Annotated in this window: 52 protein-coding genes and 1 pseudogene (1 of these 53 only partly in view); 23 read left to right on the top strand and 30 right to left on the bottom strand. The window is 73.8% G+C overall.

From position 1 onward, the window contains the following. Positions 1 to 102: 102 nt before the first annotated feature. Positions 103 to 750 carry an NADPH-dependent F420 reductase gene (locus tag ABTZ54_RS16170; RefSeq protein WP_351663055.1) on the bottom strand — a complete coding sequence of 216 codons (648 nt, stop codon included), beginning with the start codon at positions 748 to 750 and terminating at the stop codon, positions 103 to 105. Between the two features lie 158 nt (positions 751 to 908). Between ABTZ54_RS16170 and ABTZ54_RS16175 the strand changes: the two genes are divergently transcribed. Further along, on the top strand, positions 909 to 1,487 hold the full coding sequence (locus ABTZ54_RS16175) for a DUF6197 family protein (RefSeq protein WP_351663058.1): 579 nt from the start codon (positions 909 to 911) through the stop codon (positions 1,485 to 1,487). An 11-nt stretch (positions 1,488 to 1,498) separates the two neighbouring features. Here the strand turns inward: ABTZ54_RS16175 and ABTZ54_RS16180 are convergent, their stop codons facing one another. Further along, positions 1,499 to 2,812 (bottom strand): serine hydrolase domain-containing protein, encoded by a 1,314-nt coding sequence (locus tag ABTZ54_RS16180; protein ID WP_351663061.1) that lies wholly within the window; start codon positions 2,810 to 2,812, stop codon positions 1,499 to 1,501. 205 nt (positions 2,813 to 3,017) lie between these two features. Here ABTZ54_RS16180 and ABTZ54_RS16185 point away from each other — a divergent pair, with 205 nt between their 5' ends. Then, positions 3,018 to 4,295, top strand: a complete 1,278-nt coding sequence (locus tag ABTZ54_RS16185; RefSeq protein WP_351663695.1) for a phosphoribosyltransferase family protein — start codon at positions 3,018 to 3,020, stop codon at positions 4,293 to 4,295. A 16-nt stretch (positions 4,296 to 4,311) separates the two neighbouring features. On the opposite strand, the gene ABTZ54_RS16190 is transcribed toward ABTZ54_RS16185, so the two are convergent. After that, positions 4,312 to 4,896: a TetR/AcrR family transcriptional regulator gene (locus ABTZ54_RS16190; protein ID WP_351663064.1), complete on the bottom strand. Its 585-nt coding sequence runs from the start codon at positions 4,894 to 4,896 to the stop codon at positions 4,312 to 4,314. 72 nt (positions 4,897 to 4,968) lie between these two features. After that, complete coding sequence (locus tag ABTZ54_RS16195) at positions 4,969 to 5,673, bottom strand: TioE family transcriptional regulator (RefSeq protein WP_351663067.1); 705 nt, start codon at positions 5,671 to 5,673, stop codon at positions 4,969 to 4,971. A 99-nt stretch (positions 5,674 to 5,772) separates the two neighbouring features. Here ABTZ54_RS16195 and ABTZ54_RS16200 point away from each other — a divergent pair, with 99 nt between their 5' ends. Both ABTZ54_RS16200 and ABTZ54_RS16205 read left to right on the top strand, forming a co-directional pair. Beyond that, complete coding sequence (locus ABTZ54_RS16200) at positions 5,773 to 6,939, top strand: erythromycin esterase family protein (RefSeq protein WP_351663069.1); 1,167 nt, start codon at positions 5,773 to 5,775, stop codon at positions 6,937 to 6,939. Positions 6,940 to 7,251: 312 nt separating this feature from the next. After that, positions 7,252 to 9,561, top strand: coding sequence for a glycosyl hydrolase family 18 protein (locus ABTZ54_RS16205; protein ID WP_351663072.1), 2,310 nt, complete (start codon positions 7,252 to 7,254; stop codon positions 9,559 to 9,561). Positions 9,562 to 9,601: 40 nt separating this feature from the next. Here the strand turns inward: ABTZ54_RS16205 and ABTZ54_RS16210 are convergent, their stop codons facing one another. Then, a complete protein-coding gene (locus ABTZ54_RS16210) occupies positions 9,602 to 10,012 on the bottom strand; it encodes a VOC family protein (protein ID WP_351663075.1) in 411 nt (136 codons plus the stop codon). Positions 10,013 to 10,055: 43 nt separating this feature from the next. Then, complete coding sequence (locus ABTZ54_RS16215; RefSeq protein ID WP_351663078.1) at positions 10,056 to 12,827, bottom strand: SpoIIE family protein phosphatase; 2,772 nt, start codon at positions 12,825 to 12,827, stop codon at positions 10,056 to 10,058. Positions 12,828 to 13,038: 211 nt separating this feature from the next. On the opposite strand from ABTZ54_RS16215, the gene ABTZ54_RS16220 reads away from it, so the two are divergent. Together ABTZ54_RS16220 and helR are read left to right on the top strand one after the other, a co-directional pair. Beyond that, complete coding sequence (locus ABTZ54_RS16220) at positions 13,039 to 14,115, top strand: enoyl-CoA hydratase/isomerase family protein (protein WP_351663081.1); 1,077 nt, start codon at positions 13,039 to 13,041, stop codon at positions 14,113 to 14,115. A gap of 156 nt (positions 14,116 to 14,271) precedes the next feature. Beyond that, complete coding sequence (helR, locus tag ABTZ54_RS16225) at positions 14,272 to 16,449, top strand: RNA polymerase recycling motor ATPase HelR (protein ID WP_351663084.1); 2,178 nt, start codon at positions 14,272 to 14,274, stop codon at positions 16,447 to 16,449. Between the two features lie 58 nt (positions 16,450 to 16,507). Here helR and ABTZ54_RS16230 read toward each other — a convergent pair whose 3' ends face one another. Both ABTZ54_RS16230 and ABTZ54_RS16235 read right to left on the bottom strand, forming a co-directional pair. Further along, complete coding sequence (locus ABTZ54_RS16230; RefSeq protein ID WP_351663087.1) at positions 16,508 to 17,311, bottom strand: VOC family protein; 804 nt, start codon at positions 17,309 to 17,311, stop codon at positions 16,508 to 16,510. A gap of 107 nt (positions 17,312 to 17,418) precedes the next feature. Next, entirely contained in the window at positions 17,419 to 18,363 is a 945-nt protein-coding gene (locus tag ABTZ54_RS16235) for an endonuclease/exonuclease/phosphatase family protein (protein WP_351663089.1), read from the bottom strand. Between the two features lie 121 nt (positions 18,364 to 18,484). Between ABTZ54_RS16235 and ABTZ54_RS16240 the strand changes: the two genes are divergently transcribed. After that, on the top strand, positions 18,485 to 19,402 hold the full coding sequence (locus ABTZ54_RS16240; protein ID WP_351663092.1) for a glutaminase: 918 nt from the start codon (positions 18,485 to 18,487) through the stop codon (positions 19,400 to 19,402). A gap of 59 nt (positions 19,403 to 19,461) precedes the next feature. Here the strand turns inward: ABTZ54_RS16240 and ABTZ54_RS16245 are convergent, their stop codons facing one another. The 4 genes from ABTZ54_RS16245 to xylA form a co-directional block, all read right to left on the bottom strand. Beyond that, positions 19,462 to 20,106, bottom strand: coding sequence for a maltokinase N-terminal cap-like domain-containing protein (locus ABTZ54_RS16245; protein WP_351663095.1), 645 nt, complete (start codon positions 20,104 to 20,106; stop codon positions 19,462 to 19,464). An 89-nt stretch (positions 20,107 to 20,195) separates the two neighbouring features. Further along, positions 20,196 to 21,110: a poly-gamma-glutamate hydrolase family protein gene (locus ABTZ54_RS16250; protein ID WP_351663098.1), complete on the bottom strand. Its 915-nt coding sequence runs from the start codon at positions 21,108 to 21,110 to the stop codon at positions 20,196 to 20,198. 70 nt (positions 21,111 to 21,180) lie between these two features. After that, a complete protein-coding gene (locus tag ABTZ54_RS16255) occupies positions 21,181 to 21,624 on the bottom strand; it encodes a hypothetical protein (protein WP_351663101.1) in 444 nt (147 codons plus the stop codon). Between the two features lie 81 nt (positions 21,625 to 21,705). After that, positions 21,706 to 22,875, bottom strand: coding sequence for a xylose isomerase (gene xylA, locus ABTZ54_RS16260; RefSeq protein ID WP_351663104.1), 1,170 nt, complete (start codon positions 22,873 to 22,875; stop codon positions 21,706 to 21,708). A 113-nt stretch (positions 22,876 to 22,988) separates the two neighbouring features. Between xylA and xylB the strand changes: the two genes are divergently transcribed. Further along, a complete protein-coding gene (gene xylB / locus ABTZ54_RS16265) occupies positions 22,989 to 24,476 on the top strand; it encodes a xylulokinase (RefSeq protein ID WP_351663106.1) in 1,488 nt (495 codons plus the stop codon). Positions 24,477 to 24,502: 26 nt separating this feature from the next. Here the strand turns inward: xylB and ABTZ54_RS16270 are convergent, their stop codons facing one another. Together ABTZ54_RS16270 and ABTZ54_RS16275 are read right to left on the bottom strand one after the other, a co-directional pair. After that, complete coding sequence (locus tag ABTZ54_RS16270) at positions 24,503 to 25,876, bottom strand: outer membrane protein assembly factor BamB family protein (RefSeq protein ID WP_351663109.1); 1,374 nt, start codon at positions 25,874 to 25,876, stop codon at positions 24,503 to 24,505. 70 nt (positions 25,877 to 25,946) lie between these two features. Then, on the bottom strand, positions 25,947 to 26,399 hold the full coding sequence (locus ABTZ54_RS16275; RefSeq protein ID WP_351663112.1) for a MarR family winged helix-turn-helix transcriptional regulator: 453 nt from the start codon (positions 26,397 to 26,399) through the stop codon (positions 25,947 to 25,949). A 188-nt stretch (positions 26,400 to 26,587) separates the two neighbouring features. Here ABTZ54_RS16275 and ABTZ54_RS16280 point away from each other — a divergent pair, with 188 nt between their 5' ends. The 6 genes from ABTZ54_RS16280 to pcaDC all read left to right on the top strand — a co-directional run bounded on the left by ABTZ54_RS16280 (position 26,588) and on the right by pcaDC (position 31,977). Then, complete coding sequence (locus tag ABTZ54_RS16280) at positions 26,588 to 27,376, top strand: CoA transferase subunit A (RefSeq protein WP_351663115.1); 789 nt, start codon at positions 26,588 to 26,590, stop codon at positions 27,374 to 27,376. Beyond that, entirely contained in the window at positions 27,373 to 28,023 is a 651-nt protein-coding gene (locus ABTZ54_RS16285) for a CoA transferase subunit B (RefSeq protein WP_351663118.1), read from the top strand. The genes ABTZ54_RS16280 and ABTZ54_RS16285 overlap by 4 nt, the downstream gene beginning before the upstream one ends. Positions 28,024 to 28,090: 67 nt before the next feature. Next, positions 28,091 to 28,867 carry a protocatechuate 3,4-dioxygenase subunit beta gene (gene pcaH / locus ABTZ54_RS16290; protein ID WP_351663121.1) on the top strand — a complete coding sequence of 259 codons (777 nt, stop codon included), beginning with the start codon at positions 28,091 to 28,093 and terminating at the stop codon, positions 28,865 to 28,867. 4 nt (positions 28,868 to 28,871) lie between these two features. Further along, positions 28,872 to 29,429, top strand: coding sequence for a protocatechuate 3,4-dioxygenase subunit alpha (pcaG, locus tag ABTZ54_RS16295; RefSeq protein ID WP_351663124.1), 558 nt, complete (start codon positions 28,872 to 28,874; stop codon positions 29,427 to 29,429). Continuing rightward, entirely contained in the window at positions 29,426 to 30,814 is a 1,389-nt protein-coding gene (gene pcaB, locus ABTZ54_RS16300; protein WP_351663127.1) for a 3-carboxy-cis,cis-muconate cycloisomerase, read from the top strand. The genes pcaG and pcaB overlap by 4 nt, the downstream gene beginning before the upstream one ends. Then, complete coding sequence (pcaDC, locus tag ABTZ54_RS16305; protein WP_351663130.1) at positions 30,811 to 31,977, top strand: bifunctional 3-oxoadipate enol-lactonase/4-carboxymuconolactone decarboxylase PcaDC; 1,167 nt, start codon at positions 30,811 to 30,813, stop codon at positions 31,975 to 31,977. Before pcaB ends, pcaDC begins: the two co-directional genes overlap by 4 nt. Here pcaDC and ABTZ54_RS16310 read toward each other — a convergent pair. Continuing rightward, positions 31,943 to 33,550 carry an IclR family transcriptional regulator domain-containing protein gene (locus ABTZ54_RS16310; RefSeq protein ID WP_351663133.1) on the bottom strand — a complete coding sequence of 536 codons (1,608 nt, stop codon included), beginning with the start codon at positions 33,548 to 33,550 and terminating at the stop codon, positions 31,943 to 31,945. The genes pcaDC and ABTZ54_RS16310 overlap by 35 nt on opposite strands. Before the next feature lie 195 nt (positions 33,551 to 33,745). Between ABTZ54_RS16310 and ABTZ54_RS16315 the strand changes: the two genes are divergently transcribed. Continuing rightward, positions 33,746 to 34,930 carry a 4-hydroxybenzoate 3-monooxygenase gene (locus ABTZ54_RS16315; RefSeq protein WP_351663136.1) on the top strand — a complete coding sequence of 395 codons (1,185 nt, stop codon included), beginning with the start codon at positions 33,746 to 33,748 and terminating at the stop codon, positions 34,928 to 34,930. A gap of 7 nt (positions 34,931 to 34,937) precedes the next feature. On the opposite strand, the gene ABTZ54_RS16320 is transcribed toward ABTZ54_RS16315, so the two are convergent. Further along, positions 34,938 to 35,393, bottom strand: a complete 456-nt coding sequence (locus ABTZ54_RS16320; RefSeq protein ID WP_351663697.1) for a MarR family winged helix-turn-helix transcriptional regulator — start codon at positions 35,391 to 35,393, stop codon at positions 34,938 to 34,940. Positions 35,394 to 35,568: 175 nt separating this feature from the next. Here ABTZ54_RS16320 and ABTZ54_RS16325 point away from each other — a divergent pair, with 175 nt between their 5' ends. Both ABTZ54_RS16325 and ABTZ54_RS16330 read left to right on the top strand, forming a co-directional pair. Further along, entirely contained in the window at positions 35,569 to 37,014 is a 1,446-nt protein-coding gene (locus ABTZ54_RS16325) for an MFS transporter (protein WP_351663139.1), read from the top strand. Positions 37,015 to 37,064: 50 nt separating this feature from the next. Next, positions 37,065 to 37,850 (top strand): SDR family NAD(P)-dependent oxidoreductase, encoded by a 786-nt coding sequence (locus tag ABTZ54_RS16330; protein ID WP_351663142.1) that lies wholly within the window; start codon positions 37,065 to 37,067, stop codon positions 37,848 to 37,850. Between the two features lie 7 nt (positions 37,851 to 37,857). On the opposite strand, the pseudogene ABTZ54_RS16335 reads toward ABTZ54_RS16330, so the two are convergent. Further along, positions 37,858 to 38,013 (bottom strand): annotated as a pseudogene (locus ABTZ54_RS16335) (transposase); the annotation flags it as partial. Positions 38,014 to 38,038: 25 nt separating this feature from the next. Then, positions 38,039 to 38,584 carry an RICIN domain-containing protein gene (locus ABTZ54_RS16340; protein WP_351663145.1) on the bottom strand — a complete coding sequence of 182 codons (546 nt, stop codon included), beginning with the start codon at positions 38,582 to 38,584 and terminating at the stop codon, positions 38,039 to 38,041. Between the two features lie 230 nt (positions 38,585 to 38,814). On the opposite strand from ABTZ54_RS16340, the gene ABTZ54_RS16345 reads away from it, so the two are divergent. Next, positions 38,815 to 39,681, top strand: coding sequence for a MurR/RpiR family transcriptional regulator (locus ABTZ54_RS16345; RefSeq protein WP_351663148.1), 867 nt, complete (start codon positions 38,815 to 38,817; stop codon positions 39,679 to 39,681). A gap of 212 nt (positions 39,682 to 39,893) precedes the next feature. Here ABTZ54_RS16345 and ABTZ54_RS16350 read toward each other — a convergent pair whose 3' ends face one another. Then, positions 39,894 to 40,481, bottom strand: coding sequence for an SMI1/KNR4 family protein (locus tag ABTZ54_RS16350; RefSeq protein ID WP_351663151.1), 588 nt, complete (start codon positions 40,479 to 40,481; stop codon positions 39,894 to 39,896). Positions 40,482 to 40,867: 386 nt separating this feature from the next. Continuing rightward, on the bottom strand, positions 40,868 to 41,707 hold the full coding sequence (locus tag ABTZ54_RS16355) for a LysR family transcriptional regulator substrate-binding protein (protein WP_351663154.1): 840 nt from the start codon (positions 41,705 to 41,707) through the stop codon (positions 40,868 to 40,870). A 58-nt stretch (positions 41,708 to 41,765) separates the two neighbouring features. Between ABTZ54_RS16355 and ABTZ54_RS16360 the strand changes: the two genes are divergently transcribed. Further along, positions 41,766 to 42,182, top strand: a complete 417-nt coding sequence (locus ABTZ54_RS16360) for a DUF5997 family protein (RefSeq protein WP_351663157.1) — start codon at positions 41,766 to 41,768, stop codon at positions 42,180 to 42,182. 113 nt (positions 42,183 to 42,295) lie between these two features. Further along, positions 42,296 to 43,351, top strand: coding sequence for an aminoglycoside phosphotransferase family protein (locus ABTZ54_RS16365; protein ID WP_351663160.1), 1,056 nt, complete (start codon positions 42,296 to 42,298; stop codon positions 43,349 to 43,351). A 28-nt stretch (positions 43,352 to 43,379) separates the two neighbouring features. Here the strand turns inward: ABTZ54_RS16365 and ABTZ54_RS16370 are convergent, their stop codons facing one another. The 3 genes from ABTZ54_RS16370 to ABTZ54_RS16380 all read right to left on the bottom strand — a co-directional run bounded on the left by ABTZ54_RS16370 (position 43,380) and on the right by ABTZ54_RS16380 (position 46,302). Further along, entirely contained in the window at positions 43,380 to 44,456 is a 1,077-nt protein-coding gene (locus ABTZ54_RS16370; protein ID WP_351663163.1) for a ferritin-like domain-containing protein, read from the bottom strand. A gap of 107 nt (positions 44,457 to 44,563) precedes the next feature. Beyond that, positions 44,564 to 45,349 (bottom strand): methyltransferase domain-containing protein, encoded by a 786-nt coding sequence (locus tag ABTZ54_RS16375; protein WP_351663166.1) that lies wholly within the window; start codon positions 45,347 to 45,349, stop codon positions 44,564 to 44,566. 38 nt (positions 45,350 to 45,387) lie between these two features. Then, a complete protein-coding gene (locus ABTZ54_RS16380; protein ID WP_351663169.1) occupies positions 45,388 to 46,302 on the bottom strand; it encodes a LysR family transcriptional regulator in 915 nt (304 codons plus the stop codon). A 72-nt stretch (positions 46,303 to 46,374) separates the two neighbouring features. Here ABTZ54_RS16380 and ABTZ54_RS16385 point away from each other — a divergent pair, with 72 nt between their 5' ends. Together ABTZ54_RS16385 and ABTZ54_RS16390 are read left to right on the top strand one after the other, a co-directional pair. Next, complete coding sequence (locus tag ABTZ54_RS16385) at positions 46,375 to 47,304, top strand: dihydrodipicolinate synthase family protein (RefSeq protein ID WP_351663172.1); 930 nt, start codon at positions 46,375 to 46,377, stop codon at positions 47,302 to 47,304. 12 nt (positions 47,305 to 47,316) lie between these two features. After that, positions 47,317 to 47,970: a maleylpyruvate isomerase N-terminal domain-containing protein gene (locus ABTZ54_RS16390; RefSeq protein ID WP_351663175.1), complete on the top strand. Its 654-nt coding sequence runs from the start codon at positions 47,317 to 47,319 to the stop codon at positions 47,968 to 47,970. A gap of 41 nt (positions 47,971 to 48,011) precedes the next feature. Here the strand turns inward: ABTZ54_RS16390 and ABTZ54_RS16395 are convergent, their stop codons facing one another. Continuing rightward, positions 48,012 to 48,377, bottom strand: a complete 366-nt coding sequence (locus ABTZ54_RS16395) for a YrdB family protein (protein WP_351663178.1) — start codon at positions 48,375 to 48,377, stop codon at positions 48,012 to 48,014. A 194-nt stretch (positions 48,378 to 48,571) separates the two neighbouring features. Between ABTZ54_RS16395 and ABTZ54_RS16400 the strand changes: the two genes are divergently transcribed. Beyond that, positions 48,572 to 50,386 (top strand): S8 family serine peptidase, encoded by a 1,815-nt coding sequence (locus ABTZ54_RS16400; RefSeq protein WP_351663181.1) that lies wholly within the window; start codon positions 48,572 to 48,574, stop codon positions 50,384 to 50,386. A gap of 70 nt (positions 50,387 to 50,456) precedes the next feature. Here ABTZ54_RS16400 and ABTZ54_RS16405 read toward each other — a convergent pair whose 3' ends face one another. The 6 genes in view from ABTZ54_RS16405 to ABTZ54_RS16430 are tightly spaced (at most 53 nt apart) and all read right to left on the bottom strand, a layout consistent with a single transcriptional unit that may run on beyond the window. Continuing rightward, complete coding sequence (locus ABTZ54_RS16405) at positions 50,457 to 52,382, bottom strand: protein kinase domain-containing protein (protein WP_351663184.1); 1,926 nt, start codon at positions 52,380 to 52,382, stop codon at positions 50,457 to 50,459. 50 nt (positions 52,383 to 52,432) lie between these two features. Beyond that, positions 52,433 to 52,756, bottom strand: coding sequence for a hypothetical protein (locus tag ABTZ54_RS16410; protein WP_351663187.1), 324 nt, complete (start codon positions 52,754 to 52,756; stop codon positions 52,433 to 52,435). Between the two features lie 45 nt (positions 52,757 to 52,801). Next, positions 52,802 to 53,038 (bottom strand): DUF6296 family protein, encoded by a 237-nt coding sequence (locus ABTZ54_RS16415; protein ID WP_351663191.1) that lies wholly within the window; start codon positions 53,036 to 53,038, stop codon positions 52,802 to 52,804. A gap of 10 nt (positions 53,039 to 53,048) precedes the next feature. Continuing rightward, entirely contained in the window at positions 53,049 to 53,876 is an 828-nt protein-coding gene (locus tag ABTZ54_RS16420; protein WP_351663194.1) for an N-formylglutamate amidohydrolase, read from the bottom strand. A gap of 25 nt (positions 53,877 to 53,901) precedes the next feature. Then, positions 53,902 to 54,852, bottom strand: a complete 951-nt coding sequence (locus ABTZ54_RS16425) for an aldo/keto reductase (protein WP_351663197.1) — start codon at positions 54,850 to 54,852, stop codon at positions 53,902 to 53,904. 53 nt (positions 54,853 to 54,905) lie between these two features. Next, a protein-coding gene (locus tag ABTZ54_RS16430) for an MMPL family transporter (RefSeq protein ID WP_351663199.1) crosses the window boundary here: on the bottom strand, positions 54,906 to 55,296 show its 3' end. The gene runs 1,892 nt beyond the window's last position; 391 of the gene's 2,283 nt are visible here — the last part of the coding sequence; its start codon lies off the right edge, out of view; the stop codon is at positions 54,906 to 54,908.

Genomic DNA, 55,296 nt, shown 5'->3' on the forward strand with positions numbered 1-55,296 from the left:
CGCGGGCGGGGGGGGCGGCGGGGCCGGGGGGGGGGGGGGGGGGCCGGGGGGGGCCCCCCCCCCCCCCCCCCCCCGGACCCGCGCCCCCGTACCCCCGTGGCGTCAGGCCCTCTGGATCGCGAAGTTGAAGTCGCCCGTGCCCAGCGTGCCCATCAGGCGGAGCCACAGGGGCAGTACCAGTTCGGTGCCCCGGGCGCCCGAGAGGTCGCCCAGGTCGATGATCCGGGGCTTCGGCCAGCCGAAGGACGCCAGGAGGGCGGTGACGGTCTCCTTGGCTTCCGCGTCGTCGCCGCACACGAAGACGACGTGGTCGCCGGGGACCCGCGCGGGGTCCACCATCACCGTGTTCGTCATGGTGTTGAGGGTCTTCACGACCCTCGCCCCGGGGAAGGTGCGCTGGATCTGCTCGGCCAGGCTGGCGCCGTCCGGGGTCGCAACCTTGGGTGGGAACCCCTCCGAGAAGTCCAGCGGATTCGACACGTCGACCAGGACCTTGCCCGCCAGGTTCTCCGCGCCCGCCGCCTCCAGCGCGGCCAGCGACACCATCCCTCCGGTGGCGTTCACCACCAGCTCCGCGCCGGCCGCCGCCGTGGCGAACGTGCCGTGCGCCGCGTCGTTCTCGGCCGCCCACGCCGTCGCGCCCTCGTGGTCCGCGGACCGGGAGCCGAGCGTCACCTGGTGACCGAGCGCGACCAGCTTGGTCGCCAGTTGGCGGCCCACGTCACCGGTGCCGAGTACGGCGATCTTCATGTGCTTGTGCTCCTTCGTGCGTGACGTTCGGGGAACTCGGGCATGACCGTACGTCCTTGCGGGCTTCGGGTGGGTGCTTTGGGGGTGACTGTTCAAGGACCGGATGCGCAAAGCCGACATTCGTACGAGTATCGGTACGAATGCGGAGGAGTTTGCGGATGCGTGTCCTTACTGACCCTGATGTTCTCGACCGGGAGGCAGCAGCCCTCCTCGACAGCGCCGCCTGGCAGGAGATTGTGGCCCGCTGGCCCGAGGCTCCGCCCGAGGACTGGCGGCGGCTGCTGTCCGTCCCGGTGGACCGGCTCGTCGCCGAGGCCCTCGACGCGCTGCCGCCCGCCGCGCCCGCCGAACGCGCGCTGCCCGGCCGGCTCGGCGCGATCCTGCCCGACCGGCTGCACGCCTGGCGCCGGATCGGCAGCCCCGACGTGCGCCCCTCGGTCCATCTCGCCCACGCCCGGCGGGTCCTGACGGAGTGGGGCTGGCAGAACACCCCGTACAAGCTGCGTGACGCGCGGGGCGCACGGTGTGTCTGCGGGGCGATGATCGCCGCGCACCGGCTCGGCTACGGCAGCGCCCCCACCATGAACGAGGCGGGGGCGTGGATGCTCGAAGAGCTGCGCTCACGCGGCTGGACCGAGCTCGTCGGGCCCTGGAACCGTGCCCCGGGCCGTACCGCGGCGGACGCGCTCGCCCTGGTGGACGCCACGATCCGCCGCGCGGCCCGGGCGGGCCGTTAGGCGCCGGGGGTTCAGCGCACCGGCAGCCTGTCGACCAGCGGCGGCAGCACCGGGGTGGCGCTCCGCAGCCCCTTCGGGGCCGGGGCGCCGCCCAGCGCGCCGTCCATGTAGGCGACCATCGCCGGGGTGATCGGGTCGGGAAGCTGCTGTCCGTGCTCGTCGAAGCGCTCGTACTTCATGTAGTTGTACGCGAGGGAGACCTGACGGCGGCCGTCCTCCGTGGCGAGCGACCAGGTGCCCGCGCCGAACACCGCGCCGTCGTGGCCCCAGTACCAGGCGCCGCCGGGCATCTTGAGCGTGTAGATCCCCAGGCCGTAGCGCAGCACCGGCTGTTCGCCGGGCGGTGTCTCGTATCCGGGCACCGTGGTCTTCATCTCCCGCAGCGCCGCCGCTCCGAGCAGCTTTCCGCCGAGCAGCTTGCGGTAGAAGGTGTTGAGGTCGTCCATGGTCGACACCATCGCGCCGGCCGTGCTCGCCCACGACATGTCGTACGTGCTGTAGTCGCGCGGCGGGTCTATCAGGCCGTAGAACGACTCGTACATCCCCGCGTGCGGGCCCCTGAGGGACGGCGACGTCGGGTAGTAGGTGTGGCGCAGGCCCGCCGGGCGGATGACGTTGCGGGTGATGTACGTCTCGGCGTCCTGGCCGGTGGTCTTCTCCAGGATCAGGCCGGCCAGGATGTAGTTGGTGTTGGAGTAGGAGTGCTTGCCGCGTTCCGGTGCCGGTGTGGCGGCCAGGCCCAGTCGGGCCAGTTCCTCGGGCTCGATGGGGCGCAGGCGGTTGCGGTCGAGCGTGGCGCCCGGGTCCTCCAGGATGCCGGGGAAGGCGGGCAGGATGTAGTCGGCGATGCCGCTCGTGTGGTTGAGCAGCATCCGTACGGTGACCTTCTCGGCGCGCTCGCCGGTGACCAGGCCCGGGAGGTAGCGGCCGACGGGGGCGTCCAGGTCGATCCGGCCGCGCTCCACCTCCTTGAGGACCGCCACGGCCGTGAAGGTCTTGCTGATGCTGCCGATCCGGTGCTCGAAGCCCGGGGCCATCGGGCGTCCGGTGGCCGTGTCGGCGACGCCCGTGGCGCCCCGCCACTTCTCCTGGCCGCTGCGGACCGAGCTGAACGCCCCGTACATCCCGGCGTCCCGGAAGGCGTCGAGCGACGCCCGCAGCGCCGCGCGGTCCAGGGCGGGGGTGTGGCGGGCCGCCGCCGTGGTCGGTGGTGTCGTCCTCGTGGCGTCCGCCGCCTGGGCCGGCAGCACCCCCAGGGACAGGGTCAGCAGGGCGGTCGCGGCCACGGCCGTCGTCCGTGCCGGGTGCGTCACGCGTAAACGCATGGAATCCCCTCCGTCGGTCGGTCCGCACCCGGGATCCGGGCGCGGACCGTCCATCCTCGCCGCCCCCGTGGGGGAGCGCGTCCCTCCCCGGGACGGACATGATCACCGGAGCGCATGACGCGCGAAGGGCTAGCCTGGGTGTATGGGCGGGGCTCTGACCAGGCTGTTCCTCCGTGGAGACGCGGGCCAGGAAGGCGGGCAGGACATGTACTTCACCGACCGCACCGACGCCGGCAGGCAGCTCGCCGCCCGGCTGACCGCCCTCAAGGGGCAGGACCTGGTCGTCCTCGGGCTGCCCCGCGGGGGAGTGCCCGTCGCCGCCCAGGTCGCCGACGCCCTCGACGCGCCCCTCGACATCTGTCTCGTACGCAAACTCGGCGTGCCCTACCAGCCGGAGCTCGCCATGGGGGCGATCGGCGAGGACGGCGTCCGGGTCCTCAACGACCGGGTCCTCTCCGACAGCGGTGTCTCCGCCGCCCTGCTCGCCGAGGTCGAGACCCGGGAGCGGGCCGTCCTGGAGGAGCGCGCCCGGCGGTACGAGGCGGCGCGCGGTTCCGCCGATCCGAGGGGCCGTACCGCCGTCGTCGTGGACGACGGCCTCGCCACCGGCGCCACCGCCCTCGCCGCCTGCCAGGTGGTACGGGCCCGGGGCGCCGCCCGGATCGTGCTCGCCGTACCGGTGGCGCCGCACGACTGGGCCGCGCGGGTCGCGGGCGCGGCGGACGAGACGTACAGCGTGCGCGAGCCCCAGTCGTTCTACGCGATCGGGCAGTTCTACGACGACTTCTCGCAGACCACCGACGAGGAGGTCGTCGCCTGTCTGCGCACGCGCCGCGCGGGGAGCGGCGGGCGCGCGGAGGACACCGAGGTGCTGATCCCGCTCGGCGGCACCACGGTCGGCGGGCGGCTCACCCTGCCCGAACAGGCCACCGGCGTCGTGCTGTTCGCGCACGGCAGCGGCAGCGGCCGGCACAGTCCGCGCAACCTGGCCGTCGCCGCCACCCTCAACCGGGCCGGCCTCGGCACCCTTCTCTTCGACCTGCTCACCGAGGCCGAGGCGGCCGACCGCGCCAACGTCTTCGACACCCCGCTGCTCGCGCACCGGCTGCGGCAGGCGAGCCACTGGCTGACCGGCCGGTTCGGCGCCGGGGCCCTGAGCACCGGCTACTTCGGGGCCAGTACGGGCGCCGCCGCCGCGCTGTGGGCCGCCGCCGAAACGGACAGCGGTGTCTCCGCGATCGTCTCCCGGGGCGGGCGCCCCGACCTGGCGGACGAGCGGCTGCCCGAGGTGACGGCGCCGACCCTGCTGATCGTCGGCGGCGCGGACCCCCAGGTCCTCGACCTCAACGAGCGGGCTCAACGGCGCCTGCGCTGCGAGCACCGGCTCGTCACGGTGCCCGGCGCGGGGCATCTCTTCGAGGGGCCGGGGGAGTTGGAGCGGGTGGGCGAGCTGGCGGCGGGCTGGTTCGCCGAACGGCTGTGAGGAGGCCGGGACCCGGTCAGGCTCCGGAGCCGCCGACGATACGGGCGACGGCCGCCTCGATCAGGGCGTCGCGCTCCTCCTCGGAGAAGACGTCCGGGAGCGTGAGCTGTTCGACGATCAGCCAGTTGAAGGTCAGCATCAGCAGCTTGACGGCCGTTCCGTCGCCGGGCAGCCCCGAGGTCTCGTGGTAGGCGACGTTGGCCTCGACGTCGGCGCGGACCCGCTCGGTGAGCACCTGGCGCAGCTCCGGGCGCCGGGTCGCCTCCAGGCGCAGCTCCAGGAGGGCCAGATAGCCGGTGCGGAAGGAACTGACCCGGCCGACGAGCTCCTTCATGAGCACGGTGTACGTGGCGAGGTCGGGGCTCGCCGTGCGCTGCCGCTCGATGGTCGCCTCGTCCGGCTGGAGCCGCTCGTAGACCCGGGCGCCCGCCTGGGTGAGCAGGTCGTCGCGGTTGGCGAAGTAGTTGGACGCGGTGCCGGGCGGCACGCCTGCCTCGGTGTCCACCGCGCGGAAGGTGAGGCCCCTGGCCCCTTCCCGGGCGAGCACCTCGATGGCGGCGTCGACGAGCGCCGCCCGGCGCTCGGGGTTGCTGCGGGCCACCGCGGTCACTCCTGTCGTCGGACCGGCGCCTTCACCCCGGTACTCCGGTACTCCGGTACTCCAGGGAGAGTACTACGGCTGGAGTGGATGGATCTCCAGGTAGTGGCCCAGGCGGGCGGAGGCGTCCAGCATCGCGAGCCGCCGTGCCGTGAGGCGCTCCTCCCAGCTCTCCAGCGCGGTGGCGAGCGCCTCCGTGCCGCCCGCCGTGTGGATCTGCCGGACCACCTCGGCGATCCGGTCCAGCGGGTAGCCGCCGCGCCTCAGGAGGTGGGCCAGCTCGGCGTCGCGGACGTCGTCCGCCCCGTAGACGCGGTGGCCGGTCGCGGGGTCCCGCGCGGGAGTGAGGATCCCGGCGCCCTCCCAGTTGCGCAGGGTCGCCCGGGTGACCCCGAGCCGGTGCGCGAGCTCGCCCACGGTGCGGGCGCCCGGGGCGGTCCCGGAGTCCTCGGCCGGGTGCTCCAGGAGATGCCCCACCGCGCCGCGCACCGCGTCGAGGGTCTCCCGGTCGCGGAGCGACTGGGCGTGGCCCCGGTCGACGGCGGTCAGGGCGTCGTCGAGCGCCCCCGCGTGCAGCGCGTTCATGATCCGGCCGCCGACGGCGTGCCCGTACGCCCGGACGAGGGCGAGATAGGCGTCAAGGGCCGCCGCGTGCGCCTCGGTGTAGACCCGGTAGCCGCTGGGCGTGCGCTCGGCGGGCGGGAGGCATCCGTCCGCCTCGTAGTTGCGGACCGCCTGGGTCGAGATGCCGTGGCGGCGGGCCAGGTCGGTCGGTCGCACGCTGCTCCCTGTTTGAGACTTCGCGGGAGGGTGGGGCTTGGTGCGGGGGCTGTTCTTCGTCAAGTCTCCACCGTTCTTTCAAGGATACGGTGGAGGTTCATGAGTCACGACATCCTCGACCTCGTCACCCCTTCCCGCACCGTGCTGGGCCTCGGTGAACCGACCCACCAGGAGCCCGCCTTCGGGCGGGTGCGCAACGCGCTCCTCGCCCGGCTGGCCGAACGCGGCTTCCGGTCGATCGCCCTGGAGACCGACCGCGTGGCCGCGCTGCGCGTCGACGACTACGTCCAGGGCGGGGCCGGAAGCCTCGACTCCGTCCTGGCCGAGGGCTTCTCGCACGGCTTCGGCGGCCTCGACGCCAACCGGGAGCTCGTCGCCTGGATGCGCCACCACAACGCGGGCCGCCCGCGCGCCGAGCGGCTGGCCTTCCACGGTTTCGACATCCCGACCGAGAACTACAGCGCGCCCAGCCCCCGCGCCGCCCTGGAGCACGTCCGCGACTACCTCGGGCTCGACCGCGACGACGTCCTCGCGGATCTGCTCGGCGCCGACGAGCGCTGGAGCCGCCAGGAGGCCGTCCTGGACGCCGCCGCGTCGCCCGGCGCCACCCCCGGGGCCGAGCGGGCGCGGGCCCTCGCCGACGACCTGGTGACCATGCTCCACTCCCGTGCGCCGGAGCTGATCGCGGCGACCTCGCTCGCCGCCTGGCGCCGTGCGCGGACCCACCTCACCGCCGGCATCGGGCTGCTGCGCTACCACCGGCAGTGCGCCGAGCCGGGCGACCCGGGCGCGCGTATCACCCGACTGCTGGCCACCCGGGACGCGCTCATGGCCGAGAACCTGCTCGCCGTGCGGGAGGCCGAGGAACTCAGGGGCCCGACACTCGTCTTCGCCCACAACCTGCACCTCCAGCGCACCCCGAGCTCCTGGAGCGCGGGGGAGCTGAGCGCGACCTGGTCCTGCGCGGGCGGGATCGTCGGGTCGCTCCTGGGGGAGCGGTACGTGTGCGTCGCCGGGAGCGTCGGCCGCAGCGCGGCCCTCGGGCTCGCGGACCCCGAGCCGGACACGTACGAAGGAGCCCTCCAGGGGCTGGTCGGCGGGGTGGGGGAGGTCGTCCGGGCCGGTGAGGTGCCCGACGGGCGCGGGCGGACCGGTGCCGACCCGGCCAAGGGGTACTTCCCGCTCGACCGGGCGACGCTCGACGGCGTGGACGCGGTCCTGCACCTCCCCGACGCCGGGGCCGTCGCCGCGCCCCCGGGGGTCTGAGGGGCGCCCGCGCGGCATGCCGGCCGCCCCCGGTGAAGGGGCGGCCGGGCCGTGCGTACACGGTCCTGCGTGGAACGGTGGTGCCGGGCGGGGGCGGGGCCGGCCCACACCGGCACTGTCCCCGACCCGGCTCCACGGTGGAGTAGACCACTGGGCGACGTCAAGCGTTCCGCACCGCGTTGACGCAATGGTCCGTACCAACTACGGTGCCGTTGGCTCCCGTTCGGCGGTCCCACAGCCGCAAGGCCGGACCCGGGCCCCCACACGGTCCCGCGACGCGCTCCACCCCTCACACGCGTCCAGGGAGACCCGATGGACACAGACCGGAGAAGCCGCCGCAGACGGCCGCACCACGGCAGAGGACTCCTCGTCCTGCTCGCCGCGCTCCTCCTCCCGATCGCCGCCCTCACCGGCCCGGCCGCCGCCCCCGCGCACGCCGCCGGCGCCGTCACCGCCACCTTCACCTCGGAGAACAACGGCAGCTGGTGGCGCGGCATCCTCGTCATCCGCAACGGCACCACCAGCCCCGTCAACGGCTGGACCCTGGAGTTCGACCTGCCCACGGGCGTCAGCATCAGCTCCCACTACAACGGCGACGCCACCGTCACCGGCCGGCACGTCACCGTCCGCAACGCCCACTACAACGGCACCGTCCCCGCCGGCGGCTCCACCGAGCCCTACAGCTACTGGTTCGTGGCCACCGGCCCGCAGACCGCGCCGACCGGCTGCACCGTCAACGGCGGCAAGTGCGACGGCACTCCCGACGTGCCGCCGACCGCGCCCGGCGCCCCGCGCGCCACCGCCGTCACCGTACGGACCGTCAGCCTGGACTGGACGCCCGCCGCGCCCGGCGACCACACCGTCACCGGCTACGAGGTCCTCTCCCAGGGCGCCGTCGTCGCCACCGCGACCTCCACCTCGGCCACCGTCGGCGGCCTGAACCCGGCCACCGCCTACACCTTCACCGTCCGCGCCAAGGACACCCGGGGCAACACCGGAGCCGAGAGCCCTCCCCTCACCGTCACCACCGTGGACCCGGCGAGCGACCCCAACCCTCCCACCGCCCCCGGTGCGCTGCGCTCCACCGCCGTCACCTCCTCCAGCGTGAGCCTCGCCTGGACCGCCGCCACCGACGACAAGGGCGTGGTCGGCTACGACGTCTACCGCGACGGCACCCTCGTCCGTACGGTGCCGGGCACCGCCACCTCGGTCACCGTCAGCGGCCTCGGCCCGGCCAACCCGTACACCTTCACCGTCCGCGCCCGCGACGCCGCCGACAACGCCTCGCCACCCTCGAACGCCCTCACCGTCACCACCGCCGACCTGGCCCAGGGACGCAACCTCAAGGTCGGCTACTTCGCCCAGTGGGGGATCTACGGGCGCCAGTACTTCGTCAAGAACCTCGACACCTCCGGCGCCGCCGCCTCCCTCGACGTCGTCAACTACGCCTTCGAGAACATCGACCCCGTCAACCTCACCTGCCTCGCCGGTGTCACCAAGGGCGTCGGCTCCAACCCCCAGGACCCCGACCAGGGCACCGGAGCGGGCGACGCCGACGCCGACTACGCCCGGCCCTTCAGCGCCGCCCAGTCCGTCGACGGGGTCGCCGACGACGGCTGGGGCAAGCTGCGCGGCAACTTCAACCAGCTCAAAAAGCTCAAGGCCAAGTACCCGAAGCTGAAGGTCGTCGTCTCCCTCGGCGGCTGGACCTACTCGAAGTACTTCTCCGACATCGCCGCCACCGACGCCTCCCGGCAGAAGTTCGTCCGCTCCTGCGTCGACGTGTGGATCAAGGGCAATCTGCCCCTCTACAACGGCGCCGGAGGCGAGGGCGTGGCCGCGGGCGTCTTCGACGGCATCGACCTCGACTGGGAGTGGCCCGGCTCCCCCGACGGACACCCCGGCAACCACTACGGGCCCCAGGACAAGGCCAACAACGCGGCCCTCGTCGCCGAGTTCCGCAAGCAGCTCGACGAACTCGGCGGCGAGCACCGCCTGCTGACCGCCTTCACCCCCGCCGACCCGGTCAAGATCGGGCAGGGCTGGGACCTCACCCAGGCCGCCACCGCGCTCGACTACGCGATGGTCCAGGGCTACGACTTCCACGGCGCCGGCAGTGACAACTCCTGGGAGCCGAACCGCACCGGACACCAGGCCAACCTGTACACCGACGCCCAGGACCCCTACGGCTTCCACTTCAGCGTCGACGAGGCGATCAAGCCGTACCTCGCCGCCGGGTTCAACCCCCGCAAGCTCACCATCGGGATCCCCTTCTACGGCCGCGGCTGGCAGGGCGTCACCGACGGCGGCGCGGCCGGCGAATGGCAGAGCGCGACCGGGGCCGCACCCGGCCAGTTCGCCGAGGAGGCCGGGGTACGCGGCTACGCCAACCTGATCGCCTCGGTCCCCGGGCTCACCGTCCGCCACGACGACCAGTCCGGCGCCACCTACGGCTACACCGGCGCCGGCGGCCAGTGGTGGAGCTTCGACGACGCCTGGTCCATCGGACGCAAGACGGCCTGGCTGAAATCCAAGGGTCTGCTCGGGGTCTTCATCTGGGAGATGTCGGGCGACACCCCCGACGGGACCCTGATGACCGCCCTGCGCACCGGACTCGGCTGACCCGCCGGGCGGGTTCGAGGCCGGGCCCGGTCCGGTCCGGTCAGGGCTCCGAGACGACGAGCTCGACCTCGAACCCGTCCGCGTTCTCCAGATAGGCGGCGACGGTCTGTTCCCCGCCGGCATGCGGATGCCGGTCGGGGAACAGCAGCCGCCAGCCCGCCGCCACGGCCTCCTCCACCAGCCGGTCGAACTCCGGCCGCGTCGCCACATGGAACGCCAGATGGTTCAGGCCCGGCCGCAGCCGGTCGTGGGCGGCCGCGGTGAGCGCGGACGACTGCTCGACGACGAGATACGTGGCCCCGAGCCGCCAGCTGCGGCCGCCCTCCCAGCTCTGGAACGGCGTGTAGCCGAGCGAGCCGAGCAGCGGGCCGAAGGAGTCGACGGCCCGGCCGATGTCGGGCACCCAGAGCTCGACGTGGTGCAGGGTTCCGGTGGCGACGGGGCCGGTCACATGGTCCTCCAAGGTGCGGGGTACGCCCGACCGTACCCCGCCCTCACCAGGCCAGATCCTCCAGGGCGTCCGGATCGAGGAGCGGGGCCACGGCCTCCGCGCCCGGCTCGTCGGGGGCGATCGGCAGCTCGGCCCAGATGGTCTTGCCGCGGCGGGCGTAGCGGGTGCCCCAGCGCTGGGCGAACTGGGCCACCAGGAACAGGCCGCGGCCGCCCTCGTCGGTGTCCGTCGCGTGCCGCAGGTGCGGCGAGGTGCTGCTGCCGTCGGACACCTCGCAGATCAGCGCCCGGTCGTACACGAGCCGCACCCGGACCGGCGGCTTGCCGTACCGGATCGCGTTGGTGATCAGCTCGCTGAGGACCAGCTCCGCCGTGAACCCGACCTCCTCCAGGTCCCACGCGGCGAGCCGCGCCGCGGCCTGGTTGCGGACCGGGGAGACCGCCGACGGATCGCCCGGCACCTCCCACTCGGCGATCCGGTCCGCCGGGATCCGCCGGGCGCTCGCCACGAGCAGCGCGATGTCGTCCGACGGCACCGGGAGCAGCATCGCCGCCAGCACGTCCGCGCAGGTCTGCTCGGGGGAGCGGTCCGGACGCGACAGGGTCTTCCGCAGCAGCGCGAGCCCGGTGTCGATGTCCCGCACCCGGTCCTCCAGGAGGCCGTCCGTGAACATCACCAGCTTGCTGCCGGGTTCGAGCCGCAGCCGGGCCGCCTCGAACGGGCGCTCGCCGAGCCCGAGGCCCAGCGGCAGACCGGCCGGCAGCGCGGGGAACTCCACGCTGCCGTCGGGCCGTACGAGCGCGGGCCCCGGATGCCCGGCGCTGGACATCGTGCAGGCGCCGGTGGTCGGGTCGTAGATCACATAGAGGCAGGTGGCGCCCGTGCTGCCCTCCGCCGTGCCGTCCCCCTCCGGCTCGGCGCCGCTCTCGGGCCCCGACTCGTTCTCCTCGCCGAGCCGGTCGATCAGCTCGTCGAGATGGCTCAGCAGCTCCTCCGGCGGCAGGTCGAGCGTGGAGAAGTTGGCCACCGCCGTCCGCAGCCGCCCCATCGTCGCCGCCGCGTGCACCCCGTGCCCCACCACGTCCCCCACCACCAGCGCCACCCGCGCGCCCGGCAGCGGGATCACGTCGAACCAGTCGCCGCCCACCCCGGCCTTCGCCGGCAGATAGCGGTGGGCCACCGTCACCGCGCTCTGGTCGGGCAGCACCCGCGGCAGCAGGCTCCGCTGGAGCGCCACCGCCACCGTGTGCTCGCGCGTGAACCGGCGCGCGTTGTCGATCGCGAGCGCCGCCCGCGCCGCCAGCTCCTCCGCGAACGACAGGTCCTCCTCGCCGAACGGCTCCGGGGTGTCCGCGGCGCGCCAGAAGTTCGCCATCCCCAGCACCACCCCGCGCGCGAGCAGCGGCACCGTGAGCAGCGAGTGCAGCCCGTACGCCAGCGCCTCCCCGGCGCCCTCCGGGTCCTGCGCCCGCCAGCCGTCCGCCGCCGCCAGATCCGACTGGATCACCGCACGCCCCTCGTCCAGGGCCGAGGCCATCGGCGTGCTCGGCACCACGAACCGGATCAGGTCGCCCACCGGCTGGAGCGGCGAACCCTCCCGCACCCCGGTGAGCGCGGTGCGCCGCATCTCGGTGAACGCACCCGAGGGCTCCTCGCCCCGCACCACCGGATCGAGCAGCTCCACCGTCACGAAGTCGGCGAACCGCGGCACCGCCACCTCCGACAGCTCCTCCGCCGTCCGCACCACGTCCAGCGTCGTGCCGATCCGCGTCCCCGCCTCGTACAGCAGCCGCAGCCGCCCGCGCGCGACCTCGGCCCGGCCGGTGAGCGCGGACAGTTCCGTGGTGTCGCGCATGGTCATGACGCAGCCGCCGTCGGGCGCGCCGTTCCCGGTGGGCCGGACGTTCACCGCGAGCAGCCGGTCCCCGGCGGCGAGCACCTCGTCCGTCACCGTCCGGCCGGACAGCAGCAGGGCCTCCGTACGGGGTTCGAGGCCGAGCTCCGTGACATGCAGCCGCTCCGCGTCCTCGGGCAGCTTCAGGAGCCGCCGGGCCTCGTCGTTGGCGAGCAGCAGCCGCCCGTCCGCGGCGACGATGACGACGCCCTCCTTCACCGAGTGCAGCACCGCCTCGTGGTGCTCCTTGAGCCGGGTCATCTCGGCCGGACCCAGGCCGTGCGTCTGGCGCCGCAGCCGGGCGCTCACCAGACCGGCGCCGCCCACCGAGATCACGAGCCCGCCCGCGGCGGCGCCGAGCAGCACCGGCAGCCGGCCCCGTACCGCCTGCCCGACGGTCTCCACCTCGACGCCGCTGGTCACCATGCCGACCACGGTCCCGTCGTCGGCGCGGACCGGGACCACCGCCCGCACCGCGTCGTGCGGCGCCCCGTGGAAGACCTCGGTGAACGACTCACCGGCCCGGGCCCGCGCGATGTCCCCCTGGGCCCGCTGCCCGATGAGGCTCGGGTCGGAGTCCGTGTACCGGGCCCCGTCCGGGGCCAGCACGGCGACGAAGTCGACGCCCGAGCCGCGCCGCGCGGCCTCGGCGCGGGGCTGGAGGACGGCGGTGGGATCGGGGGACCGGAGCGCCTCGGCGAGCCCCGGCGCGTGCGCGAAGGACTCGGCGACGGCCAGCGAGCGGTTGCGGGCCTCGCGCTGGCTGTCGTACCGCCCCTGGAGGACGAGCGCCAGCGCGGCCGCCGCGACGATGAGCAGCGCGATGAGCGCCTGCAGGGCGAAGACCTGGCCCGCTACGCTCCGCAACCCGGTCCGCCGCCCCTGGGGGCCACCGGAGGACCGGTCAGCGCCTCCCGTCACGGTGCGCTCCTTCCCGCCCTGTCCGACGGGCGCCTCCTTCCATGCTGCCCCCGCTGCGACCGGCAGGGGAAACCGGGCAGGGTCGAGAGGCCCTGTGCGCGGGCCGGCCGGCCCGTTACGGTGGGTGGAAGATCGTTTCGCCGGGCGGCGGGTCCGCCACCCGGCGGGACCGGTCGCCGACCGTCCGTCACCGGCAGGAAGCAGCGACACCATGTCCCACGGCACCGCCGACCCCCGTGAGCCGGACGTGCTCGTGCACACCGAGGGCCGCGCAGGCTTCCTCACCCTCAACCGGCCCCGGGCGATCAACGCCCTCACCCACGCCATGGTCGGTCTCCTCGACGAGGCCCTGACCGCCTGGGAGCACGACCCCGCCGTCGAGACCGTCGTCGTCCGGGGCGCCGGGGAGCGCGGACTGTGCGCCGGCGGGGACATCCGGGCCATCCACGACGACGCCCGCGCCGGCGGCACCGCCACCCCCGCCTTCTGGCGCGACGAGTACCGGCTCAACGCTCGGATCGCCCGCTACCCCAAGCCGTACGTGGCGTTCATGGACGGCATCGTGATGGGCGGCGGCGTCGGCGTCTCCGCCCACGGATCGGTCCGGATCGTCACCGAACGCTCCCGGGTCGCCATGCCGGAGACCGGCATCGGCTTCGTCCCCGACGTCGGCGGCACCTTCCTCCTCGGGCGGGCCCCCGGCGAGCTGGGCACCCACCTCGCCCTCACCGGCGCCCAGGCGGGCGCCGCCGACGCGATCCTGGCCGGTCTCGCCGACCACTACGTGCCCGCCGCCGACCTCCCGGCGCTCGCCGCCGCGCTCACCCGGCTCCCCGCCGCCGAGGCGGTCGCCCGCTTCGCCCGCGTCGCGCCGCCCGGCGAGCTCGCCGCCCGCCGCCCCTGGATCGACGCCTGCTACCCGGCCGACACCGTCGAGGAGATCGTCCAGCGCCTCACCGACTCCGGCGTACCGGAGGCGAAGGAGACCGCCGGCGTACTGCTCGGCCGCTCGCCCACCGCGCTCAAGGCGGCCCTGGCGGCGGTCCGCCACGCCCGGCGGCTCGACTCCCTGGAGGCCGCCCTGAACACGGAGTTCCGCCTCTCCTGCGCGGCGCTCGCCTCGCCCGACCTGGTCGAGGGCATCCGCGCCCAGGTCGTCGACAAGGACCGCGACCCGCACTGGACCCCGGCCACCCTCGCCGAGGTCACGGACCAGGACACCGCACGCTGGTTCGCCCCGCGCGCGGCCGGTGAACTGGGCCTGACACCGCCGGAGCCGACCGGCTGACGGTACGCGGAGGGGCAAAAAAGAAAGGCAAGGAGGTGAACGCTCTCCTTGCCACTCTCAACTTATAGCGCACAGGGGGGCTTGCGGCAAGGCCCCCCGCGTACCGCAGAATCGCCCACCGAGGCCAGGACCTGCGGAAATTGGGAGATCCACTCAGTGCATGCGTCGTCGTCCGTCCATGACCACCCCCTGAAGACCACCGCGTTCGCCCTTCCCGAGAACCTGTCGGCCAAGGCCGACCCGGAGCTCATCGCCGCCGACGAGCGGCATTTCGCGGCCGTCGCGCGGAGCCTGGAGGAGTCGATCGCCGAACTGTCCGGCAGTCTCGACGAGCTCCGCAGGGCGCCCGGCGGCCTGGGCCGGGAGGCGATGGACCGGGACGCCGAGATCCACCGGCTCACCGCCCGGCTGCGCGCCCTGCGCCGCTTCGGCCTGGACCTGTGCCTCGGCCGCATCGTCACCGCCGACGACGCCGAGCCCGTGTACGTGGGACGGCTCGGTCTCACCGACGCCGAGGGCCGCAGGCTCCTGATCGACTGGCGCTCACCCGCGGCCGAGCCGTTCTTCGCCGCCACCCACGCCAGCCCCATGGGCCTGGCGAGCCGCCGCCGCTACCGCTGGACCGGCGGCCGGATCGGCGACTACTGGGACGAGGTGTTCACGGCCGAGGGCTTCGAGGGGCACGCCGCCCTCGACGACCAGTCCGCGTTCATCGCCAGCCTCGGCGGCAACCGCTCGGCCCGCATGCGCGACGTGCTCGGCACCATCCAGGCCGACCAGGACGCCATCATCCGCGCCGGTTCGCGCGGCGCCCTCGTCGTCGACGGCGGCCCGGGCACCGGCAAGACCGTCGTCGCCCTGCACCGGTCCGCCTACCTCCTCTACTCCGACCCGCGCCTGGGGCACCGCCGCGGCGGCGTCCTCTTCGTCGGCCCGCACCAGCCCTATCTGAACTACGTCTCCGACGTCCTGCCCAGCCTCGGCGAGGAGGGCGTACGCACCTGCACCCTGCGCGACCTGGTCGCCGAAGGAGCCGGAGCGCCGCCCGAGACCGACCCGGAGGTGGCCCGCCTGAAGGCGTCCGCCGAGCTGGTGAAGGCCGTCGAGAGGGCCGTCCGCTTCTACGAGGAGCCGCCCACCGAGGGCCTGCGGGTCCAGACCGACTGGTGCGACGTCCGGCTGAGCGCGGGGGACTGGGCCGAGGCCTTCGAGGCGGCCGGGCGGGGCACGCCGCACAACGAGGCGCGCGAGCTGATCTGGGACGAGCTGGTGTCCCTCCTGCTCGACAAGGTGGCCGATCTGGACGAGGACGTCCCCGAGGAGCTGTTCCGCAGGGCGCTGCGTGCCGACGAGGAGCTCGTCGGCACGCTCGACCGGGCCTGGCCGATGCTGGAGGCCGCCGACCTCGTCGGCGACCTGTGGTCCGTCCCCGCCTACCTGCGCCTGTGCGCCCCCTGGCTGACCCCCGACGAGGTCCGCACGCTGCGGCGCGCCGACGCCCAGGCCTGGACGGTCTCCGACCTGCCGTTCCTGGACGCGGCCCGGCAGCGGCTCGGCGATCCGAAGGCCTCGCTGCGCAAGCGCCGGCACGACGCGGCCGTCGCCGCCGAACGCGAGCGCATGTCCGGGGTCATCGACAACATCCTGGCCGCCGACGACGACGGCGAGGGCGCGGTGACGATGCTCAACGGGCGTGACCTGCGGGACAGCCTGGTCGACGAGAGCGCCCTGCCCGGCGCCGAAGTCGACCTGCTCGCCGGCCCGTTCGCGCACATCGTGGTCGACGAGGCCCAGGAACTGACCGACGCCGAATGGCAGATGCTGCTGCTCCGCTGCCCCTCCGGCAGCTTCACCCTGGTCGGCGACCGCGCCCAGGCACGGCACGGCTTCACCGAGAGCTGGCAGGAGCGGCTGGAACGGATCGGCCTCGACCGGATCACGATGGCCTCCCTGACCATCAACTACCGCACGCCGGAAGAGGTGATGGCGGAGGCCGAGCCCGTGATCCGGGCCGCGCTGCCCGACGCCAACGTGCCGGCCTCCGTACGGAGCAGCGGCATCCCCGTGGTCCACGGACCGGTCACGGACCTCGACGCGATCCTCGGCGACTGGCTCGCCGCGCACGCCGACGGGATCGCCTGCGTCATCGGCGACCCCTCGTTCGAGGCGACGTCCCGCGTCCGGTCGCTCACCCCGACGCTCGCGAAGGGGCTGGAGTTCGACCTGGTCGTCCTCGTCGACCCGGACGCGTTCGGCGAGGGCGTCGAAGGAGCCGTCGACCGCTATGTGGCGATGACCAGGGCGACCCGGCAGCTGGTCGTCCTGACGAGCTGACCCCGCGCCGCCAAGGCCCCACGCCGCTACGGCCTCGCGCCGCTACGGCCCCGTGGCCCTACGTCCCGGTCTCCGGCGGGCTCTCGTCCAGGGTGAAGAGCCCGCCCTGCGGGTCCCGTACGGTGGTCCGCCGGCCGGACGGGGCCCGCCAGCCGGCGTCGGCCTCGGGCACGAGGGAGCCACCGTGGTCGAGGACCGCGGCGGTGGCCCGCTCCAGGTCCGGCACCCGGAAGTGGACCAGCCAGCGCGCGCGCCGCTGCGGCTGGTCGGAGGCCGCCTCCGCCGGGCCGCTGTTCAGCCGGGCGACGGCGTCGCCCTGGCGGCGCAGCACCACCTGGTCGTCCTCGTAGGCCACCTCGAAGCGGTCCGCGCTCCCGTCGACCCAGTCCAGCACCCCGCCGTAGAAGACGGCGGCGTCGAAGGCGTTGCGGGTGTGCAGCTCCAGCCAGGCGGGGGCGTGCTGCTCGCCCACCCGCCAGCGGGAGGAGATCCGGCCCTCCCAGACACCGAAGGCCGCGCCCTCCAGATCGGTGGCGAGCGCCGCCCGGCCGCGCGGCGGGAAGGCCACGGGGCCGACGCCCACGGTGCCGCCGCGCTCGCGGATGCGGGCCACCGCCGCGTCGGCGTCGGCGACCGCGAAGTACGCCGTCCAGGCCACCGGCACGGCCATCCGGTCGACGACCTCGCCGATCCCGGCGACCGGCACACCGTCCCGCTCGCCGACGGAGAAGCCCCGGCCGAGCGGACCGTGCCGGAAGGTCCAGCCGAGGACCGCCCCGTAGAACCGCTCGGCGGCTTCGAGGTCGCGTGCCGCCAGGCTCAGCCAGCACGGCGCTCCCGGCTCGTCCGCGGTCAGCGGCACCCGGCTCACCTCACTCCCGTTCCGGCCCCCCGAGCAGCCCCCGGAGCCACCCTCGCCCGGACTTCGCGGCTTCGCCACTCGGTCTCGGGCACGGATGGCCGAGCCTTCTACTTCACCGTCACCGTACCGACGAGTATCCGGTGGTCGGAGCAGGCCGCGACCCCGGTGCAGGCGGTCGAGATGGCCAGCGAGTCCGCGTCGTACGGGCCCGCCAGCGCGCTCTCCCGCACGAAGATGTGGTCGATCTTCGCGTACCCGCCGCACGGGGGCGTCGTCCCCGGCGTGCCGTCGGCCGTCCACTCGCCGTACCCCAGGCAGTTGCCGGGGTCGTTGTCGTCGAGCTCCCGGTACTGGCCGGTGTTGTTGGAGTTGTTCGGGGTGTCCAGGCTCGCCGAGTAGTACGAGTTCAGCCGGCCGTAGTTCGGCTGGGCGTTGAAGTCGCCCGCGATCAGCGTCGTCTCCCCGGCCGCGTCGTACTCCTCCAGCTTCTGGCGCACGAACTCCAGCTGGGCCACGTTGAACGACTGGTTGGTCGTGATGTGCGTCGTGCAGAAGCGCGTCGCCGTGCCGTCGGTCAGCGGCGCGCACAGCAGATTGCGCTTCTCCGCCGACCCGTCGTCCGGCAGCGCGAGACGGGCCGCGCCGCCCAGCGGACGCTGGCTGAACAGCGCGTTCCCGAACGCCTCGCCCTTGCACACCGACGCGTTGCCCGCCGGGCGGCTCGGCTCGAAGCGCGCGAAGTTCTGCGGGTCCTGCGGCCAGCCCTTGGCCCGCAGCTCGTCCACCAGGGCGCTGTACTGCCCCTGACACAGCTCGTTGAAGGCCGCGAAGTCCGCCGAGCGGTTCACGACGGACCCGGCCGCCTGGGTGATCAGGCCGTCCGTCGTGGAGCCGTCGTGGACCGTGTCGCCCGCCACGTTCCACTGCCAGACCGTGTACGTGCGCGGGGCGGCCGTCCCCGCCTGGGCGGCCGTCGCCGGCAGCAGCACGGCGGCCAGCGCCCCCGCCAGAGCGAGCCGCAGGCCCCCTCGTCGAATGACCCGACTACGCATGGTGGACATCCCCTCCCCTAACCGGCCACGACCTGGCCAGGCGCCGCCACCGGCGACAGCGGGAAGATCATAAGCGGGAGCACCGACAGCGCCCCGGGGCCGCCCGGCGCATGATGTGCTCATGCTGTTGACGTTCGCACCCGTCCTGGACCGGATCGCCGAGGAGCTCACGGGCCTCACCGACCGCGGCCGGCCCGCCGACTACATCCCCGCGCTCGCCGCCGCCGACCCGAACCGCTTCGGGATGGCCGTCGCCGAACTCGACGGCACCGTGTACGGCGTCGGGGAGTGGCAGCAGCCCTTCTCCACCCAGTCCGTCACCAAGGTCTTCACCCTCGCCCTGGCCCTGGCCCGCAAGGGCGACCCGCTCTGGGACCACGTCGGCCGCGAACCGTCGGGCAACCCGTTCAACTCGCTCGTCCAGCTGGAGTACGAGAACGGCATCCCCCGCAACCCCTTCATCAACGCGGGCGCCCTCGTCGTCACCGACCAGCTCCACCGGATGACCGGCGACGCCTCCGGAGTCCTGCTCGACTTCCTGCGCGCCGAGAGCGGCAACCACGACCTCGACTTCGACCGCGACGTCGCCGCCTCCGAGACCGCGCACGGCGACCGCAACGCCGCCCTCGCCCACTTCATGGCGAGCTACGACAACATCGCCAACCCCGTGCCGACCCTGCTGCGCGAGTACTTCCGCCAGTGCTCGGTCGAGGCCTCCTGCGCCGACCTCGCCCTCGCCACCGGCTTCCTCGCCCGCCACGGCATCCGCGCCGACGGCTCCCGGCTGCTCACCCGCAGCCAGGCCAAACAGGTCAACGCCGTCATGCTCACCTGCGGCACCTACGACGCCGCGGGCGACTTCGCGTACCGGGTCGGCCTGCCCGGCAAGAGCGGGGTGGGCGGCGGCATCATCGCCGTCGTCCCCGGCCGCTGCACCCTCTGCGTGTGGAGCCCCGGCCTCGACGAACGCGGCAACTCCGTCGCCGGAGTCGCCGCGCTCGACCGCTTCACCACGATCACCGGCCTGTCGGTCTTCTGACCCGGACACGGCCGGACCGGGGGCCGGACCGGGGGCCGGACCGAGCCCGGCCCCGACCGTCAGGCCGCGTCGAACACCAGGACGTACGCGCCGCGCCGCTCCTCGCCGTCCGGAAGCCGCCAGCCCGCCGTCACCTCGCCCCGCGACCCGGCCGCCTTCGCGTCGAGCACGCGCGCGAACCGCAGCACCGGCGCGCCCGCGCCGAGCCGTACGTCGGTGCCGTACGCCCCGTCCTCGACGACCGGCGCGGCGCCGAGGTCCCAGGCGCCCGACCCGTCGAACGAGGCCACCACCGTCGGGTCCACGGTGTCGGACACGCTCTGCGCCTGCGGCACCGCCCGGCCTTCGAGCAGGGCGGTCAACTCGCCCAGCAGGACCGGGTCGTGCGCCCCGTCGTACACCCAACGGGTCCCCAGCACACCGTGCTCGGACGTCCCGATCAGCGCGCCCTCCACGCCCTCCAGCGGCGCCCCCCGGTAGGTCAGCGGCACCAGATACGCGTGGGTCTCCGCGCCCGAGGAGTCCGTGACCACCATGAAGTCGATGCCCACCTCGCCCTCCGGGTCGTCCAGCCGGAAGCCGCCCGCCCGCTCCAGGACGGGCGCGGCACCCGCGCCGCCCCGGTACCAGGGCCGGGTCGGGAGCCAGGGCTCCAGGAGCTCCAGCTTGGTCGGCTGCATCGTGGTCTTGTGAATGACGGCCATGGCGCGTGCTCTTCCTCCGTGACGGTACGGGCCCGGGCGAGCGGCCCACCCGGAACCGTACCGCCCACCCCGCACCCGGCCCCGGTGGGTCAGGAGGTGAGGAAGCGGGGGTCCAGGCCGAGTTCGTGGTTCTTGACGGCCTCCCGGACGCCCTTGACGAAGCCGTTCCAGAAGTAGTCCGCGTAGGGGCTGTCCTGGCTGGGCACACCGGCGGAGGTCCGCCGGTTGTCCGCGCCCGCGAAGGTGCCGAACATGGCCTCCCGCAGCCCGGTGGAGATCTCCAGCTGGGCGCCCGCGCCGGTACGGGTCCGGTTGACGATGTTGGCCGGGTCGTCGCCGTTGATGGGGTCGTCGGCCCCGGCTATGACGACGTTCACGTTCCAATTGAGGCTGGTGGTGGGGGAGGTGATCCCGTACTTCGCCAGGGAGGCCAGCAGGTTGCGCTTCAGACGCTCGTCCCGGCCACCGATGATGATCTTCCGCTCGGCCGCGTCGAAGCCGTGGAGGGAGACGGCGTAGAGGTTGTTCGCGCACACGGCGAGCGCGGCCGGGTCGTCGCAGTTGGTCGAAGTGACGTGCTGCGGGCCCGAGTTCTTGAGGGTCTCGAACATCCAGAAGTCGCGCTGCGGCTCGCCCGGCGCCGTCGAGACCGCCGGATCGGTGTCGTACGCGAAGGGCTTGTATCCGGCCACGGCCATGCACAGCTCGCTGGTACCGGCCTCCAGACCGCCGCCGTGCGGCGCGATGACGGCGGTGCTGCCGACGGGAACGCTGGACGCCTTGGTGTTGTCGCCGACCGCGCCCGGCGCGCCGATACGGAAGCGGCGCATCCAGTCGGTGCCTTCCAGCGCCGCGTTCTTGCTGTAGAGCTCGGTGTTGGAGCCGTACGTGTCGGCTGCCGCGGCGGGCGTGGCACCGCTGCCCGCGATGGCGTTGAGCGTGGGGAGTGCGGCCGCGGCGGCGACGGCGGAGGCGAGGACGGAACGTCGGCTGGTCTTGTTCATGGGGCGATCCTGCACCGGCGCCCCCGCGGCTCCGTCCGTGGGGTACCCCTGAGCATGACAAACGCGGTGCTCAGGGCGCCGGATCCGTGGGCTCTCCGGACTCCGGGCCGCACACGCCCACGACGGACACGGTCCCGCCCCGCTTGATCGGGGTCCCCGCGGCGGGCTCCATCCGGTCGTAGCCGCAGGGGCCGTCGGTGCGGGCGCCGCTCTCCGTGAGGTAGACGCGCTCCAGGATCACGCAGAGCGTGCCGTCCGCGCAGGCGCGCTCGAACGTCTTCTTGATGTCGGCCCAGTTGGCGATGCCCTCGGCGGATTCGTAGTCGTACAGGAATCCCTTCGGGCCCCATTCCGGGATCCTCAGCGGCCTCGGGCCCAGGTCGTCGCCGCCTCCGCCGCTTCCCGGGCTCTTTGCGGGCGGCGGGCCGCCGCCCGCCCCCGATGTGTCGCAGGCTGCCGCGACCGGGAGGCAGAGCAGCAGGGCAACAGCCAGACGGGCAGCGCTCGTTGACATCCACATGGCGCATCACCGATCCCCCGACGATGGAGTGGTGCTCGGAGGATGACACACGCGCTCAGCCCGCGTACAGGACCGTCAGCGGACCCCGAGCAGATGCTCCAGCGCCAGCTGGTCGAGCCGCTCGAAGGCCATCGAACGCTCGGCGGCCCCGGCCGCGTCGAAGGTCTCGTACGCGGTGGGGTCGCCGAGCAGGCCCGCGAGGCCGTCGGCGGCGGTGGGCACGGCCAGTTCGTCGAGGCGGGAGGCGGTGAGCGCGGCCCGCACCTCCGGGTCGGCGCGGAAGCCGGCGGCGCGCTCCTTGAGGATCAGGTAGTTGCGCATGCAGTTCCTCGCCGACTCCCACACGCCGTCGAAGCCGTCGGTCCGCGCGGGCTTGAAGTCGAAGTGGCGCGGCCCCGTGTAGCCGGCCGTCTCCAGAAGGTCCACCAGCCAGAACGCCTGGCGCAGATCGCCCGCCCCGAAGCGGAGGTCCTGGTCGTACTTGATGCCGGACTGGCCGTTGAGGTCGATGTGGAACAGCTTGCCGGCCCACAGCGCCTGCGCGACGCCGTGCGGGAAGTCGAGCCCGGCCATCTGCTCATGGCCCGTCTCCGGGTTGACGCCGACGAGTCCGGGCCGCTCCAGGCGCTCGATGAAAGCGAGGGCGTGGCCGATCGTCGGCAGCAGGATGTCCCCGCGCGGCTCGTTCGGCTTGGGCTCGATGGCGAAGCGGAGCGCGTACCCCTGCTCGGTGACGTACTGCCCGAGCAGGTCGAAGGCCTCCTTCAGCCGGTCGAGGGCGACGCGTACGTCCTTGGCGGCGCCGGACTCGGCACCCTCCCGGCCGCCCCAGGCCACGTACACCGAGGCGCCGAGCTCCACGGCGAGGTCGATGTTGCGGAGGGTCTTGCGCAGGGCGAAGCGGCGGACGTCCCGGTCGTTGGCGGTGAAGGCGCCGTCCTTGAAGACGGGATGGGTGAAGAGGTTGGTGGTGGCCATGGGCACCTTCAGGCCCGTGCGGTCGAGCGCGGCGCGGAAGCGCCCGACGGCCGTCGCCCGCTCGGCCTCGTCCGCTCCGAACGGAACGAGGTCGTCGTCGTGGAAGGTGACGCCGTACGCGCCGAGGGCGGCCAGCCGTTCCACCGACTCGACCGGGTCGAGGGCGGGCCGGGTCGCGTCCCCGAACGGGTCGCGGCCCTGCCAGCCGACGGTCCACAGGCCGAAGGTGAAGCGGTCGTCGGGGGTGGGAAGAAGATGCTGCGGCATGTCCGGCTCCTTCACGAGGCTGGCCGCCAGATTTGTTTTCTGACATAACTAATACCGTCGAGGACGGGGCGGGCGCCAGTGCCCGCCCGGACGAACCGAGAGGAGAGACGGCCATGCCCGAACGCCCGGTGGTGATCGGCGTCGACAGCTCCACCCAGTCCACCAAGGCCGTGGTCGTCGACCCCGACACCGGCGCCCCGCTCGCCGTCGGCCGCGCACCGCACACCGTCACCGGCACCGGAGGGGCCCGCGAGAGCGACCCCGAGGCCTGGTGGGCGGCGCTCGGCGCGGCGGTCGCGGCAGCCCTCAAGGAGGCGGCCGTCCGTCCCTCCGCCGTCACCGCCCTCGCCGTGGCGGGACAACAGCACGGCCTCGTCACCCTCGACGCCCGGGGCCGCCCGCTGCGCCCCGCCCTCCTCTGGAACGACACCCGCCCCGCACCCCAGGCCGCCGCCCTCACCGCCGCGCTCGGCGGCCCCGGCCCCTGGCTCAGCCGCACCGGCTCCGTCCCCGTCGCCGCCCTGACCGCCGCGAAGTGGCAGTGGCTGCGCGACCACGAGCCCGCGACCGCCGCCCGCGCCCACGCGGTCCGCCTCCCGCACGACTTCCTCACCGAACGCCTCTGCGGACAGGCGGTCACCGACCCCGGCGACGCGTCGGGCACCGGCTGGTACACCACGAACCCCGCCACCGGGCCCGCCTCCTACGACCCCGCGATCCTCGACCTCCTCGGCCTGGACCCCGCCCTGCTGCCGGCCGTCGCCCCCACCGGCGGCACCCGCGCCGGCGGCCTGACCCGCGCCGCCGCCGACGCCCTCGGCCTGCCGGAGGGCATCGCCGTCGCCGCCGGAACGGGCGACAACATGGCCGCCGCCGTCGGGCTCGGCCTCGGCGCCGGCGGCCTCCTCGACCACCCCGTCGTCAGCCTCGGCACCTCGGGCACGGTCTTCGCCGCCACCCGCACCCGCCCCGCGAGCCCCGGCGTCTCCGGCTTCGCCGCCACCGACGGCACCTTCCTGCCGCTCGGCTGCACCCTGAACTGCACGCTCGCGATCGACCGGATCGCCGGACTCCTCCGCCTCGACCGCGAGGACACCCGGCCCGGCGACGGCCTCGTCCTCCTCCCGTACCTCGACGGCGAACGCACCCCCGACCTGCCCCGCGCCACCGGGCTCCTCACCGGCCTGACCCACGCCGCCACCCCGCACGCCCTGCTCGGCGCCGCCTACGAAGGCGCCGTGTTCACCGTGCTGCGCGCCCTCGACGAACTCCTCGCCGCCTGCGGCCTCGACCCCGCCGAACCGGCCGTACGCGAGCGGCCCCTGCGCCTGATCGGCGGCGGAGCGCGCGGCCGGGCCTGGACCGATACGGTGCGGCGGCTCTCCGGCCGCGCGCTGGTGATCCCCGCCGCCACCGAACTCGTCGCCCTCGGCGCAGCCGCCCTCGCCGCGGGCGCGGCCACCGGCACGGACCCGGTGGCGCTCGCCGCCGCGTGGGGGACGGGCGAGGGCGAGACCCTCGAACCGGTCGCGCGGGACGAGGAGACCTGGGCCCGCATCGAGGACGTCCTCGACCGGGCCGCGCCCACGCTCCTCGGCTGATCCGGCTGATCCGGTCTACGCGGCGGTCACGGGCGCGTGTAGGCCGTGAAGGGCTTGGAGGGTGCCGTGCCCGACTCGTAGCGGGCGCCGATGAGCCGGTCCTCGTACGCGAAGAGGGTGTCCACGGCGTCCTGACCCTCGGGGAAGCCGCGGACGTCACGCCGCTCGCCCGTGGCGGCGTCGAGGACGCTGAAGGCGCGGTAGGAGCTGCGCTGGCGCCGGGTGAGGACGGTGAGCGTCCCGTCCTTGAGGAGCAGGTGGTACGCGGCCTCCCTGTCGAGGCGGTCGTCGTCGGCGCCGCCCCAGACCACGTCCCCGGTGGCCAGGTCGAAGGCGGTCAGGCGGTAGGCGTCGACACGGCTGTTGCGCACCTTGTGCACGGGCACGACGTAGAGCCGGGTGGCGTCCGCCGCCGCGATCAGACGCTGGTCGAACGCGATCTCGCCGTACGGTCCGCTGAAATCGATCGGCGGGTTCGGGCGCGCGTTCCCGCCGAAGGAGTAGTAGGCCCCGGAGTCGGAGTCACCGGACGACGAGGCGGCCACGACCACCGGGTCGGCCGAGACGAACTCCGCACGGGCGTCCCAGGGGACGGTATGGCGGCCCCCGAGAGGGGCGGACCACAGGAGCGCGCCGGTGGCCGGGTCGAAGGCGGCGGCGTGCAGTTCGGCGTCCCTCGGGACCTTGTCGCCCCAGGGATTGTCGGTGCCGCCGCAGGCGAGGAGGGCGGCGACCTGGCGCTCGGCGACCCTGGTCCGGCCCGGGACGCAGTCCTTGGGGAGAGCCGCCTTCCAGCGGGACTTCCCGGTGCGCACGTCCACGGCCTCCAGGCGGTCCTTCTTGTCGCCCTTCCTGATCAGCATGGCGATGCCGCCGCCCGCGGACGTCGGCGTCGACGTCGGCTGGAGGCGGTGGAGGCCGGGCTCGGGGATGGAAGCGGGGGTCTGCCAGATCTCGCGGCCGTTCCTCGTGTCGATCGCGACGACGGTGCCGCAGGGCGTGCCCTTGGCCGAAGGGGTGGCGCCGTCCGCGTCGCGGGTGAGGACCAGGACCGAGGCGTCGGTGTCGGCCACGGCGCTGCACACCGCCGAACGGCCGGGCGGCACGTACTCCCAACTCCGCTTGCCGGTACGGGCATCGAACCCGCGCACCGCGTCGAAGCGGCTGCGGACCAGCGTGTCGCCGGACAGCCAGGCCCCGTTGCCCTGCGGTTCGGCCTTGCGCTCCACGGGGGTGTCCCAGACGACGGTCAGCTCCTCGGCCTCGGAGGAGCACGCGGTGGCGAGCGAGCAGAGGGCGACCAGAGCCGCCGTCGCGGCCAGGGTGCGCCGGGTCCGTCCGGTCCGCCCGGTCCATCGAGTGTGTCCGTCGGACGGTATGCCGTTCACCTGCGCGGTCATGTCCACTTCCCCCCGGAAGGTGTCGCCGTCGGCGGTTCACGGGACGCCCCGCGATCCTCGGCGGTGATCATCATAGGGAGCCGGACGGGCTGCGCAGTTGTTCGGCCGCGTCCGAGACGCGGCGGAGGAGGGCGAGGAACTGCGTCTGCTCCTCGGCGGAGAGGGGAGCGAGGAAGATCTGGTTCATGCGGGCCGTGCGTACGGTCAGCTTCCGGTGGGTGCGCTCACCGTCCTCGGTGAGCCGCAGCAGGGAGCGGCGCCCGTCGTCCGGGTCGCGGACCTTGTCGAGCAGCCCGCGCCGGGTCAGCCGGCTGACGACCTCCGCGATGGTCGAGCGGTCCAGGCCCACCCGTTCGCCCACGGTCCGCTGATCCAGGCCCGGCTCCGCGAGCAGGGCGTTGAGGACGCCGAACTGGGGGGAGGTGATCTCCTCCGAGACCATGGTCGTCCACAGCAGATGGTGCGCCTGCTGGAGCCGCCGGGCGAGGTGCCCGGGATGCGTGGTCAGGTCCACCGCGGCCATAGTGCGCCTCCTGGTGCCGTCTGCTGCCGTTTCGTCGGTGCACGGAACGATACCTCCCTCCGCCGTTCCGGCGTAAAGAACCGTTGACGAGGGGGCGGACGGCTGCCAGCATGGCCCGGTCGGCGCAGATGCTCAGTGCACTGACTATTCACGTAAGGCTTCGCTCGGACCGAAACGAAAGGCTCCCCATGGACAAGGTGGTCGCCACCGCCGCGCAAGCGGTGGCCGACGTCCCGGACGGGGCGTCGCTCGCCGTGGGCGGCTTCGGCCTCAGCGGCGTACCGAACGTCCTCATCCAGGCGCTCCACGAGCGCGGCACCGGCCGCCTGAGGGTCGTCTCCAACAACTGCGGCGCCATGGACTCCGGCCTCGCCGTCCTGCTCGCCGCGGGCCGCATCGCCCGCGTCACCGGCTCGTACATCGGCGCCAACAAGGAGTTCGCCCGCCAGTACCTCGCCGGCGAGCTCGACGTCGAGCTGATCCCGCAGGGCACCCTCGCCGAACGCCTGCGGGCCGGCGGCTGCGGCATCCCCGCCTTCTACACCCCCGCCGGCGTCGGCACCCAGGTCGCCGACGGCGGACTGCCCTGGCGTTACGACGGCGCGGGCGGGGTCGCGCTCGCCTCCCCGGCGAAGGAGGTACGGGAGTTCGACGGCGTCCCGTACGTCCTCGAACACGCCATCCGCACCGACTTCGCCCTCGTCCGCGCCGCCAAGGGCGACCGGCACGGCAACCTCGTCTTCCACGCCTCCGCCCGCAACTTCAACCCGCTCGCCGCGATGGCCGGCCGGATCACCGTCGCCGAGGTCGAGGAGCTCGTCGAACCCGGCGCCCTCGACCCCGACCAGGTCCACCTGCCCGGGATCTTCGTCCAGCGCGTCGTCGCCCTCACCCCCGCCCAGGCCACCGCGAAGGGCATAGAACGGCGCACGGTCTCCGCGCCCGCCGCACGAGAGTCGGAGGAGAACCCGGCATGACCTGGAACCGCGAGCAGATGGCCGCCCGAGCCGCCCGCGAACTGCGCGACGGACAGTACGTCAACCTCGGCATCGGCCTGCCGACGCTCATCCCCAACCACCTCCCCGAGGGGGTCGAGGTCGTCCTCGAATCCGAGAACGGCATCCTCGGCACCGGCCCGTACCCCACCGACGACCAGGTCGACCCCGACCTCATCAACGCGGGCAAGGAGACCGTCACCGTCCTGCCCGGCGCCTCCTTCTTCGACTCGGCGCTCTCCTTCGGCATGATCCGCGGCGGCCACATCGACGTCGCCGTCCTCGGCGCCATGCAGGTCTCCGCCCGCGGCGACCTCGCCAACTGGGCCGTCCCCGGCCGCATGGTCACCGGCATCGGCGGCGCGATGGACCTCGTCCACGGCGCCCGCACCGTCATCGTGGTCATGACCCACACCGCCAAGGACGGCTCCCCGAAGGTCGTCCAGGAATGCGACCTGCCGCTCACCGGGCGCGCCTGCGTCGACCGCATCGTCACCGACCTCTGCGTCCTCGACGTCACGGACGACGGCCTCGTCCTCGTCGAGACGGCTCCGGGCGTCACCGCGCGTGAGGTGGCGGAGAAGACGGCGGCGCCGGTGCGCGTCCCGGACCCGAGCCCCGGGCGCTGACGCACCGACCGACCAACCCCGCTCCCGCCCCGCCCCGTCTCCACCGATCCCACCCCCAGGAGCCTCCATGGCCGACCTCACCCAGGCGCACATAGACGCCGAGATCGCCGCCCACCAGGACGCCTACGACAAGGCCCTCGCCTCCGGCGCCCCGCCGCGCCACCACCCGCCGCGCGACTACACCCCGTACCGCAGCTCCCTCCTGCGCCACCCCCGGCAGCCGCTCGTCGCGGTGGACGGTACGGGGGACCCCGAGGCCGTCGAGCTGACCGGGCCCGTCTTCGGGGTCACCGACGTCACCGAGACCGACAGCGACCTGACCCGCGCGCACACCGGCGAGCCCCTCGGCGAGCGGATCACCGTGTCCGGCCGCCTCCTGGACCGCGCGGGACGCCCGGTGCGGGGCCAGCTCGTCGAAATCTGGCAGGCCAACGCCTCGGGCCGGTACGCCCACCTCCGCGACCAGCACCCGGCCCCGCTGGACCCTCATTTCACCGGCGTGGGACGGACCCTGACGGACGATCAGGGCAGGTATTCCTTCACCACCGTCAAGCCCGGCGCCTACCCCTGGCGCAACCACACCAACGCCTGGCGCCCCGCCCACATCCACTTCTCCGTCTTCGGCAGCGCCTTCACTCAACGGCTCGTCACCCAGATGTACTTCCCCGGGGACCCGCTTCTCGCGCACGACCCGATCATGCGCTCGGTCACCGACGCCGCCGCGCGCGAGCGGCTCGTCGCCCGCTACGAACACGGCCTGTCCGCACCGGAGTTCTCCCTCGGCTACGCCTGGGACATCGTCCTCGACGGACCCGCCGCCACCTGGACCGAGGAAGGACGCTGACCTCATGACCCTGTTGCCCACCCCCTCCAGCACCGTCGGACCCTTCTACGGCTACGCCCTGCCCTTCCCCGGCGGTGAGCGGATCGCGCCCGAGGGGCACCCCGACCGCATCACCCTCCACGGGTACGTTCTCGACGGCGCGGGCGACCCCGTCCCCGACGCGCTCCTGGAGTTCTGGCAGGCCGCCCCCGACGGCTCCCTCGCCGGAGCGCCGGGATCCCTGCGCAGGGACCCGGTCACCGGCGGGTTCCTCGGCCGCAACGGCACGGACTTCACCGGCTTCGGACGCGTCGCCACCGACGCCGACGGGCACTACGCCGTGCACACCCTGGCGCCCGGCAGCCCCGGCCAACCCCACCTCGCCGTCGTGGTGTTCGCCCGTGGACTTCTCCACCACCTCCACACCCGCGCCTACCTCTCCGACGGGCCCGACCCCCTCCTCGACCGGCTCCCGGCCGAACGGCGTGCCACCCTGATCGCCACCGAGGAACCGCACCGCACCCACCGCTTCGACATCCGCCTCCAGGGCGAGGGCGAGACGGTCTTCCTGGAGTTCCCGTGACCGGCCCGACGGGGGCGCGCGACGCCGACCCCGACCCCGCCCCCGACCCCGACCCCGACTCCGGGCTCCTCGACCCCCTACGGGCAGGTTCCCCCGCCGAGGCCGCCACCGGGGACACCGCCTTCCTGCTCGCCCTCCTGGACGCCGAGGCCGCCCTCGTCCGTGCCCAGGCCGCCCTCGGCGCGGCGCCCGCCGAGGCCGCGCTCGCGGTCTCGGACGCGGCATCCGACCCGTACCGCTTCGACGTCCGCTCGATCGCGCTGCGCGCCCGTGGCGGAGGCAACCCCGTGATCCCCCTCGTCGCGGACCTCACCGCGGCTGCGGGGGAGTGGGGCCCGTACGTGCACCGGGGTGCGACCAGTCAGGACATCCTGGACACGGCCGCCATGCTGGTGGCCGCCCGCACCCTCGGCGCGGTCCTCGCGGACCTCGCCCGTACGGAGGCGGCGCTGGCCGCCCTCGCCGCCGCGCACCGCGACACGCCGATGCCCGGACGCACCCTCACCCAGCACGCCGTCCCCACCACCTTCGGCCTCAAGGCGGCCGGCTGGCGTTCCCTCGTCCTCGACGCGAGGGACCGGCTGTGTGCGGTACGGGACGGGCTGCCCGCCCAACTCGGCGGCGCGGCGGGGACCTTGGCTGCCTTCGCCGACGCGGGGGCGGAGATCGCCGCCGCGCTGCCCGCCGCGTACGCCCACGAGCTCGGCCTCGCCGTACCCCTTCTCCCGTGGCACACCCTGCGCACCCCGGTCGCCGACCTCGCGGGTGCGCTCGCCCTCGCCACCGGCGCGCTCGGCAAGATCGCCGCCGATGTGCTCGTGCTCTCCCGCACCGAGACCGCCGAGCTCGCCGAGGGCGCGGGCGGCGGGTCCTCCGCGATGCCGCACAAGGCGAACCCCGTCCGAGCGACCCTCGTCGCCTCGGCCGCCCGCCGCTCCCCGCACCTCGCGGCGAGCCTCTACGCCTGCCTGCCGGCCGAGGACGAGCGGCCAGCGGGCGCCTGGCACGCCGAATGGGAGCCGCTGCGCGAACTGCTGCGCCTCACCGGCGGCGCCGCCCACCACACCGCCGCCCTCGCCGAGGGCCTCCGCGTCGACGCGGAGGCGATGCGCGCCCACCTGGACCTCACCGGCGGACTGCTCGTCTCCGAACGCCTCTCCGTCGTCCTCACCCCGCTCCTCGGGCGGGCCCGGGCCCGCGCGCTGCTGACCGGACTCGCCGCCCGCACCCGTGCCGAGGGGCGCGGCCTCGCCGACCTCCTCGCCGAGGCGGCCGCCACCGACGTACCGGAACTGTCCGGCGTCGACCTGGCGGAGCTGACCGATCCCACCCGTGCCGCCGGCCTGGCCGGACACCTCACCGACCGTGCCCTGGAGCGACGTTGACCCCCACCGCGAGCCTCTACCACCGCGCCGAAGGGCCGGCCACCGCGCCCGTCCTGATCCTGGGGCCCTCGCTCGGCACCTCCACCGCCCTGTGGGACGCCGTCGCCCCCGAACTCTCCCTCACCCACCGGGTCGTCCGCTGGGACCTGCCGGGCCACGGCCGCTCGCCCGCCGGGCTGATCGGACCCGGCGCGACCGTCGCCGACCTGGCCCGCCTCGTCCTCGACCTCGCCGACGCGCTGGGCGCCGACCGCTTCTCGTACGCCGGGGTCTCCCTCGGCGGCGCGGTCGGCCTCCAGCTCGCCGCCCACCACCCGGAGCGGATCGAACGGCTCGCGGTGCTCTGCTCCTCCGCCCACTTCGGGGGCTCCGCGCCCTGGACGGAGCGGGCTGCCACCGTCCGCCGCGAGGGCCTGGCGCGGCTGGCGGCGACGGCCGACGCCCGCTGGTTCACGCCCGGTTTCACCGTGCCGCGGCTTGTCGAGGACCACCGGGCCGCCGACCCCGAGGCCTACGCTGCCTGCTGCGACGCGCTCGCCGCCTTCGACCTGCGCGAACGGCTCCCGGGCATCGCCGCGCCCACTCTCCTGATCGCCGGCCGCGAGGACCCGGCCACCCCGCCCGCCCATCTGCGGGAGATCGCCGACGCCGTTCCCGGCGCGGCCCTCACCGAACTGCCCGGCGCCTCCCACCTGGCCCCGGCCGAACGGCCCGAGGCCGTACTGGCCGCTCTGCGCGGCCACTTCGCGGGGACGTCCGCCCCGGGCGGCATGGGCCGGAGCGGAATGAAGGTGCGCCGCGAGGTGCTCGGCGACGCGCATGTGGACCGCGCCCAGGCGCGCCAGACCCCGTTCACCGCCCGCTTCCAGGACTTCATCTCCCGCTACGCCTGGGGCGAGATCTGGACCGACCCCACCCTCTCCCGCCGCGAGCGGAGCCTGGTCACCCTCACCGCCCTCACCGCCCATGGGCACCACGAGGAACTCGCCCTGCACGTGCGCGCCGCGCGCCGCAACGGCCTCACCCCCGACGAGATCGCCGCCGCCCTGCTCCAGGCCGGCGTCTACTGCGGGGTGCCCGCGGCGAACGCGGCCTTCGCCGTCGCCCAGCGCGTACTGGAGGACGAGGTCAGTACGCCGGAACCCGGGCGAACCGCTCCGTGACGTGCAGGTCCGCCTCGATGGCGCCGATCGTCACCGCCAGCTCCGGCAGCACCTCGGCCACGCACTCCGCGCGGGACCTGCGGGCGCTGTGCAGGGCCACGTTGACCGCCGCGACGACCCGGCCCGCCCGGTCGCGCACCGGCATCGCGATCGACCGCAGGCCGACCTCCAGCTCCTCGTCGACCAGCGCGTACCCCTGCCGGCCCACTTCCTCAAGGAGGGCGCCGAGCTCCGCACGCCCGGTCACCGTGTACGGGGTGAGGGCGGCCGGCTCGGTCCGCCCGAGCCGCTCCGCGCGCTCCTCCGGGGCGAGCCCGGCGAGCAGGACCCGGCCCATGGAGGTGGCGTACGCGGGGAAGCGCGTCCCGATGGTGATGTGGACGTTCATGATCCGACTGGTCTCGACCCGGCCCGTGTACTGGACCTCGTCACCCGCGAGCACGGCCAGCGAGGTCGACTCGCGTACCCGCGCGGCCAGTTCGGCGAGGTGCGGCTGGGCGATCCGGGTGAGGGTGGTCCGCGACAGCGGTGGGAAGCCGAGTGAAAGCACCCTCGGGGTGAGCCGGAACGCCCGCCCGTCCACCGCCACGCAGCCCAGGTGCTCCAGCGTGATGAGCGCCCGCCGTGCGGTGGCCCGGGCGAGGCCGGTCGCCTCGGCGACCGCCGTCAGGGGCAGGGTCTCCCGGCCCTCGCCGAACGCGGTCAGAACGGTCAGCCCGCGCGCCAGCGACTCGACGAACTCCCGCCCCAGCTCCTGCTTGGACGCCCCGGTCCAGGAGGCGAGACCGGTCGGCGCCGGGGGAGCGGCCGTCGGAGCCTCCCGCAGGGCCCGCTCCATCACGGCGGCCGTGTCCCGCAGCCGGGGCAGCAGCACCTCGGGCAGCGACCCGGCGTCGTGGCGGCTCGTGTGGCTGACCACGCTGAGCACGCAGGCGATCCGCCCGGCGGGCTCGCGCACCGGCACCGAGAGCGCCACGAGCCCGGGTTCGATCAGCTGGTCGTCCACCGCCCAGCCGCTCTCCCGGGCCTCGGTGACCCGCTGTTCGAAGCCGCCGTTCCCGCCACCCCGCCGTTCCCGCCACCCCGCCCACAGGTCCTCGTCCCACTCGGCGGCGAACAGGGCCCCCGGCGCGGTCCGCTCCGCGGGCAGCCGGTCGCCGATGCGGAAGCTCACGGACATCGCCCGCCGCCGGGTCGCCTGGTGCACGAAGCGGATGCCGTCCCCGTCCGCCACCGCGAGCGACACCGACTCGTCCAGCGCGTCGGCGAGGTCGTCCGCCAGGCCGCCGAGCAGGTCCGGCAGGCGTACGGAGGCCAGATAGGCGTTGCCGAGTTCGAGCAGACGGGGGGCGAGGACGATGTCCCGGCCCTCGACCCGTACGTATCCCATGCGGGTGAGGGTCGCGGTGATCCGGTCGACCGTGGACCGGGCGAGCCCGGCGGCGCGCTCCAGCTCGCCCACCGGCATCCGCCCGCCCGCGTCGGTGAGGCGGCGCAGCACGTCGATCCCGCGCAGGAGCGGGGTGACGGCCTCGGGCGGCGCGGCCTCGGTGGTGTCGTGCGTCGGTGGCATGCGGTCTCCGTCGTGGATCTTCGGTCCACCGTAGTGAACACGACAACGCGAGGGCGCGGCGGGCCGTTGACAGCGACACCCGCCCGCGCCCACACTCCCAGCATAGTGAAGATCTCTTCACTATGCGAACGAAGACGACTGACGGCGACTGACGGCGACTGACGGCGATTCAGGTCGCGAGAACGAGGAGACCCCATGCACACCACCGTCGGCATCATCGGCGGAGGCCCCTCCGGCCTGCTCCTGGCCCGGCTGCTCCACCGGGCGGGCATCGACAGCGTCGTCCTGGAGAGCCGCGACCGCGGCTACGTCGAGCGGCGCCAGCGCGCCGGCATCCTCGAACAGTCCACCGTCGACGCCCTGCGCGCGGCGGGCGCGGGCGGCCGCCTCGACGTCGAGGGCATCCCGCACGACGGCATAGAGCTGCGCCACGACGGGCGCGCCGCGCGCATCGACTTCCCCGGGCTCACCGGCGGCCGCCGGGTCTGGGTCTACGCGCAGACCGAGGTCGTCAAGGACCTCGTCGCCCTCCAGCTCGCCGACGGCGGCCCGCTCCTCTTCGAGGCCGAGGTCACCGCCGTCGAGGGCGCCGACACCGACCGCCCGCTCGTCCGCTACACCCACCAGGGCCGCGAGCAGACCCTCACCTGCGACTACGTCGTCGGCTGCGACGGCTTCCACGGCGTCACCCGAAACGCCGTCCCCGAGGGCGAGCGGCGCACCTACGAGCGCACGTACCCCTACTCCTGGCTCGGCATCCTGGCCGACGCCCCGCCCGTGTACGACGAGCTGATCTACGCCCACTCCGAGCGGGGCTTCGCCCTCGCCAGCATGCGCTCGCCGTCCGTCAGCCGCCTCTACCTCCAGGTCCCCAACGGGACCGACCCGGCGGACTGGCCCGACGAGCGCGTCTGGGACGAGCTCGACGCCCGCCTCGCCCTCCGCGCCGACCCCGCCTGGCGCCTCAAGCGCGGCACCGTCACCCAGAAGTCCGTGCTCCCCATGCGCAGTTCGGTCACGGAGCCGATGCGCTACGGCCGCGTCCTGCTCGCCGGCGACGCGGCGCACATCGTCCCGCCGACCGGCGCCAAGGGCCTCAACCTGGCCGCCGCCGATGTCATCGTCCTCGCCCGCGCCTTCGCCCACCTCAAGGAGACCGGCTCGACCGAGCTCCTCGACGGCTACTCCGACACCTGCCTGCGCCGCGTGTGGCGCGCCGAGCACTTCTCGTACTTCATGACGACGACCCTCCACACCGACCCCGCCCAGTCGCCCTTCGACACCCGCCTCCAGCAGTCCCAGCTGGACCGCATCGGCACGTCACGGCATGCCGCCGCCGAACTGGCCGAGAACTACACGGGGCTGCCGCTCGACCTGTAGCGGCGGCTCAGGGGCGGGGCCAGGGGCGTCCGTCGAGGCGTTCGATGTCGCGGTTGAAGCGCTGGAGGGCGGCGGCGAAGTCGGCGACCTCCTCGGGGGTCCAGTGCTCCAGGACCCGTTCCAGGCCCTGCATGTTGACGGCGCGGTCGGCGTCGAGGCGGCGTTCGCCCTCCTTGGTGATGCGGAACTTGCGGGCGATGCCGCCGTCGGGGTCGGGGATGCGTTCGACGACACCGGCGCGCAGCATCGCGGCGGTCTGCCGGTTGAGCGTCGAGGCGTCCAGGCCGAACGCCTCCGAGAGCTGGCTGATCGACATCGGGCCGTCCATGCGGATCCGGCTGAGCAGGACGTACGCACTGCGGTCGAGATGCCACTCGTCGCCGCGCGAGCGGGGCGCGTAGAGGTGGGAGTGGCGCCCGAGGAGCATGGTCTCGAACTCGATCAGGTGGGTCGGCTTGTCCATCGGGTCCATGGGATCCGTCGCGTCCGTCGAGTCCATCGAGTCCGTCGCGTCCGTGGGGTCCATCGCGTCCATGGGGATCAGCATATGCAGTCTGCATCGCTTGTGCATGATGCACATCATGTGTACGTTGCATATCTTGCCGTACGCCGACTCCGAAGCCGACCGAGGAGAACCCATGTCCGCCCCCACCCCAGCCGCCCGCCCCGGCGGCATCGTCGGCGTGCTCGCGCTGGCCGGCATCGTCGCCGCGCTCATGCAGACGCTCGTCGTCCCCCTCATCGGCGACCTGCCCGCGCTGCTCGACACCAGCGCGTCCAACGCCTCCTGGGTGATCACCGCGACCCTGCTCGCCTCGGCCGTCGCCACCCCCGTCGCCGGACGCCTCGGCGACATGTACGGCAAGCGGCGCCTGCTCCTCGCCTCCACCGTCCCGCTCGTCGCGGGCTCGGTCGTCTGCGCCCTGGCGGGCTCGGTCGTCCCGATGATCGTCGGACGCGGGCTCCAGGGCCTCGGTATGGGCGTCGTCCCGCTCGGCATCAGCCTGCTGCGGGACATCCTGCCGCCGGAGAAGCTGGGCTCCTCCATCGCCCTGATGAGCGCCTCCATGGGCGTCGGCGGGGCCCTCGGCCTGCCGTTCTCCGCAGCCGTCGCCGAGCACGCCAGCTGGCGCGTGCTCTTCTGGGTCGCCGCCGCCCTGAGCCTGCTCGTCGGCGTGCTCGTCTGGCTGGTCGCCCCGACCGGCCGGATCGCCCCCACCGCCGGCCGCTTCGACGTGCTCGGCGCCCTCGGGCTCGGCGGCGGACTGGTCTCCCTGCTCCTCGCCGTGTCCAAGGGCTCCGTCTGGGGCTGGGGGAGCGCCACCACGCTCGGCCTGTTCGCCGCCGCCGTCGTGGTCCTGGGCGCCTGGGTCCGGTGGGAGCTGCGCACCCGTGACCCGCTCGTCGACCTGCGCGTCACCGCCCGGCCGCAGGTCCTCATGACCAACGCCGCCTCGGTCCTGGTCGGCTTCTCGATGTACGCGCAGTCGCTCGTCATTCCGCAGCTCCTGCAGTTGCCCGAGGCGACCGGTTACGGTCTCGGCCAGTCGATGATGGCCATGGGCCTCTGGATGGCCCCGGCGGGCCTCATGATGATGGCGCTCTCGCCCCTCGGCGCGAAGCTCTCCGCCGCCCGCGGCCCCAAGGTCACCCTCGCCGTCGGCAGCCTCGTCATCGCCGTCGGCTACCTCTCCTCGCTGCTCCTCATGGGCAGCACCTGGGGCCTGCTCGTCGTCACCCTCATCTGCAACACAGGTGTCGGTCTCGCGTACGGCGCGATGCCCGCCCTCATCATGGGAGCCGTCCCGCAGGCCGAGACGGCCTCCGCCAACAGCTTCAACACCCTCATGCGCTCCATCGGCAGCTCTGTGTCGGCCGCCGTCATCGGCGTCGTCCTCGCCCAGCTCACGATCGACTTCGGCGGCCACACGCTGCCCTCCGAGAGCGGCTTCCGGGTGGCGCTGCTCATCGGCGGCGGCGTGGCCCTCGCCGCCGCGGCCGTGGCCGCCCTCATCCCCGTACGACCGCTCCCCGCACCCGCTCCCGAGCCGAGGCCCGCCCCGGCGGCCGACACCCTGGCCTGACCGGCGGCCCGGACCCCGCACGCCCCTCCGTGAACGGAAAGAATGCCCTCATGACCCTCACCCAGGACTTCACCGGCCGCACCGTCGTCGTCACCGGGGCCGGCTCCGGCATCGGCCGCGCCACCGCCCTCGCCTTCGCCGCACGCGGCGCCCGGGTCGTCGTCGCCGACCTGAACGCCGAGTCCGCCGCCGAGGTCACCGCGCGGATCGAGGAGGCTGGCGGCACGGCCGTGGCGGTCGTCGGCGACCTGAGCGAGCAGGCGGTCGTCGACCGGGTGGTCGCCACCGCGCTCGGATCCTCAGGGCCCGAGGACGTCACCGGCACCATCGACGTACTCGTCAACAACGCCGGGATCATGGACAGCATGTCCGCCGTCGCTGACGTAACGGACGCCGAGTGGGAGCGGCTGCTGCGGATCAACCTCACCGCGCCGTTCCTGCTGACCAGGGCCGTCCTGCCGCACATGCTGGACGCGGGCCGCGGCGCCGTCGTCTTCACCGCCTCCGAGGCGGCCCTGCGCGGTTCGGCGGCGGGCGCCGCCTACACCGCCGCCAAGCACGGCATCGTCGGCCTCACCAAGTCGCTCGCCGTGACCTACCGCCACCGGGGCATCCGCGCCAACGCGGTCGCCCCCGGCGGCACGATCACCAACATCCGCTTCGACGCCGACCCCGAGGCCGCCGGGCCGCAGGCCCTCGGCGCGTACATGGGCAACGTCGGCCTGCCCGCCGCGGCCGAGACCCAGGCGGAGGCCATCGTCTTCCTCGCGTCCGACGCGGCGAGCAACATCAACGGCGCGGTGCTCCCCGTCGACGGCGGCTGGTCCGCCGTCTGACGAGGATCAGGTCGCACCAGGGCGAGTAGGTGCGGTACGTCCACACGGTGGCCTCCAGGGTTCGGCGGTGATCGGCCCACCGTCGACCGCGGACCGGATCGGCCGGCATCAGCGGCTCGATCCGGTCCCCCATCGCATCAGTGACCACTGACCGGACAGACACATCCGATGGCAGGCACTAGTACCGGCTAGTACCGGAACTGCCACCAGTGGTCGTCGCTGAGGCTGCTGCTGCAGGTGTAGACGCCGACCGGGAGGTCGTTGGTCGGATCGGCGTACCCTGCGACGTCCAGACACACGGGACGATTGGCGTTGTACGACAGGGCATTGACGATCCGATACCACTTGCCGGTGCTGTCGGGCAGCGCGTACCACAACTGGTTGTCGGCCATGGTGCCGTTGCACCAGTAGAAACCGACTTTCGCGTTCCCCGGTACGCCGTAGTCGGCGATGTCCAGGCACAGGTCGGTGCGCTTGGAGTTCCTGATCAGGAAGCCGTCGCCCGTGTCCACGATGTCCCAGCGCTGGTTGTCGCCGGAGCCCGGGATGCAGTCATGCTGCTGCAGGGTGGATCCGAGGTTCGGCGCTCCGGTGTCCGGGATGTCCAGGCACTTGTGCGTGCTGTAGTTGTACATCTGGACGCCGAACAGGTCCTCCGTACGGGCCTGCGAAGGGCCCGCGGCCAGCAGGTTGAGGGCCATCGCGGACAGGATCGCTGTGATCGCGGCGAGCATCCGTAAGAGGCGGGGCCGGTGTGTCGCGGATCGCCGATGAGCGGTTCGGGCGGTGCTCCGGTGCATGGGGTTTCCTCTCCAGGACGGGTGGGTCGGTCCGGACCGAAGGCGGTCGGACAGGTTCGGCAATGCAGAATTTTTCGCTGCCGGGGGGCAAATGTGTGGCCCGGCGCCCGGAAGGTCAAGGCTGCTTGACAGGGCCGCGCCAGGTTGGCGAAGAATAGTTCTCCATGAACCCGGTACTTGACCAAATCCGTTGTCTGCAAGGCGAGTTGCCCGAAGCTCAGCGAGCTCTCGCCGGCTTCATCCTCCAAGACCCGGCCGCCGCAGCCGCGCGGACGATCCTGGAACTGGCCGAAGCCGCCGGGGTGTCCACCGGCAGCATCACCCGCCTCAGCCGCGCCCTGGGCCTGGCCGGCTACTCGCAGCTGCGCCTCGCCCTCGCCGCGGACCAGGGCGCCCGGGACGCCCGGGGCACGTGGCGGGACGACATCGGCGCCGAGATCGGCGAGCACGATTCCGTGGAGCAGGTGGCGGCGGTGGTCGCGGCGACCGTCTCCGGCGTCGTCACGCGCACCGTCGAGAGGCTCGACCTGGCGGCCCTGGACGAGGCCGCCCGGCGCATCGCCCGAGCCGGCCGGGTCGAGCTCTTCGGAGTCGGCGGCAGCGCCACGATGGCCGTGGAGTTCCAGCAGCGGCTGTACCGGATCGGCCTTCCGATCTGGTCCTGGAGCGACACTCACGTCGCTCTCACCGGCGCCGCCCTGCTCGGCCGGGGCGACGTGGCCCTCGTCCTGTCGCACAGCGGCGGTACCCGCGAGGCGCACGAGGTGCTCGCGGAGGCGGCCTCCCGGGGCGCCACCACCATCGCCGTGACCAACGCCCCGGAGTCACCGCTCGCCGAGCAGGCGGAACTTGTCCTGCTCACCTGCGTCGGAGGCGCGGGTCTACGGGCCGAAGCGGTCCTCGCCCGACACGCGCAGATGGCCGTCCTCGACGTGCTGTACATCGCTGTCGCGCAGCACGGCTACGCCCGCACCACGGCCGCCATGGCCATGACCGAGGAGGCCGTCCGGCCGTACCGGAACCAGCGCTGATGGCCTTGGCCCTGGCCATCGACGGCGACGGACCCCGGCTGCGGGCGACGCGCGCGGACTGAGCCGGGGGCCGCCGCGGCCTTCGCGTACGTCGGCACGGTCGATACCCCTACGACGGGCCCGGGCGCCGACCCGGCCAGAAGCATCGTCAGCCAGTTCATCGATGACGAGAAGTGGTTCTGGCTCACATTCCGTGTAGATGTTACGGAGAGTCAGACCTTCCGAGCCATGCGATGGCGGTTCGGATGGGCACGAAGCCGCGGTGAGGTGAGTTCCAGGGCCCGGTTGTCACGGCCGGCGCTCATGTGGTTGAGCCAGCGTTCGTACCAGTCGAGGAAGTCGGTGGCGGAGGAGACGTTGGGGCCCCAGAAGCCGTCGCTGTTACCAACGAGGACGCGGCCGGTGAGGGGACCGGTCACCGCGATGACGCATACGTCGGTGCAGCCCATCTCGATGATGTGGAGGAAGAGATCGCGTCCGTGGGCCCTGGGGTCTCTGCCGTCGAAGCCGCGGGGTGCCCCCGGTTCTTCGCGCGGATTCATGACCAGCAGGGAACACTGCTCCAGCGGCATGAGACCGTAGAACGGTGCCGCGCCTGAGCCGCCGATGTGCGTCAGGAACTGCCGATAGGCGTCGGGCAGGACGATGTCGTGCTCGTCCTCGAACGCGGCGACGCGTGCTTCCGCCAGCTTCGGACCGAGGCAGAACCTGTGCTGCTCTTCACCGAAGGAGTGGCTGCGCAGTGGCTGGAACGGGATCGCTGCCAGCTTGCGACGCAGGCGGGGTATGCGGGGATCCATGGTGCGTCTTCTCTCGTCCCCGTCACCCTATGGGCGGCGGTGGCCAGCTGGCCAGGAGAACCCTCAGCGAAGCCGGCACGGCTCGATGCGCCGGAGGAGGGCGAAGGACCGGACGTGACGGAAGAGGTCTTCCGCGGTGGCTGAGTCGGCGAAGAGTTCGACCGTGCGTGAGGTCATGCGGAGCTGGCGGCCGATCGCCCTCCGACTGGGCCCGGCCCGTCGGTGGTGGTGGGGATGGGGTCGAGGTCGACGTGGAAGGTGCGCGCGAGTGCCTTGAAGCCCGGGTGGGTGAGTGCGTCGACGGCGGCGACTTCGCCGGGCGAGATCAGCTTCGTGCGGGAAGCGGACCGGTGGGCCGTGAGCGAGGTCTGCGACCGGTCCACCGGCTAGGGGCGCCGGCGCGGCTTCCCCGAGCGTCCGCTCTTGGGGGCCGCGCCCCCGGCCGGCTTGCGCCTGCCGCCCGAGGCCTGGGGCTTCTGGCCCTGCTTCTGGCCGCTCTGCCGCTGGCCCTGCTTCTGACCGCCCTGCTTCTGGCCCTGCTTGGGCTTCGACGGCGCGGTGGGCTTCTGGGGCTTCTCGTTGGGGCGGCGTCCGCGTGAGCTGTTCACCGTGCGGCCGCGGACGATGCCGATGAAGTCCTCCACCAGGTCGGTGGTGGCCTCCTCCGGCCACGCCAGTGCGATCTGCGACTGGGGCGTGCCGTTCAGTGTCCGGTACGTGAGGTCCTTGCGGTGGTGCAGCCGGGCCAGGGACTGCGGCACCACGAGCAGGCCGATGCCCGCCGCCACCAGCTCGATCGCGTCCGCCGTGGTCGCCGGGCGCTCGAACGCGGGGCGGCCCGGCGGGCGCTCCCAGTCCAGCGTGTCGTCCTGCGGGTGCAGCAGGATCTCGTCGGCGACGTCCTCGACGGCCAGCTCGTCCGCCGGGTCCGTCGCGGCCAGCAGGTGGTCCTTGGGGAACACCACCACGGTCGTCTCCGTGTACAGGGGGATCGCGCTCAGGTCCGTACGGTCGACCGGCAGCCGCAGGAAGCCCGCGTCGGCCTTCCGCTCGCGCAGCAGCCCGGCCACCTCGGCGTCCTCGGCCTGCACGAGCTCCAGGCGGACGTCGGGCAGCCGCTCGTTCCAGATCCGCACCCATTTCGAGGGCGTCACGCCCGGCACGTACGCCAGCCGGAAGGAGGGGGCGGAGGGGGCGGGGGTGGGGGATGCGTCCGAGCCTGTCACCTGCCCAGATTACCGGCCGTGGTCGGGGACGGCGCACCCGCCCGATATTCTTGTCACCATGACGCAGCACCAGACCGCCCAGACGATGAAGCCCGCCACCGCGGCGAAGAAGCTGGGTGTGTACCTCGACGCCACCCCCGCCGACTTCCGCGAGGGCGTCGTATCCCGCGCCGAGCTCAACGCCCTCCAGACCGATCCGCCGGAGTGGCTGCGTGAGCTGCGCCGCACCGGCCCGCACCCGCGCCCCGTCGTGGCGGCCAAGCTGGGCATCTCCATCTCCGGCCTCGCGCGCGGCGGTGTCACGGACGCCCTGACCACGGAGCAGATCGAGGCGCTCAAGGACGAGAACCCGGAGTGGCTCCAGCAGGAGCGCGCCACCCAGGCCGACGTCCGCAAGGAGAACGTCCGCATCAAGGAGATGCACGCGGAGAAGGCGGAGAAGGCGGCGAAGGCCGCCAAGACGCAGGACTCCTGATCCTGGCTGATCGCGGCTGATCCTGGCGGCCCGCGCCGCCCGCCCGTCCTCGCCCGGCCCCGGTCGGGCGAATTCGGGTGCGGTCGTATCGCCGTCGGTGGTGCAATCGTCCGATGCGGGATGACCTGGACGACGCAGACGATCGGGGCGACGACGGTGACGGCACGCGGACGGCGGCCGTCGTCGTCGACCGGGGGTCGCACCCCGGCGCCGTGACGCCCTGGGAGGACGCCTCCTGGCGGGCGGCCGCCCTCGGCTGGGCGGAGCGCGAGCTCGCCCGGCACGGGCTGCGGGAACGGGGCCCGCGCGAGGTCAGGATCCGGCCCTGGTCGGTCCTGGTCCGGTTCCGCGTCGGTACGGGGGAGCGCGACGCGGTCTGGTTCAAGGCGAACCCGCCCGGCAGCGCCTTCGAGGCGGCTCTGGGTGGCGCCCTCGCCGACTGGGTCCCCGAGCACGTGGTGATCCCGCTCGCCGTCGACGCCAGGCGCGGCTGGTCCCTCCTCCCCGATGGCGGCCCCCTGCTGCGCCAGGCGCTCGACACGGGTGCGGCGGGCCCGGGGGCCTGGGAGGAGGCCCTCGGGCAGTACGCGGCGATGCAGCGCGTCCTCACCCCGTACGCGGAACGCCTGACCGCCCTCGGCGTCCCCGGCGCGGGCCACGCCGACCTGCCGTCGCTCTTCGACACGCTCGTCGAGGACAATCCGCGGCTGGGCCCGGACACCCGCCGTGCGCTGCGGGAAGGGCGCCCGCGGCTCGCCGACTGGTGCGCGGAGCTCGCGGCCACGGGCATCCCCGACTCGCTGGACCACAGCGATCTCCACGAGGCCCAGCTCTTCGCCCCCGCCCCCGGCCGCTACACCTTCTTCGACTGGGGCGACGCCGCCGTGGCGCACCCCTTCACCAGCCTCCTGGTCCCCGCCCGCGCCGCGCGGCAGCGGTACGGCCCCGAGGTGCTGCCCCGGCTGCGCGACGCGTACCTCGACCCCTGGACGGCCCCGGGCACACCCCTACGGGACCTCCGGCGCGCCGCCACCCTCGCCATCCGCCTGGCCACGCTGAGCCGCGCGGTCTCCTGGCAGCGTCTCTTCCCCGGAACGCCGCGCGACGAGGGCGACGAGGCGAGCGCGCATTGGGTCGGCGAGCTCTTCGCCGAGTCGACGCTCCTCTAGCGGGGGCCGGGACCACCCGGCCGCGCCGTCACGGCACCGGCGTCTCCACGAACCGGAACTCCGGGCCGTACGTCATTCCGCTGCCGTCGGGCAGGGGGTGCTCCATGAGCCACTGGGCCGGCCCCTGAAGGCCGAACATCGCGCCGACGGCCTTGCCGAGGAGCTGGCTCGCGGTGGTGGCGGCGTCGGTCTTCCAGGCCTGTTCCAGGAGGCTCAGGAGGCGGCTGTACGTCTGGTTGCCGGCGGTGAGGCGCTGCTGGGCGTCGCTGTCGGGGACGATGGCGCCCGAGGCCGCCCAGCCGCCGGGCGGGACGGTGGCCATGTGGCGGGTGGCGGGCAGGGGGATCGGGTCGCCGGTGAAGTCCCAGCGGGGCGGATCCTCGGAGACCTTGACCAGCTTGCGGCCGTGGTAGATCTCGCGGAAGACGTAGTAGTGCGCGAGCTCGCCGTCGGCCTCGTGGAAGGGGTTCTCCGGTGACGCGGTGGTCCCCTCGCCCTGCTCCTTGATCACGTCGATGGCCTTCGCCGCGTCGTTCAGGGAGGTGATCGCCACGATGTCGTTGCCCGCGCCGTGGGACGCCATCGAGCGGACGAGCTGCCGCTGTCCCGTGATCAGGTCCGCGTGCGCGCGGAACGCGTCGAGGATCGCCGTGTAGAACGCGCCGATGGACGTCCCCGGCGAGACGGCGTTCACCAGCGGGTCGTCGGGCTCCTCGATCCGGGAGAACAGCTCCGCGGACTCCCGCGAGAGACCACTGAGCGACACGACGAGCCCCGGCCGCACGCCGCCCGGCAGCGGCCCGGGATACACCGGGGCCGTACTCGCGTGCGCCAGCTGCGGGAAGCCGCCGATCGTCGTGAGCAGGTTCCCGGCAAGACCCAGGTGGGACATCTCGTCGAACACGACCCGCTCCAGCGCGGTGGCGACCTCGTCGCCCTCGTCCTGGATCGACCACATCGCGCACAAGTACGGCGGCAGCGTGGCCAGTTCGAGCAGTACGGCCTGCTGGAGCGAGTCCTGAAGCCAGTCGGGCCCACGGCGTTCGGCGGGCTCGCGCATCAACTCGACGATCCGGTTGCTTCGGTACCCCGGAAGCGTGGTCATGGGAATTCCCCTCTGGGCGTGCGCACGTACCCGGGAGCGATGGGTGGGTGCGAACGGTCCGAGAGGTACTTCCCACGGTACGCCGCCGGGCCCGGCCCGGCGCGCGCTCAGGCGCCGCTGCGGCCGATCAGGTGCAGCAGTCGCGCGGTGTGCCGGTACGGGTCGCGCGAGGCCGTCGCGAGCTCCAGGCGCTCCAGCCGGGCGTAGTACTCGGGGTCGTACTTCAGGGAGTCGTCGGGGATGTAGTCGCAGAACACCCGTATCCCGTAGTGGTGCACCTCGACGCAGCCCAGGGTACGGAGCATGGCGCCGACCTCCTCGGCGGTGTGCAGCCGGAGGTCGGCGTCGAACATGTCGGTGCGCACGCTCTCGGCGTCCAGCGCGGCGAGCACGGCCCCGGGGTCCATCGTCCGCACCGCCGCCCGCAACGGCTCGGAGTGCCGGTTCACGGCGATCACCGACACCAGACCGCCCTCCCGCAGCGCCCCGAGCGCCACCCCGAGGATCCCCTCGGTGTCGGGCGCGTACGGCAGCACGCCGTGGCAGAGCACCACGTCGAAGCCGCCGTCCGCCAAGTCGCCGGGCAGCGCCGCCACATCCGCCTCGACGCAGGTGATCCGGTCGGCCACGCCCGCCTCGGCGGCGCGCCGTGTCGCGGTCGCGAGCATCGCCGGCGCGTAGTCGACGACGGTGACCCGGTGGCCGCGCGCGGCCAGGCGCACCGCGTCGCCGCCGTCGCCGCCCCCGAGGTCGAGGACCCGTAGGGGGCGCTCCTCGTCGAGGTGGCGGGCGAGATCGGCCTCGGCCACCGCGTACCGCAGCCGCCCCCAGGGCGCGTCCTGCCACTCCCGCCACGCGGGGACCGCCGTGTCGAACTTCTCATGGTCAGTCATCCGCCGACCCTAACCGGGGCCCGCCGCCCAGATCAGGGTCACGCTCCCATCCCGTACGGGTGTACGGAGTCGCGCAGGGCCTGGACCAGGGCGGCGACCGCCGGGTGCGGGCCCGCGCCGCCGCGGTACGCGACCCTGGTGCGGCGGCGTACCGGGAGCGGTGTGAGGCGCACGTCCGCCGGGGGTGCGAGGGCTCCCAGTTGCGGGACCACGGCCACGCCCTGGCCGGCCGCGACGAAGGCCAGCACGGTGGCGAACTCGTCCACCTGGTGCCGGACCCGGGGGGCGAACCCGGCGGCCCGGCAGACCCGTTCGGTCACCGCGCGGCAGAGCGTGTCGGGGGAGGAGACGATCCAGGGGGCGTCGCGCCAGGGGCTGAGGGCGGAGAGGCCGTCGGGGGAATCGGGCGCGTCGCCCGAGGAGGCGTGGGTGGCCAGGAACATCGTCTCCTCGCACAACGGCTCCTCCGCGAGCCCCGGTTCGAGCGCCGCGGGCATCAGGTCGTAGCCGTGGACCAGGGCCACGTCGAGATCCCCCGCGCGCAGGGCGTGGGCCACGGCGGCCGGGTCCACCTCCGAGACCATCGGTTCGAGGGCCGGGTGGCGGGCGGCGAGCAGGACGAGCGCGCCCGGCACGATCGTGCGGGTCGCGGTCGGGAAGGCGCCGATGCGCAGCGGGCCCGCCGGACCGCCGCGCGCCTCGGCGAGCTCCGCCGAGGCCAGTTCCAGGCGTTCGAGCACCGCCTCGGCGTGGCGGACCAGCTTCTCCCCGGCCGGGGTCAGGCGGACCCGCCGCCCGGTCCGTTCGAGCAGCGGCACCCCGGCCTCCCGTTCCAGGGTGCCGAGCTGCTGCGAGACGGCGGACGGGGTGAAGGACAGGGCTTCGGCGACGGCGGCGATGGTCCCGCGCAGGGCCAGTTCGCGCAGCAGGCGCAGACGTCGTACATCGAGCATCAGCTCAGCTTACGGTTCGGATCGGAAAAGCGAACTGGACCTGAGGGGTCCGGCGCGGCCACCCTCGGAGACATGGCACACGCACCCACGCAGCGCTTCACCCCGTACGGGATCCATGTCCCCCTGATCACGCCCTTCGCCCGCGACGGCAGGCCCGACCTCGACGCCCTCGCGGGCCTGGCCCGCTCCGTCCTGGACGACGGCGCCGCCGGTCTCGTCGCCCTCGGTACGACCGGCGAGGCGGGCGCCCTCGACGCCGACGAGCGGCAGGCCGTGGTCGACACCTGCGCGCGGGTCTGCCGCGAGCGCGGCGCCCAGCTCGTCGTCGGCGCGGGCGGCGGCGGAACGGACGCCGTCGGCCGGGAGCTCGCCGCGCTCCGGCGGTGGCCGGAGGCCCGCGCGGCCCTGGTCACGGTGCCCGCCTTCGTCCGGCCGTCGCCGGAAGGGGTGCTGGCCCACTTCGCGCGGCTCGCCGCCGACAGCCCCGTACCGCTGCTCGCCTACCACATTCCGTACCGCACCGGCCGGCCGCTCGACGCCGCCACCCTGCACGCGCTGGGGAGCGTCCCGGGCGTCGTCGGGGTCAAGTACGCGACCGGCTCCGTCGACGAGCACGCCGTCACCCTCCTCGGCGACCTGCCGCCGGACTTCGCCGTGCTGGCGGGGGACGACGTCTTCGTCTCACCGATGCTCGCCCTCGGCGCGAGCGGCGGCATCCTCGCCTCGGCCCATCTGGCCACCGCCCGCTTCGCCGAGCTCGTCGAGGCCTGGCGTACGGGTGACACGACCCGCGCCCGGAGCCTGGGCCACCGGCTGGCGAGACTGTCCGCGACGCTGTTCACCGAGCCCAACCCCACCGTGCTCAAGGGAGTCCTGCACGCCCAGGGCCGCATCCCCACCCCGGACGTCCGGCTGCCGCTGCTCCCGGCGGGCGAGGAGTCGGTGGCGGCGGCCCTGAAGGAGGTGAAGGAGGCGGAGGAGGCCGACGGCTGGAACGCCTAGTACGGTGCCGACGTGGACCTCTTCTCGCGCTCCTGGTCGGCGTTGCTCGCGGCGGTGGCCGACACCCCGGACGAGGACTTCGCCCGCCCGTCCGGGTGTGCCGGGTGGCTCGTGCGGGACCTGGTGTGTCATCTGGTCATCGACGCCCAGGACGTCCTGATCACCCTGGTCACGCCCGCCGCGACCGCGCCGACCGTGGACGCCGTCACGTACTGGAGGCTGGTCGGGCCGCCGACCGGGGACGACCCGCTCGACGCGCTGATCCCCCGGCTGGCGGCCGCGTACGGCGACCCCGCGCTGCTGCGGTTCCACCTCGACGACGTGGGCTCCGCGGCGGGCCGGGCCGCGCAACTCGCCGACCCCGCCGCCCTCGTGGGCACCCGGGGCGAGGTGCTGACGGCCGGCGACTACCTGTCCGCGTACGTCCTCGAATGGACCCTGCACCACCTCGACCTGATCGCCCGGCTCCCGGCGGCGGCCCGGCCGCCGGCCGAGACGCTGGCGGCGGCGCGCGGGTCCCTGGAGCGGATCGCCGGGACCCCGTTCCCCGCGTCCTTCACGGACGAGGACGCGCTGCTGGTCGGCACCGGGCGGCGCACGCCGACCGACGAGGAGACCGCCGCCCTCGGCCCGCTCGCCGTACGGCTGCCGCTCGTCCTGGGCTGAGCGGGCCGAGGGCGCTCAGCCGGACAGGAGCGCGCCCGCCTTCACCCGCCGTCGCGTCCCGCCCGCCGATCCACCGTGGCCAGCGCGGTGTTGACCACCGCCACGACGCCGAAGGCGAGGGCCCAGCCCGGCTGGGCGATGGCGTACAGCGCGGCCGTCGCCGAGCCGAAGACCAGGGCCTTCACGGCGAGGACGCCCGCCAGGGGGAGGGAGAACCGGGCCTTCGGCGCGGCGAAGAGGCCCCACAGGGTGGCCGCCGCGGCGGGGGTGGCCACGGCGAGGAGGAGGCGGGGGAGGAGGGAGTCCGGGGTCTGCCAGCCCCAGGCGGCCAGGAGGGCGAGCGCGGTGAGCTCCAGGAGGAAGGCCAGGGCCTCGTTCAGTACGTGCGCGGGGGCGGGCAGCTTCATACTGGTCATTATCCGCCAACTGCGGCCGAATATCGTCGGATTGCTGTCACATCAGATCAACAACGTGTAACGAAAAAGGTCTTGTCGGACAGAATCCTTCCCTCCGGTACCTGTGGCCTGGGATCTTGCGTCCACCCCACACATCACAGGACCCGGACGGCGCCACCAGCGTCTCCGGGCCATCGGAGGACGCATTGTTTTCCCACATATCCAGCCGGCTGAGACTCCCGATCGCGGCCGCCGCCGTCGTCAGCGCCGCCGTCGCCCTCGCCGCCCCCGCCCAGGCCGCACCGACCGGGATCGGCCCCTCGGCCCCCGCCGCGGCGACCAGCACCCGCACGGCCGCCGTCACGCAGGCCACCACCGGGACCTGGGTCGCCGGCACCCGCGCCTACCTGGTCATCACGGCACCCGGCGCCACCGCCTCCGCGCAGACGGCCGTGACCGCCAACGGCGGCACCGTCTTCGCCGCCTATGACGCCATCGGCGTCATCGTGGCCCACTCCGCCGGCGCCTCCTTCGCCGCCACCATGCGCGGCGTCTCCGGCGTGCAGCAGGTCGGCGCGACGCGTACCTCCGACGTCCCCGCCGACGCCTACAACCCGGCGCTGCCCGCGAACCCCACGCAGTCCGCCACCACGCTGACCGAGTCCAACCGCTGGGACATGACCCAGATCAAGGCCGACCAGGCCTGGGCCGTCACCACCGGATCCGCCTCGGTGAAGGTCGGTGTGCTGGACACCGGCGTCGACGACCAGCACCAGGACATCGCGCCCAACTTCAACGCCGCCGACTCCGCCTCCTGCGCCTACGGCAAGGCGGACACCCGCGCCGGTGCCTGGCGCGACGTCGGCACCCACGGCACCCACGTGGCCGGCACGATCGCCGCCGCCAAGAACGGCAAGGGCGTCATCGGCGTCGCGCCGGGCGTGAAGATCTCCTCGGTCCGCATCGCGGAGCCCACCAGCAGCCTGTTCTTCGCGGAGAACACCATCTGCGGCTTCGTCTGGGCCGGTGACCACGGCTTCAAGGTCACCAACAACAGCTACTACACGGACCCGTGGCAGTTCAACTGCCCCGACAACGTGGACCAGGCCGCCATCATCGAGGGCGTCCGCCGGGCCCAGGCGTACGCCGAGGGCAAGGGCTCGCTCCAGGTCGCCGCCGCCGGCAACTCCAACTACGACCTGGCGAACAAGACGACCGACACGGAGAGCCCCAACGACTCCACCCCGGTCACCCGCACCATCACCAACGCCTGCATCGACATCCCGACCGAGCTTCCGGGCGTCGTGACCGTCGCCGCGCAGGCCAGCGGCGGCGCCAAGGCCTCGTACTCCAACTTCGGCAACGGCGTCATCGACGTCGCCGCGCCGGGCGGCGACGGTGCCACCCAGGTCTACTCGACGCTGCCGGGCGGCAAGTACGGCAACATGAGCGGCACCTCGATGGCCTCCCCGCACGTCACCGGCGTCGCGGCGCTCATCGCGAGCGTCAACCCGACCTACACCCCGGCGGACATCCGCGCCGCGCTCGCCACCCAGGCGAACGACAAGGCCTGCCCCGCCGACGCCCGCTGCACCGGCACCACGGCGAAGAACGGCTTCTTCGGTGAAGGCGCGGTCGACGCCCTGAAGGCGGTCGGCGGCGGCACCACGCCCACCGGCCCGTACTTCGAGAACCTCAACGACGTCACCATCGTCGACAACGCCACCGTCGAGAGCGCGATCACCGTCTCCGGCGTCACCGGCAACGCCCCCGCGACCCTCAAGGTCGGCGTGGACATCAAGCACACCTACCGCGGCGACCTCGTGCTCACGCTCGTCGCCCCCGACGGCACGGTGTACCCGCTGGAGGACTTCGCCAACAGCGACAGCGCCGACGACGTCCTCAAGACGTACACCGTCAACGCCTCGTCCGAGGTCGCCAACGGCACCTGGAAGCTGCGCGTCCAGGACATCGCCACCCAGGACACCGGCCGCGTCGACGCCTGGAACCTCACCTTCTAGGCACACCCGGCACGCCCCGCCTCCGCCGCGCACCACACGGCGGAGGCGGGGCGTTTCTCGTACGGGCGCCTCAACGCCAGGCCGGGTGGCCCTCCGGCGCGGCGCCGGTCGTGAGCCTGCGCTCGCCCGTGCCGTCCACGCGGACGGCCCAGACCGCCGGCTTCTCGTACGGCCCCCGGACGAAGGCCAGCCAGCGCCCGTCCGCCGACCACGCCGGATCCATCTCGTGGGCCCCGGTCACCACCAGCGGGCGGTCCCCGGTCCCGTCCGTGCCGACCAGCCGGATGTCGCCCTGGGTGCCGCTGCGGTACGTGCCCGCCGTGTACGCGAACGTGCGCCCGTCCGGCGACCAGACCGCGTCCATCGCCGGGTGCGGCAGCCGCGTCACCCGGCGCGGGGCGCCGCCCGGCGCGGACGGGTCCACGAGATGGATCTGCCAGTCGCCCGGCGCGGTCTCCAGGGAGACGGCGATCCGGCTCCCGTCGGGCGACCAGGCCGGATCCTCCACCGGCCGCGTACCGCTGGTGAGTTGACGCGCCGAACCGTCGGAGACGTCCACTGCGAACAACTGCCGCACCCCGTCCTTCTCGCGCAGCACGGCGAGCCGGGTGCCGTCCGGGGACCAGGACACGCGGCCTCCCGCGATGGCGGTGATCCGCCGCTCGCCGGAACCGTCCGCGTTCGCCGTCCACACGGCCGCGCCCCCGGACGCCAGCCGCGTGAACGCGAAGGAGCGCCGGTCCGGAGCCCACTGCGGCAGGATGTCGCAGGTGCCGTCGGGCAGCAGCCTGCGCGGGCGGTCGGCCGTCGCCGCGCGGAGCGCGATCACCCCGTGGCAGGTCCCCGGCCAGCCGGGTGCGGTGTCCTGCCGTACGAGCAGCGGGGCGGTCGGGAAGGCGGCGGGCGCCGGGCGCGCGGCGGGGGCGTCGGCCTTCGGGCCTTCGCCGGTGCCGGGCGCGCCGGTCCACGGCCGCCAGATCAGCAGACCCGCCGTGGCGGCGCACACGAGGAGCGCGCCGCCGACGGCCGTGCGTCGGGCCGTCGGGCGTCGGCGTGCGGGCGGCGTGGCGGAGGGGCCGGGCGGAGGGGGCGCGCCCGGGTCCGGCGGCGGCCCCGTGACGACGGCCGTCGCGGCTGGCCCGTCGCCCCCGTCGCCCCCGTCGCGCTCCGGCAGGCAGCCGTCCGTGGGGTGCGGGACGGTCAGCGCCTGGAGGAAGGCGGTCGGGGTGGGCCGGTCGCGCGGGTCCTTGGACAGGCAGGCCGCGACGGGGTCCCGCAGCGACGGCGGTACGGCGCTGAGGTCGGGCTCCTCGTGGACCACCCGGTACAGCCATCCCGCCGACGGGCCGTCGCCGTACGGCGAGCCGCCGGCCGCCTGGGTGAGCACCACCCCGAGCGCGAACATGTCCACGGCCGGGGTGACGGTGCCGCCCGTGAGCTGTTCGGGCGCGAGGTAGCCGGGGGTGCCGACCTGGAGTCCGGTCCGGGTGAGGGCGGCCGTGCCGTCCAGGGCCCGCGCGATGCCGAAGTCGATGACGCGGGGGCCGTCCTCGGCCACGATGATGTTGGCGGGCTTGAGGTCGCGATGGACCACGCCGGCCCGGTGGATCGCCTCCAGGGCCTCCGCGAGACCCGCGGCGAGCACGGTCAGACCGTCCTCCGGGAGCGCCCCCGCCCGGTCCAGGACCGCGCGCAGGGTCGGCCCGGGGACGTAGGCCGTCACCAGCCAGGCGGGATCGGCGTGGGGGTCGGCGTCGACGACGGGAGCGGTGTGGAAGCCGCCGACCTGCCGTGCCGCCGCCACCTCACGGGCGAAGCGGCGCAGGAACTCCGGGTCGGTGCTCAGCTCGGGGCGTACGACCTTGACCGCGACCGCCCGGCCGGAGCGGGACCTGCCGAGGTAGACCACGCCCATGCCGCCCTGGCCGAGCCGCCCGACCAGTCGGTATCTGCCCCCGCCGACCGACTCCGGGTCGTCCGACTCCAGCGGCTTCATGCTGCCCCCTCGCGCGATGTACCGGGACAGGATCGCGCCGGGCGGGGGGCTCAGTCCAGGGAGTGCTCCTCCCAGGTCTCGTCGTCCGGGTCGAACTCGGTGTGCGCGGACTCCCAGGTGGCCGAGGCGAGCTCGACACCCGGGACGGCGCCGAGGAGGGCGACCGGGTCGATGAAGTGGGCGAGGGAGCCGGAGGGGTCCACCTCGATGGCCTCGACGGCCTGGGCGCGCTCGTCGTCCTCCAGGTACTCGTCGTCCTGGACCTGGGTGAGGGCGGCGGCCTTGAGCGCCTTCTCGTCGGTGATCTCGGCGACGAGCTCGATGGTGACGCGCACGTAGCGCGGAGCGGATTCGGTGGGGTCTGTGCTGGTCATCCGGGCAGCTTAGGCGACCCGCGCCGCCCGTGCGTCCCCGCGGCCTCAGGCGCTCTCCCGCAGGGGCCGGGCCACGACCCCCGCGGGAGCTTCCTGGTGCCCGCCGGACGCGAGGACGCGCACCTCGTCCCGGTCGCTGATCTCGGCCCGGATGATCCCGGTCGCGTCGGCGTAGACGGGATGCCCGCCGGGCCCTTTGGCGACGGTCCGCTCGACGACCACCAGGTCCTCCGCGGCCCCCTCGCCACCGGAGAACACCAGCTCGTACCTGCGTACGCTCACCCGCCCAATTTTACGCTTCCCCCCGGACCGGGGCGCTCACCGCGTCGACCAGTTCGGCGAGGGCGGCGCCCAGGGCCCGTACCCCCGGGCCCGCCGGGCCGCCCGGTTCGGTCATGTACCGGTCGCGGCGGATCTCCACCATCAGGGCGCTGACGCGGGGGTCGCGCCCGTAGTGGGCCAGGGGTACGTACGTGCCCGCGAAGGGGCTGTCCGTGCCGACCTCGCCGAAGCCCGCGAACGCCTTTTGGGCCGCCGCCAGCAGCGCGGGCGGCGTGTGGAAGGCGTCCGTGCCGAGGCAGACCGGCGGGCGGGGGCCCTCGCCGTGGAGTTCGTACGGGAGGGTCTCGGTCGGGTACGAGTGGACGTCGACGATCACCGCGCGGCCGGCCGCCGCCAGGCGTTCGGCGACCGCGTCGGTCATCGCCCGGGCGTACGGCGCGAAGTAGCGGTCGACGAGCGGCGCCGGGTCGAAGCCGTCCGGGCGCAGTGCGGCGCGGTGCGTGGTGCGGGTGTACACCGCGCCCATCCCCACCGTGAGCATCTCCTCGCGCTCGTCGGGGAAGCGCTCGGGGTCGACCACCAGCCGGGAGAGCCGGTTGACGAACCGCCAGGGAGTCGCGCCCGCCGTCGCCGCCGCCTCGGCGGCTATCTCCTCGGTGTGCGCGTCGGTGATGTGGTCCAGCTCGCGCGCCAGCTCCTCGTCGCCGAGGACGATCCCGGCGCGCACCTCCGCCGGGACCGTGCGCGAGGAGTGTGGCACGTGCAGCAGGACGGGCGAGTCCGGCGCGCCCGGGAGGAGCTGGAAGGAGGGGGCGGGGTGGGGTAGTCGGGCGGTCATCTGGTCCTTTCCTGGGGAGGGGGCGTTACGGGAGTGCGGCGCCTCGGGCCGTGATCCACAGCGTGTACCACTCCTCGTGGGTCAGCCTCGGGTCGCCGAGCACCGCGTCCCGGCAGGCGCGGACGCGGGCCGGGTTGGTCGTCCCGACGACCGGGACCACGCGGGCCGGGTGCCGCTGGAGCCACCACAGGACGACGGTCTCCGGGGTCGTGCCCTTGGCCTCGGCCAGCTCCGCCACGAGGGCGGCGGTGGCGTGCTCCTCCGGGGTCTCCTGCCGGCCGGTGTACCGGCCCTGGGCCAGCGGGCCCCAGGCCTGGAGGGTGATCCCCTGGGCGAGGCAGTGCTCGACCGTGCCCGCGGGGAAGCCGTTGGCCGCCGACGCCGGGGTGTTCACGAGCACGCCGTCCTCCAGCCAGTCCCGCCGCAGCAGGCTCATCTCCAGCTGGTTGGCGCCGAGCGGCAGGCTGAGCCGGCTCTGGAGCCGGGCGATCTGCGGCGCGTTCATGTTGGAGACGCCGAACCGGCGTACCAGGCCCTGCCGGTGGAGCGACTCCAGCGCCTCCGCGATCTCCCCGGGGTCGGCGAGCGGGTCGGGCCGGTGGAGGAGGAGTACGTCGAGGACGTCGGTGCGCAGCCGGGTGAGGCTCTCCTCGACCCGCCGCACGATCGAGTCGCCGCGCAGGTCGTAGATGCCGGGCCGGCCGCCCTCGGCGAGCCGGATGCCGCACTTCGACTGGAGGGTGATCCGCTCGCGCAGGCCCGGCGCGCGGGCCAGGACCTCGCCGAAGACGGCCTCCGACTTGCCGTGCCGGTAGATGTCGGCGTGGTCGAAGGCGGTGATGCCGCTCTCCAGGGCGGCCTCGACGGTCGCCTCCGCCGCGTCGATGTCGGCGGGCGTGTAGGGGGTCGGGTCCCAGGCGCCGCCGAGGCCCATGCAGCCGAGGACGAGGCGGTCGGAGGTCTGATGTGTGGTCACCGGCCCAGCCTGCCACAGGGTGTTCGCCCCCCTGACCCGTCCGGCCGGGCCGCTCAGCTGGGCCGGACGGGCGTCTGTGCCGTGTCGCGCTCCAGCGCGGCCTCGCCCTCGGTGTCCAGGTGGGGCAGCAGGCGGTCGAGCCAGCGCGGGGTCCACCAGGCACGGGCGCCGAGCAGGGTCATCACGGCGGGTACCAGGAGCAGGCGCACGATCGTGGCGTCGATCAGGACGCTCGCGGCGAGGCCGAGGCCCAGCATCTTGACCACGATGTTGTCGGAGATGACGAAGGCCGCGAAGACACTGACCATGATCAGCGCGGCGCAGGTGATCACCCGGGCGGTGATCTCCAGCGCGTGCGCGACGCTCGCCTTGGAGTCGCCGGTACGCAGCCACGCCTCGCGCACGCGCGACAGCAGGAAGATCTCGTAGTCCATGCTCAGGCCG

This window comes from Streptomyces sp. NPDC094032 (genome assembly GCF_040303965.1).
Classification (GTDB): Bacteria; Actinomycetota; Actinomycetes; order Streptomycetales; family Streptomycetaceae; genus Streptomyces.

What these genes read in the sequence shown, in the direction of transcription:
- ABTZ54_RS16250 (WP_351663098.1), bottom strand. Translation starts at nt 21,110, where the DNA reads ATGAACAAGACCAGCCGACGTTCCGTCCTCGCCTCCGCCGTCGCCGCC.
- ABTZ54_RS16275 (WP_351663112.1), bottom strand. Translation starts at nt 26,399, where the DNA reads ATGGCCGCGGTGGACCTGACCACGCATCCCGGGCACCTCGCCCGGCGG.
- ABTZ54_RS16405 (WP_351663184.1), bottom strand. Translation starts at nt 52,382, where the DNA reads ATGAAGCCGCTGGAGTCGGACGACCCGGAGTCGGTCGGCGGGGGCAGA.
- ABTZ54_RS16285 (WP_351663118.1), top strand. Translation starts at nt 27,373, where the DNA reads ATGACCTGGAACCGCGAGCAGATGGCCGCCCGAGCCGCCCGCGAACTG.
- ABTZ54_RS16200 (WP_351663069.1), top strand. Translation starts at nt 5,773, where the DNA reads ATGAGTCACGACATCCTCGACCTCGTCACCCCTTCCCGCACCGTGCTG.
- pcaH (WP_351663121.1), top strand. Translation starts at nt 28,091, where the DNA reads ATGGCCGACCTCACCCAGGCGCACATAGACGCCGAGATCGCCGCCCAC.
- ABTZ54_RS16245 (WP_351663095.1), bottom strand. Translation starts at nt 20,106, where the DNA reads ATGGCCGTCATTCACAAGACCACGATGCAGCCGACCAAGCTGGAGCTC.
- pcaG (WP_351663124.1), top strand. Translation starts at nt 28,872, where the DNA reads ATGACCCTGTTGCCCACCCCCTCCAGCACCGTCGGACCCTTCTACGGC.
- ABTZ54_RS16370 (WP_351663163.1), bottom strand. Translation starts at nt 44,456, where the DNA reads ATGACCACGCTTCCGGGGTACCGAAGCAACCGGATCGTCGAGTTGATG.
- ABTZ54_RS16330 (WP_351663142.1), top strand. Translation starts at nt 37,065, where the DNA reads ATGACCCTCACCCAGGACTTCACCGGCCGCACCGTCGTCGTCACCGGG.
- ABTZ54_RS16310 (WP_351663133.1), bottom strand. Translation starts at nt 33,550, where the DNA reads ATGCCACCGACGCACGACACCACCGAGGCCGCGCCGCCCGAGGCCGTC.
- ABTZ54_RS16320 (WP_351663697.1), bottom strand. Translation starts at nt 35,393, where the DNA reads ATGGACAAGCCGACCCACCTGATCGAGTTCGAGACCATGCTCCTCGGG.
- ABTZ54_RS16270 (WP_351663109.1), bottom strand. Translation starts at nt 25,876, where the DNA reads ATGACCGCGCAGGTGAACGGCATACCGTCCGACGGACACACTCGATGG.
- xylB (WP_351663106.1), top strand. Translation starts at nt 22,989, where the DNA reads ATGCCCGAACGCCCGGTGGTGATCGGCGTCGACAGCTCCACCCAGTCC.
- ABTZ54_RS16350 (WP_351663151.1), bottom strand. Translation starts at nt 40,481, where the DNA reads ATGGATCCCCGCATACCCCGCCTGCGTCGCAAGCTGGCAGCGATCCCG.
- ABTZ54_RS16380 (WP_351663169.1), bottom strand. Translation starts at nt 46,302, where the DNA reads ATGCTCGATGTACGACGTCTGCGCCTGCTGCGCGAACTGGCCCTGCGC.
- ABTZ54_RS16220 (WP_351663081.1), top strand. Translation starts at nt 13,039, where the DNA reads ATGTCCCACGGCACCGCCGACCCCCGTGAGCCGGACGTGCTCGTGCAC.
- ABTZ54_RS16255 (WP_351663101.1), bottom strand. Translation starts at nt 21,624, where the DNA reads ATGTCAACGAGCGCTGCCCGTCTGGCTGTTGCCCTGCTGCTCTGCCTC.
- ABTZ54_RS16395 (WP_351663178.1), bottom strand. Translation starts at nt 48,377, where the DNA reads ATGAAGCTGCCCGCCCCCGCGCACGTACTGAACGAGGCCCTGGCCTTC.
- ABTZ54_RS16420 (WP_351663194.1), bottom strand. Translation starts at nt 53,876, where the DNA reads ATGACCGCCCGACTACCCCACCCCGCCCCCTCCTTCCAGCTCCTCCCG.
- ABTZ54_RS16345 (WP_351663148.1), top strand. Translation starts at nt 38,815, where the DNA reads ATGAACCCGGTACTTGACCAAATCCGTTGTCTGCAAGGCGAGTTGCCC.
- ABTZ54_RS16205 (WP_351663072.1), top strand. Translation starts at nt 7,252, where the DNA reads ATGGACACAGACCGGAGAAGCCGCCGCAGACGGCCGCACCACGGCAGA.
- ABTZ54_RS16180 (WP_351663061.1), bottom strand. Translation starts at nt 2,812, where the DNA reads ATGCGTTTACGCGTGACGCACCCGGCACGGACGACGGCCGTGGCCGCG.
- ABTZ54_RS16175 (WP_351663058.1), top strand. Translation starts at nt 909, where the DNA reads ATGCGTGTCCTTACTGACCCTGATGTTCTCGACCGGGAGGCAGCAGCC.
- ABTZ54_RS16340 (WP_351663145.1), bottom strand. Translation starts at nt 38,584, where the DNA reads ATGCTCGCCGCGATCACAGCGATCCTGTCCGCGATGGCCCTCAACCTG.
- ABTZ54_RS16365 (WP_351663160.1), top strand. Translation starts at nt 42,296, where the DNA reads ATGCGGGATGACCTGGACGACGCAGACGATCGGGGCGACGACGGTGAC.
- ABTZ54_RS16185 (WP_351663695.1), top strand. Translation starts at nt 3,018, where the DNA reads ATGTACTTCACCGACCGCACCGACGCCGGCAGGCAGCTCGCCGCCCGG.
- ABTZ54_RS16325 (WP_351663139.1), top strand. Translation starts at nt 35,569, where the DNA reads ATGTCCGCCCCCACCCCAGCCGCCCGCCCCGGCGGCATCGTCGGCGTG.
- ABTZ54_RS16235 (WP_351663089.1), bottom strand. Translation starts at nt 18,363, where the DNA reads ATGCGTAGTCGGGTCATTCGACGAGGGGGCCTGCGGCTCGCTCTGGCG.
- ABTZ54_RS16375 (WP_351663166.1), bottom strand. Translation starts at nt 45,349, where the DNA reads ATGACTGACCATGAGAAGTTCGACACGGCGGTCCCCGCGTGGCGGGAG.
- ABTZ54_RS16280 (WP_351663115.1), top strand. Translation starts at nt 26,588, where the DNA reads ATGGACAAGGTGGTCGCCACCGCCGCGCAAGCGGTGGCCGACGTCCCG.
- ABTZ54_RS16360 (WP_351663157.1), top strand. Translation starts at nt 41,766, where the DNA reads ATGACGCAGCACCAGACCGCCCAGACGATGAAGCCCGCCACCGCGGCG.
- xylA (WP_351663104.1), bottom strand. Translation starts at nt 22,875, where the DNA reads ATGCCGCAGCATCTTCTTCCCACCCCCGACGACCGCTTCACCTTCGGC.
- ABTZ54_RS16410 (WP_351663187.1), bottom strand. Translation starts at nt 52,756, where the DNA reads ATGACCAGCACAGACCCCACCGAATCCGCTCCGCGCTACGTGCGCGTC.
- ABTZ54_RS16170 (WP_351663055.1), bottom strand. Translation starts at nt 750, where the DNA reads ATGAAGATCGCCGTACTCGGCACCGGTGACGTGGGCCGCCAACTGGCG.
- ABTZ54_RS16240 (WP_351663092.1), top strand. Translation starts at nt 18,485, where the DNA reads ATGCTGTTGACGTTCGCACCCGTCCTGGACCGGATCGCCGAGGAGCTC.
- ABTZ54_RS16385 (WP_351663172.1), top strand. Translation starts at nt 46,375, where the DNA reads ATGGCACACGCACCCACGCAGCGCTTCACCCCGTACGGGATCCATGTC.
- ABTZ54_RS16315 (WP_351663136.1), top strand. Translation starts at nt 33,746, where the DNA reads ATGCACACCACCGTCGGCATCATCGGCGGAGGCCCCTCCGGCCTGCTC.